38 protein-coding genes and 1 pseudogene (1 of these 39 cut by a window edge) are annotated in these 40,615 nt (G+C 68.1%); 21 read left to right on the top strand and 18 right to left on the bottom strand.

The window, feature by feature from the left end; genetic code table 11:
• The 3 genes from TBU01S_RS06500 to TBU01S_RS06510 form a co-directional block, all read right to left on the bottom strand.
• Positions 1-1,594: the 5' portion of a CoA-binding protein gene (locus TBU01S_RS06500; protein ID WP_068635822.1), read on the bottom strand. The gene continues 1,109 nt to the left of window position 1, outside the view; only the first 1,594 of its 2,703 coding nucleotides appear in the window; it begins with the start codon at positions 1,592-1,594; its stop codon lies beyond the left edge, outside the window.
• Positions 1,595-1,636: 42 nt separating this feature from the next.
• Complete coding sequence (locus tag TBU01S_RS06505) at positions 1,637-2,926, bottom strand: ATP citrate lyase citrate-binding domain-containing protein (RefSeq protein WP_068635823.1); 1,290 nt, start codon at positions 2,924-2,926, stop codon at positions 1,637-1,639.
• A gap of 150 nt (positions 2,927-3,076) precedes the next feature.
• Positions 3,077-4,123 (bottom strand): porin, encoded by a 1,047-nt coding sequence (locus tag TBU01S_RS06510; RefSeq protein WP_068635863.1) that lies wholly within the window; start codon positions 4,121-4,123, stop codon positions 3,077-3,079.
• A 162-nt stretch (positions 4,124-4,285) separates the two neighbouring features.
• Here TBU01S_RS06510 and cutA point away from each other — a divergent pair, with 162 nt between their 5' ends.
• The 6 genes from cutA to nusB all read left to right on the top strand — a co-directional run bounded on the left by cutA (position 4,286) and on the right by nusB (position 9,377).
• Positions 4,286-4,621, top strand: coding sequence for a divalent-cation tolerance protein CutA (gene cutA / locus TBU01S_RS06515; RefSeq protein ID WP_068635824.1), 336 nt, complete (start codon positions 4,286-4,288; stop codon positions 4,619-4,621).
• Between the two features lie 70 nt (positions 4,622-4,691).
• Positions 4,692-6,530 carry a protein-disulfide reductase DsbD gene (gene dsbD, locus TBU01S_RS06520; RefSeq protein WP_068635825.1) on the top strand — a complete coding sequence of 613 codons (1,839 nt, stop codon included), beginning with the start codon at positions 4,692-4,694 and terminating at the stop codon, positions 6,528-6,530.
• Between the two features lie 60 nt (positions 6,531-6,590).
• Entirely contained in the window at positions 6,591-7,202 is a 612-nt protein-coding gene (locus TBU01S_RS06525) for a riboflavin synthase (RefSeq protein ID WP_068635826.1), read from the top strand.
• A 59-nt stretch (positions 7,203-7,261) separates the two neighbouring features.
• Positions 7,262-8,350: a bifunctional 3,4-dihydroxy-2-butanone-4-phosphate synthase/GTP cyclohydrolase II gene (gene ribBA / locus TBU01S_RS06530; RefSeq protein ID WP_068635827.1), complete on the top strand. Its 1,089-nt coding sequence runs from the start codon at positions 7,262-7,264 to the stop codon at positions 8,348-8,350.
• A 23-nt stretch (positions 8,351-8,373) separates the two neighbouring features.
• A complete protein-coding gene (ribH, locus tag TBU01S_RS06535; RefSeq protein ID WP_068635828.1) occupies positions 8,374-8,877 on the top strand; it encodes a 6,7-dimethyl-8-ribityllumazine synthase in 504 nt (167 codons plus the stop codon).
• A complete protein-coding gene (gene nusB / locus TBU01S_RS06540) occupies positions 8,874-9,377 on the top strand; it encodes a transcription antitermination factor NusB (protein WP_068635829.1) in 504 nt (167 codons plus the stop codon). The genes ribH and nusB overlap by 4 nt, the downstream gene beginning before the upstream one ends.
• Before the next feature lie 35 nt (positions 9,378-9,412).
• On the opposite strand, the gene TBU01S_RS06545 is transcribed toward nusB, so the two are convergent.
• Entirely contained in the window at positions 9,413-10,408 is a 996-nt protein-coding gene (locus TBU01S_RS06545; RefSeq protein WP_068635830.1) for an META domain-containing protein, read from the bottom strand.
• A gap of 196 nt (positions 10,409-10,604) precedes the next feature.
• Here TBU01S_RS06545 and TBU01S_RS06550 point away from each other — a divergent pair, with 196 nt between their 5' ends.
• The 5 genes from TBU01S_RS06550 (at position 10,605) to TBU01S_RS06570 (ending at position 14,843) form a co-directional block, all read left to right on the top strand.
• Complete coding sequence (locus TBU01S_RS06550; RefSeq protein ID WP_217999578.1) at positions 10,605-11,201, top strand: YXWGXW repeat-containing protein; 597 nt, start codon at positions 10,605-10,607, stop codon at positions 11,199-11,201.
• 139 nt (positions 11,202-11,340) lie between these two features.
• The gene (locus tag TBU01S_RS06555) at positions 11,341-12,141 is read left to right on the top strand and encodes an amino acid ABC transporter substrate-binding protein (protein ID WP_068635864.1); all 801 of its coding nucleotides are present in this window, start codon (positions 11,341-11,343) and stop codon (positions 12,139-12,141) included.
• Positions 12,142-12,216: 75 nt separating this feature from the next.
• Positions 12,217-12,867, top strand: a complete 651-nt coding sequence (locus tag TBU01S_RS06560; RefSeq protein ID WP_068635832.1) for an amino acid ABC transporter permease — start codon at positions 12,217-12,219, stop codon at positions 12,865-12,867.
• A gap of 37 nt (positions 12,868-12,904) precedes the next feature.
• Entirely contained in the window at positions 12,905-13,657 is a 753-nt protein-coding gene (locus TBU01S_RS06565; protein ID WP_068635833.1) for an amino acid ABC transporter ATP-binding protein, read from the top strand.
• A 136-nt stretch (positions 13,658-13,793) separates the two neighbouring features.
• Positions 13,794-14,843, top strand: a complete 1,050-nt coding sequence (locus tag TBU01S_RS06570) for a patatin-like phospholipase family protein (RefSeq protein WP_068635834.1) — start codon at positions 13,794-13,796, stop codon at positions 14,841-14,843.
• A gap of 53 nt (positions 14,844-14,896) precedes the next feature.
• Here the strand turns inward: TBU01S_RS06570 and TBU01S_RS06575 are convergent, their stop codons facing one another.
• Both TBU01S_RS06575 and TBU01S_RS06580 read right to left on the bottom strand, forming a co-directional pair.
• Complete coding sequence (locus TBU01S_RS06575; protein ID WP_068635835.1) at positions 14,897-16,219, bottom strand: DEAD/DEAH box helicase; 1,323 nt, start codon at positions 16,217-16,219, stop codon at positions 14,897-14,899.
• 520 nt (positions 16,220-16,739) lie between these two features.
• Positions 16,740-17,018: pseudogene (locus TBU01S_RS06580) on the bottom strand (HU family DNA-binding protein); the annotation flags it as partial.
• 202 nt (positions 17,019-17,220) lie between these two features.
• On the opposite strand from TBU01S_RS06580, the gene TBU01S_RS06585 reads away from it, so the two are divergent.
• Positions 17,221-18,492, top strand: a complete 1,272-nt coding sequence (locus TBU01S_RS06585; protein WP_174524511.1) for a hypothetical protein — start codon at positions 17,221-17,223, stop codon at positions 18,490-18,492.
• Here the strand turns inward: TBU01S_RS06585 and TBU01S_RS06590 are convergent.
• Positions 18,410-18,919, bottom strand: coding sequence for a flavin reductase family protein (locus TBU01S_RS06590; RefSeq protein WP_068635836.1), 510 nt, complete (start codon positions 18,917-18,919; stop codon positions 18,410-18,412). The two genes, TBU01S_RS06585 and TBU01S_RS06590, sit on opposite strands and share 83 nt — an antisense overlap.
• A 130-nt stretch (positions 18,920-19,049) precedes the next feature.
• On the opposite strand from TBU01S_RS06590, the gene mutY reads away from it, so the two are divergent.
• Entirely contained in the window at positions 19,050-20,126 is a 1,077-nt protein-coding gene (gene mutY, locus TBU01S_RS06595; protein ID WP_068635837.1) for an A/G-specific adenine glycosylase, read from the top strand.
• A gap of 44 nt (positions 20,127-20,170) precedes the next feature.
• Here the strand turns inward: mutY and TBU01S_RS06600 are convergent, their stop codons facing one another.
• The 6 genes from TBU01S_RS06600 to TBU01S_RS06625 all read right to left on the bottom strand — a co-directional run bounded on the left by TBU01S_RS06600 (position 20,171) and on the right by TBU01S_RS06625 (position 25,685).
• Positions 20,171-20,779: an LON peptidase substrate-binding domain-containing protein gene (locus tag TBU01S_RS06600; protein WP_068635838.1), complete on the bottom strand. Its 609-nt coding sequence runs from the start codon at positions 20,777-20,779 to the stop codon at positions 20,171-20,173.
• Complete coding sequence (locus TBU01S_RS06605; RefSeq protein WP_068635839.1) at positions 20,776-21,435, bottom strand: flavin prenyltransferase UbiX; 660 nt, start codon at positions 21,433-21,435, stop codon at positions 20,776-20,778. The genes TBU01S_RS06600 and TBU01S_RS06605 overlap by 4 nt, the downstream gene beginning before the upstream one ends.
• A gap of 86 nt (positions 21,436-21,521) precedes the next feature.
• Entirely contained in the window at positions 21,522-22,688 is a 1,167-nt protein-coding gene (locus tag TBU01S_RS06610; RefSeq protein WP_068635840.1) for an ABC transporter substrate-binding protein, read from the bottom strand.
• A gap of 94 nt (positions 22,689-22,782) precedes the next feature.
• Positions 22,783-23,730, bottom strand: a complete 948-nt coding sequence (locus tag TBU01S_RS06615) for a branched-chain amino acid ABC transporter permease (protein ID WP_068635841.1) — start codon at positions 23,728-23,730, stop codon at positions 22,783-22,785.
• Positions 23,727-24,602: a branched-chain amino acid ABC transporter permease gene (locus TBU01S_RS06620; protein ID WP_068635842.1), complete on the bottom strand. Its 876-nt coding sequence runs from the start codon at positions 24,600-24,602 to the stop codon at positions 23,727-23,729. The genes TBU01S_RS06615 and TBU01S_RS06620 overlap by 4 nt, the downstream gene beginning before the upstream one ends.
• Positions 24,603-24,710: 108 nt before the next feature.
• Positions 24,711-25,685 carry an NAD(P)H-dependent flavin oxidoreductase gene (locus TBU01S_RS06625; RefSeq protein WP_068635843.1) on the bottom strand — a complete coding sequence of 325 codons (975 nt, stop codon included), beginning with the start codon at positions 25,683-25,685 and terminating at the stop codon, positions 24,711-24,713.
• A gap of 180 nt (positions 25,686-25,865) precedes the next feature.
• Between TBU01S_RS06625 and TBU01S_RS06630 the strand changes: the two genes are divergently transcribed.
• Positions 25,866-26,486, top strand: a complete 621-nt coding sequence (locus tag TBU01S_RS06630; RefSeq protein WP_068635865.1) for a trimeric intracellular cation channel family protein — start codon at positions 25,866-25,868, stop codon at positions 26,484-26,486.
• Positions 26,487-26,522: 36 nt separating this feature from the next.
• On the opposite strand, the gene TBU01S_RS06635 is transcribed toward TBU01S_RS06630, so the two are convergent.
• The 4 genes from TBU01S_RS06635 to TBU01S_RS06650 form a co-directional block, all read right to left on the bottom strand.
• A complete protein-coding gene (locus TBU01S_RS06635; protein WP_068635844.1) occupies positions 26,523-28,766 on the bottom strand; it encodes a hypothetical protein in 2,244 nt (747 codons plus the stop codon).
• 128 nt (positions 28,767-28,894) lie between these two features.
• The gene (locus tag TBU01S_RS06640; RefSeq protein WP_068635845.1) at positions 28,895-29,536 is read right to left on the bottom strand and encodes an MBL fold metallo-hydrolase; all 642 of its coding nucleotides are present in this window, start codon (positions 29,534-29,536) and stop codon (positions 28,895-28,897) included.
• A gap of 151 nt (positions 29,537-29,687) precedes the next feature.
• Complete coding sequence (gdhA, locus tag TBU01S_RS06645; protein WP_068635846.1) at positions 29,688-31,031, bottom strand: NADP-specific glutamate dehydrogenase; 1,344 nt, start codon at positions 31,029-31,031, stop codon at positions 29,688-29,690.
• Between the two features lie 305 nt (positions 31,032-31,336).
• The gene (locus tag TBU01S_RS06650) at positions 31,337-31,822 is read right to left on the bottom strand and encodes an OmpA family protein (protein WP_068635847.1); all 486 of its coding nucleotides are present in this window, start codon (positions 31,820-31,822) and stop codon (positions 31,337-31,339) included.
• Positions 31,823-32,025: 203 nt separating this feature from the next.
• On the opposite strand from TBU01S_RS06650, the gene lysM reads away from it, so the two are divergent.
• The 6 genes from lysM to TBU01S_RS06680 all read left to right on the top strand — a co-directional run bounded on the left by lysM (position 32,026) and on the right by TBU01S_RS06680 (position 37,512).
• Positions 32,026-32,508, top strand: coding sequence for a peptidoglycan-binding protein LysM (gene lysM, locus TBU01S_RS06655; protein ID WP_068635848.1), 483 nt, complete (start codon positions 32,026-32,028; stop codon positions 32,506-32,508).
• Positions 32,509-32,608: 100 nt separating this feature from the next.
• Entirely contained in the window at positions 32,609-33,034 is a 426-nt protein-coding gene (locus tag TBU01S_RS06660) for an acyl-CoA thioesterase (RefSeq protein ID WP_068635849.1), read from the top strand.
• A gap of 40 nt (positions 33,035-33,074) precedes the next feature.
• Positions 33,075-34,373, top strand: a complete 1,299-nt coding sequence (locus TBU01S_RS06665; RefSeq protein ID WP_068635850.1) for a TIGR03862 family flavoprotein — start codon at positions 33,075-33,077, stop codon at positions 34,371-34,373.
• A 123-nt stretch (positions 34,374-34,496) separates the two neighbouring features.
• Positions 34,497-35,906, top strand: coding sequence for a prephenate-dependent tRNA uridine(34) hydroxylase TrhP (gene trhP, locus TBU01S_RS06670; RefSeq protein ID WP_068635851.1), 1,410 nt, complete (start codon positions 34,497-34,499; stop codon positions 35,904-35,906).
• Between the two features lie 63 nt (positions 35,907-35,969).
• On the top strand, positions 35,970-36,638 hold the full coding sequence (locus TBU01S_RS06675; RefSeq protein WP_068635852.1) for a DsbA family oxidoreductase: 669 nt from the start codon (positions 35,970-35,972) through the stop codon (positions 36,636-36,638).
• A 73-nt stretch (positions 36,639-36,711) separates the two neighbouring features.
• A complete protein-coding gene (locus TBU01S_RS06680; protein ID WP_068635853.1) occupies positions 36,712-37,512 on the top strand; it encodes an EcsC family protein in 801 nt (266 codons plus the stop codon).
• Here TBU01S_RS06680 and TBU01S_RS06685 read toward each other — a convergent pair.
• Complete coding sequence (locus TBU01S_RS06685; protein WP_083953501.1) at positions 37,455-40,055, bottom strand: EAL domain-containing protein; 2,601 nt, start codon at positions 40,053-40,055, stop codon at positions 37,455-37,457. The genes TBU01S_RS06680 and TBU01S_RS06685 overlap by 58 nt on opposite strands.
• Positions 40,056-40,338: 283 nt before the next feature.
• Here TBU01S_RS06685 and TBU01S_RS06690 point away from each other — a divergent pair, with 283 nt between their 5' ends.
• A complete protein-coding gene (locus TBU01S_RS06690) occupies positions 40,339-40,542 on the top strand; it encodes a heavy-metal-associated domain-containing protein (protein WP_068635854.1) in 204 nt (67 codons plus the stop codon).
• The last annotated feature ends 73 nt before the right edge of the window (positions 40,543-40,615 follow it).

The following is a 40,615-nucleotide window of genomic DNA, read 5'->3' on the forward strand; positions in this document are numbered from 1 at the left end:
ACAGTGCGGTGAATTCGGCGTCATTGGCGAGCGCGCTGCAGTCGAAGCCGGCGTCGAGCGCGTCGCGCAGGCCCGCGGCGGCGAAGCGCTCGACGAAGGCGGCGGCGATGTTGCGGGCCGCTTCGGCGCGGCGCGGACCGGCGATCGTGAGCGCAGCGGCGAGCACCGCGTTGGGCGCGCTGCCAGCGGCACGCGCCGCCTCGGCAGCGGCGAGCACGGGATCGCCGTGCAAGTTCAGGCAAGCACCGACGGCAACGGCGACGAGCTTGCGGTCGTTGTCGCCGCCGGGCTCGTGCAGCAGCGCGAGGGCGACGTTCGCTTCCAGCGGCAGGCCTGCGGCATCGAGCACGCGCATGCCGTGCAGGCTGGCGACCTGGGTCGCCGGGTCGAGCTGCGAAGCAGCGGAAGTGTCCTTCATCGGCGCGCGCGGGAACACCGCGCCCACCTGCTTGGCGAGCGCGGCGATCTGGCTGCCGTAGGGCGCCATCGCCTCGACCACCGGCACGTCGAGCTGCGGCGGCAGGCTGAGGCCCATGTCGGAGCCAAACCAGGGCTTCAGCTCCATCGTGCCTTCCGGCTCGAAATCCGGCAGCGTGGCGTTGGCGCGCATCACCGCGGTGAGCGCGGCGGGGATGTGGGCGATGTTGGTGACCACCGCGCCCTTGGCCGAGAACACCGGCTGCTCGGGCGTGTAGATGCCGTCGACGCCGAACTTGTCCATGAACCAGCGCTCTTTCGCCGCGGCATCGTCCTCGCCGCCGGCCATCGCCCCGGCATGGCCGACGGCGCGCGTGAGCTTGCTCTTCCAGCGGCCGACGACGCAGGCCACCACCGGCTTCGTGAACATGGCATCGCGCTCGTAATAGCCGCCGGGTTCGCAATACAGCACGGCGGCCTTGCTGCGCGCATCGTTGGCGAGTGCGAAGGCGAACTCGGGCGCGGCATAGTGGATGTAGACATCCTTGCCGCTGGAGACCAGCGTCGTCGTGCCCCAGCCGGCCATGCGCAGGTACTGGGCAATGGTGGTGGTGAAGCCGCCCGAGTTCGACAGCACCGCGATCGAGCCGCGGCGCAGCGTGTCCGACGGATTGTCGCCGCCGAGCGCGCCGCCGATGCGCACCTGGTTCCAGGCGTCGGCCACGCCGAGGCAGTTGGCGCCGAAGATGTCGATGCCGTGCTGCTGGCCCATGGCGCGGATCTCGCGCGCATCGTGCACCGCGATCTTCTCGGTGATGATGAAGATCTTCTTCAGTTCGGGATTGACCCGGATCAGCTCGGCGACGCCGTCGCGCGCGGCCGCGGGCGGCAGATACACCACGCCGCAGTTGAAGCGATGGCCGTCGTCGAGGCCTTCGCGCACGCTGTTGTAGACCGGGATGTTGCCGATCGGCGTCTCCAGCACCTGGCCGCGCCGCCCGGGGGACGTGCCGAACACGACGTTGCCGCCCGACCACGCGTGGCCGACCGGCGTCACTTCGCTCGATTCGCCGCCGAGAATGTTGAGCACGCAGACGCGGTCGTGCTGCGTTGCGATCTGTGCCAGCGAGTTGACGCCGACGTAATACTTGAAATCACCTGCACCTTGCCGATACATGGCTGTCTCCTGTTTTCTTGTCCGTGCCGCGAATTGCCGCGCTCAGGCGGCCGTCGCCGCGGGGGCGATGCGCAGCCGCTGGGCGACGGCGTCGCGCCCGCCCGCCTTCATCCATTCGTTGGCCTCGCGCGCGTAGTCAACGACTTCGCTCATCGCCGAATCGAAGCCGAACAGCCGATAGGGCAGGCCGAGCGCTTCGCAGGTGTCGCGCAGCACGCCCAGGCCGCGCACGAGGTTGGGGCCGCCGCGCCCGGCAACGACGTAGAGCGGCGTCGGCCCGTGGCTGGCGAAGTGCTCGCGCAGCGCGTCGGACATCGCCCGGAAGGTCTCGAAGATGTCGGTGTTGTTGGATTTGCCGCCGATGATGAAGAGCACGTTGGACTGGCGCAGCCAGTGCTTGAAGCAGATCGAGGCCACCGTCTTCATCTTCTCGTAGGGCGGGTTGCCGCCGAAGTCCGAGGAGATGATGGCGTCGTCGCCGAGCATCTCGGTGACGAGCGAGTTGGCACCGCCGCCGAAGGTGGGCGCCAGGATGGTGCCGCCCTCGTTGATGACGTACACGTCGCTCTGGCCCTGGTGGGTGCGCAACTGGTTGATCTCCTGCTCGAAGTCCGAGTAGTCGGTGGCGAACAGATGGAGCGGCAGGTTCAGGCGGTGCCAGCGCGGGTCGTCGCGGTCGAAGCCGCATTTGAAGTCGCAGGCCACCGGCGTGAGCCGGCCGCGGCGGTCGGGGCGCATGCGGATCGGGTTGAGTTCGAGCGTCGTCATGCCGAAGTCGTGGAACAGTTCCCACAGGCGCGGCAGGTGCTGCACCAGCGGCGAGATGACCTGCTTGGGCGCACCGATGTCGGCGAGCGCGTTGGCGACGACGAAAGCCTTCAGGCCGGTGAGCGGATCGAAGGGGACGCGCGCGACCAGCGACTTGTCCAGTTCCTCGATGTCCATGCCGCCCATGTGGGTCAGCGTCATCGTCGGCGCGCGGAACTCGGTCGAATCGGTGATCGAGAAGTAGATCTCGTGCTCGGCCGGCACCGCGGCCTCGAAAGTGACGCCGTTGGACTTCGACACCTGGTTGCCGTGGCGATGCTCGACGAAATACAGGCGTTCCTTCTCGGCGAGCGCGGTCTTCAGATCCTTGGCACGGCCGATCAGGCCGGCCTTGCCCTTCTTGCCGACCCCGCCCTTGAACACGGGTTTCACGAACACTGCGCCGTGACGCTCGATGAGGTCGCGGATCTCTTCCTCGCTGGCATCGGAGCCCAGTATCTCCGGGGTGGGAAAGTCGGCGAAGCGCAGCAGGTGCGCGCCATACTTCATGCCGTTCACATTCATGGTGGCTGTCTCCTCTGTATGTGTTGTCTGCCAAAACTAGAACGAATGGCTTTCGGAACGCTTTCGCCTCGCCGAGCCCCTGCAATGGCGCGGCTGGATTGCCGCACCATGGCGGGGCTCGGGATCGGCGTGCTTGCCGCGGCTGCGGCGCTAGAAGCGGTGGCGCACGCCCGCCAGCAGCACGCGGTGCGAATCGCCCGCTTCCGGCCTGAGGTTGCCGATCGCGTAGCTGGCACCGCTTTCGTTGCTGAGGCGCGAGTAGCCGGCATACAGCGTCGTGCGCCTGGACAGGTCGTGCATGTAGTAGGCGGACCAGCCGTGCGCATCCTGCCCCACGGCGCCGTCCGATTCGTCGCGGTCGGCGTAGCTCAGCGCCACCGTGCCGCTGGCACCGGCCTTGATCTCGGCACCCACGTCGAAGGTGCGCGCCTTGCCCGAACCGACCGTGCCGCGCTCGCGATCCTGGGTCCAGGCAAAATAGGCCTTGACCGGCCCGAAGTCGTACGCCAGCCCGAAGCCGTTGGTTCGCACCTTGCCGCCGGTGGCGTCCTGCTGCACCGTCTGCGTGACCAGCGAGCCGGAGAACGGGCCGTTGGCGTAGAGCAGGGCGATGCCGTGGCCGTCGCCCTGCTTGCGCGCGCTGGAGTCCGAGCCTTCCTCCCTGCCGAACCAGTAGCCGGCATCGAGTTCGAAGCCGGCGAACTTGGGCGAGCGGTACTTGACCATGTTGTCGAAGCGCACTTCGTAGGCCGGTTTCACCGCACCTGCCTTGCGCGACAGCAGGCCGACGCTGCGGTCGGCGCTGCCGGTGGCATCGAAGGGATCGATCGCGACGAAGGCGGGCGAATACTGGCGGCCGAGCGTGAGCCGCCCCAGGCCGCCTTCGAGGCCGACGAAAGCCTGGCGGCCGAAATGCCGCCCTCCCTGCTCGCGCTCGCCGTTCGAGATGTCGAAGCCGCTTTCCAGCACGAACAGGGCCTTCATGCCGTTGCCCAGGTTCTCGGTGCCGCGAAAGCCGATGCGCGTGCCGTTGAGCTCGCCATGATCCACCCCCTTGTGGCGGAGATCGCCGGAGCGCTCATAGCCGAGGTTGACGTCGAGCAGGCCATAGATAGTGACGTTGGACTGGGCGGCACACGGGAAGGCGGCGGCCGAGGCGAGTGTGGCGAGTGTGGCCATCCGGATGAAGCGGTTCATGAATGTCTCCGTGATCTTGTCGAGTTGTTCGCGCCACGCGGGAATGGCACGCGGCGCATATTGCAATGCCATCCCTTTCAATCGGCTTTCGCTTGATCCCCGACAGCCCGAACAGCCACCGGCTCTGGGACAATCGCCTACTGCGACACGGAGCACCCCACCATGGCCGAAACCCCCGACACCCTCCTCGTCCTCACCAACCTGCCCGATGGCGACAGCGCCCGTGCGCTCGCCGCGGCGCTGGTCGAGCAGCGCCTGGCCGCCTGCGTGAATATCCTGGCGCCCTGCACCTCGGTGTATCGCTGGCAGAGCGAACTCGAGACGGCAGCCGAAGTGCCGCTGCTGATCAAGACCACGCGCACACGCTATGCCGCGCTGGAAGCGGCCATCCGCGCCCACCATCCCTACGAACTTCCCGAGATCGTGGCGGTCCCTGTGGTGCTGGGCCTGCCGGGCTACCTCGACTGGGTCGCAGCCGAAACCGTCCCCGGCACCTGAAATCCGTTCCGCCGCCACTCCGCCAGTTGCTTTCCCGGTCACCTTCCATCCGCCGCCCCAGAAGAACACGATGCACCGCCTGCTGACCCTGCTTTCGCTGCTTGCCGGCCTGTTGCTGTCCGGCCTGTTGTTGCCCAATCACGCCCAGGCCAACCCGATCGAACCCGAGAAGGCCTTCGCCCTGCGCGCCCAGGCGCTGGATGCACAGACGGTGGAAGTCGTGTTCCAGGTGGCGAAGGACTACTACCTGTACGGTGACAAGTTCCGTTTCGAGTCCGAGCCTGCCGGCGTCGAATTCGGTCCGCCGGTGAAGCCGACCGGCAAATGGCACAAGGACGATTTCTTCGGCAATGTCGAGACCCACCGCGGCGAGCTGCGCATCCTGCTGCCGGTGGCGGCGGTGCCCGAGGGCATGACGCGCTTCGAACTGGTCGCCACCAGCCAGGGCTGCTGGGACGGCGGCATCTGCTATCCGCCGACGACGCAGCTCGCGGCGATCGATCTCGATGCGCCACCGCAGAAGAGCGGCAGCGGCTTTCTCGGCAATGTGCTCAACGGCGGCTTCGGCAGCACCGCGGCATCGGCCGCCAGCGAACCGGCCACGGGTGCCGCCGTCTCCGGCGACGAAACCGGCGACATCGCCCGCCTGCTGTCGGGCGCCAGCGTGCCGCTGGTCCTGCTGAGCTTCTTCGGCTTCGGCCTGCTGCTGGCCTTCACGCCCTGCACCTTCCCGATGATTCCGATCCTGTCCGGCATCATCGTCGGCCAGGGCCACAAGGTTTCGCACGCGCGCGCCTTCGTGCTGTCGCTGGCCTACGTGCTGGGCATGGCGGTGACCTACGCGCTGGCGGGCGTCGCCGCCGGCCTGTCGGGCACGATGCTGACGGCGGCCTTGCAGAACGTCTGGGTGCTGTCGGCCTTCGCGCTGCTGTTCGTGCTGCTGTCGCTGTCGATGTTCGGCTTCTACGAACTGCAGTTGCCGACCGCCCTGCAGAGCCGGCTGGCCGACAGCGCGAGCCACAAGAAGGGTGGCAACCTCGGTGGCGTCACCATCATGGGCGCACTGTCGGCGCTGATCGTCGGCCCCTGCGTCGCCGCGCCGCTGGCCGGCGCCCTGCTCTACATCGCCCAGACCGGCGACGCGGCGCTGGGCGGCTGGGCGCTGTTCGTGATGGCGCTGGGCATGGGCGCGCCGCTGCTGCTGGTGGGCGTGGCCTCGCGCAGCCTGCTGCCCAAGGTCGGGCCGTGGATGGAAGGCGTCAAGAAGGCTTTCGGCGTGATGCTGCTGGCAGTGGCGCTGTGGATGCTGACGCCGGTGATCCCGCCGCTGGCGATGATGCTGGGCTGGGCGGCGCTGCTGCTGTTCTCGGCCATCTTCCTGCACGCGATCGACCCGCTGCCGCACAACGCCAGGGGCTGGCAGCGCTTCTGGAAAGGCGTCGGCGTGCTGCTGCTGCTGTCCGGCGCGGCGATGCTGATCGGCGCGCTGGCCGGCTCGCGCGACCCGCTGCAGCCGCTGGCGGTGCTGCGCGCCGCAACGGCGGCGCCAGTCACCCTGCCGCCTTTCGAGAAGGTGGATTCCATCGCCGAACTCGACGCCCGCCTGGCCGCCGCCGACCGCCCGGTGATGCTCGATTTCTATGCCGACTGGTGCGTGTCGTGCAAGGAGATGGAACGCTTCACCTTCACCGACGCCGCCGTCGCCGAGCGCATGGGCCGGATGCTGCTGCTGAAGGCCGACGTCACCGCCAACAGCGACGAGCACAAGGCGCTGCTGAAGCGCTTCGGCCTGTTCGGCCCGCCGGGCATCATCTTCTTCGACGCCGGGGGCCAGGAGCGCAAGGGCCTGCGCGTGGTCGGCTTCATGAAGGCGACCCCCTTCGCGACCGTGCTGGATCGGGCGCTGTAGCGGCAGGGGCGGGGTTTTTACCCTACAATCCCGCCTTTCCCCTTTCGCGTCAGACCTTTCATGTTCTCCGGCATCGTCGCGGCCATCGGCCGCATCGAACACATCGAGCCGCTCGCGGACGGTATCCGCCTCACCGTCGATACCGACGGCCTGGACCTGTCCGACGTCATCGTCGGCGACAGCATCGCGCACAGCGGCGTGTGCCTGACCGTGATCGAAATGGACGGCCCCAGGCTGAAGTACGACGTTTCGCGCGAGACGCTGAACTGCACCGTCGGCCTGGATGCGGTCGGCAACGAGGTGAACCTGGAAAAGGCGCTGCGCCTGGCGGACCGCCTCGGCGGCCACCTGGTCACCGGGCATGTGGACGGCGTCGGCGAGGTGCTGAAGTTCGAGCCGCTGGGCGAGAGCCACGAACTGGTGATCCGCGCACCCGCGGCGATCGCCGGCTACATTGCCAAGAAGGGCTCGATCACCGTCAACGGCGTCAGCCTGACGGTGAACCACGTCGAAGGGCGCGACTTCTCGATCAACCTGATCCCGCACACGGTGGCGATGACCAACCTGAAGCATCTGGCCGCGGGCAGCCGGGTCAACCTGGAAATCGACCTGATCGCACGCTACGTCGAGCGCATGCTCGCCTGGCGCGGCGAAGACGCCGCCCAGGGCTGAGCAACAACGAACACATGCGCCGCGCCAGACGCCGGCAAGGCAAAAACAAAGGAAACAGCATGAGCGCACTTGCGCCGATTACCGAGATCATCGCCGACATCAAGGCCGGCCGGATGGTCATCCTGGTCGACGAGGAAGATCGCGAAAACGAGGGCGACGTCGTCCTCGCCGCGGAGTTCGTCACCCCCGAAGCGATCAATTTCATGGTCACGCACTGCCGCGGCCTGGTGTGCCTGACGCTGACCGACGAACGCTGCCGCCAGCTCGGCCTGGAGCAGATGGTGCGCGACAACCGCACGCCGCACGGCACCGCCTTCACCGCCTCGATCGAAGCCGCCACCGGCGTCACCACCGGCATTTCGGCCCACGACCGCGCGCGCACCGTGCAGGTCGCGGTCGCCCGCCACGCCAGGCCCGAAGACATCGTGATGCCGGGCCACATCTTCCCGCTCACCGCGCAGAAGGGCGGCGTGCTGATCCGCGCCGGCCACACCGAGGCCGGCTGCGACCTCGCCCAGCTCGCCGGACTGGAGCCTGCCGCGGTGATCTGCGAGATCCTGAAGGACGACGGCACCATGGCCCGCCTGCCCGATCTCGTCGAGTTCGGCAAGACGCACGGCCTGAAGATCGGCGCCATCCGCGACCTGATCGAATACCGCGCCGCCACCGAACACCTGATCGAAAAAGTCTGCGAGAAGGAAGTCGATACCGCCCACGGCCGCTTCACGCTGTCCGCCTTCGAGGACAAGACCTCGGGCGACGTCCATTTCGCCCTGTCGCGCGGCGACATCGCACCGGAACGCGAAACCCTGGTGCGGGTGCACGAACCGATCTCGGTGGTGGACTTCATCGACTCCGGCAGCAGGCACCACAGCTTTCCGGTCAATGAGTCGCTCGCCGCGCTGGCGGCGGCCGATGCCGGCGTGATCGTGCTGCTCTACCGGCCGATGTCGGGCCGCGAACTGCTCGCCAGCCTGAACGGCGCGGAAGACCGCCCGGCGAAATGGGATGCCCGCCTGTTCGGCGTCGGCGCCCAGATTCTGCGCGCGCTGAACGTCGGCAAGATGCGGCTGCTCGCCAGCCCGCGCAAGATCCCGAGCATGGCCGGCTTCGGGCTGGAAATCACCGGCTTCGTTGGCAAGAACTGACCGCCCCCCCAAGAGACTTCCGCATGCAACGCAACCAATCCGAAAACGCCCGCCAGGGCGCCCGCTACGACGGCATCGACGAAATCGACCCCGACCTCGACGGCGCCGGCGTGCGCGTCGGCATCGCCATGGCACGCTTCAACCTCGACATCTGCGAAGGCCTGCTGTCGGCCTGCACCGACGAACTGCTCCGGCTCGGCGTCGCGCGCAGCGACATTCGCATCGTCACCGTGCCCGGCGCGCTGGAAATCCCGCTGGTACTGCAGACGATGGCGAAGAGCGGCAAGTACGACGCACTGGTGGCGCTCGGCGCGGTGATCCGCGGCGAGACCTACCACTTCGAGCTGGTCTCCAACGAAATGGGCGCCGGCATCACCCGCGTCGGCCTCGACACCGGCCTGCCGATCGCCAACGGCGTGCTGACGACCGAGGACGACGACCAGGCCATCGCCCGCATGAGCGAGAAAGGCGCCGATTGCGCCCGCACCGCGGTGGAAATGGTCAAGCTGCTGAAGGTGGTGGGATGAGCGGCATCGACGACGCCAAGCCGGCCGCCGACGGCGCGGCCGCACCCAATCCGACGAGCAAGATGGCACGCCGCCGCGCGCGTGAGCTGGCCTTGCAGGGCGTCTATCAATGGCTGCTGTCGGGCAACACCGCAGCGACCGTGCAGCGCCACCTCGAAGCCGAAAGCGAAAACCTCGACAAGACCGACCGCGAGCTCTTCGTCAGCCTGCTGCGCGGCGCGATCGACAGCGCCGATGAATTGCGCGCCTGCTTCGAGCCGCTGCTGTCGCGCCCGGTGGCCGAGCTGTCGCCGATCGAGCACGCCATCCTGCTGCTCGGCACCCACGAGCTGCGCCACAACATCGAAACGCCCTATCGCGTGGTGATCAACGAAGCGATCGAACTGGCCAAGGGCTACGGCGGCACCGACGGCCACAAGTTCGTCAACGGCGTGCTGGACAAGACCGCCGCCCGGCTGCGCCCCGAGGAAGTCGAAGCCGCCCGCGCAAACCGCGGCTGAAACCGCCCGCGCGGGCGCTGCTTGCGCCGCTGCTTTCAGTCCCGCCGGGCGCGCACGATCGCGCGCTCGGCGGACTTGAGTTCCAGGCTGCCATCGGCGGCGATGCCGAAGCCATCCACGATGGCAAGCGCCGCATGGAAGCGCTGCTCCTCGTCCATCAGCGCCGGCGCGCAGGCCATTTTCGTCCCGGCCAGTTGCGACAGCTTCAGGCCTTCGCCCGACAGCGCGTAGCTGCCGCTATAGCGGTTGCAGGCAGCGATGCCGAAAACGCGGCCGTCGCCGCCGAACGCCAGCGTCACCCGCTGCGGATCGGCGACCCTGCGGCCATCGATCTCCACCACCTGCCAGGGCTCGCCCTGCAGCAGTTGCGCCGGATCGCCGCCGCATCCTTTCAAAGTCTGTCCCTGCCAGCCGACTTCGACCTCCGCCGGATGCGGCATGCCGCTCATGCTGTCCACGCACGGGCGATCGACCACGGTGGCCGACAGTTCGCCATCGAGCGTGTCGGCGCGGTAATGGCGCACCCCGCCCGCCTCCTCGACCAGCGGCCCCGGCGCGACCACGCGCGTCTCGCCCCAGTCGGTCAGCAGGATCAGGGCCCTGGTCGTCACGTCCAGGCGCCAGGAGGGTTCGTTGCCGACGGCGCGGAACAGGCGATCCTCGACGATCAGCCGGCACTCGGGCTGGCTCACGCCGGCCAGCTCCAGCATCGCGGCATCGCCCTTGCTCCAGAACACCGTGCGCTCGTCGTCCACCGCCACCAGCTTCACCCCCGACGCGGCGATTTCCTGGCGCAAGGCCCAGCTCCGGCCACCAGCGTTCAGGCTGGCGCCGTCGCCCAGGCGGCGCAATGTCACGACCGTGTCGCCGCAGCGCCAGCTCTCTTCCTGCGAAGTCGCCGCCGCCATGCGCTGGACCGCAGGCGCCGGCTCCGCCGGCCCGGCGGTTGCGGCCTTGCCGCCGAACAGACCGCAGGCGCTCACGGACAGCGAGGACAGCACGCAGACAGACACGTTTCGGACCAGACTCATCGGACATTCCTCATTCGGGTGAAAGCCGCCTTGCGGCGGCGGCAGGCGCCATTCTGATACAGGGCAGCCGGTACGCCGCCAGGCGGCCGGACACCTTACAACTGATTACCTTGCCGACTGCGCCGGGCACGGGATTTCTTCTACCGTCCGCCTGTCAATACTGCGCACACTCCAGCCTGGACGAAGGACGCCGACGATGAAAGCCCCATGGTCCCCGACGCTGGCCGCCATGCTGATGCTGTTGCTGGCCGGCTGTACCGTCGCCCCCCACGAGCGCAGCTACGGCTACAGCGGCTACAGCTACGGCTACGGCGGTTACGGCAGCCCTTACTACGGTCGCGGGCCCATCATCGTCATGCCCGCGCCGCGGATCGAGCACCGGGGCCCGCCGCCCGGCCCGGGCCATGTCTGGATCGGCGGCTACTGGAACCGCATCGGTGCCCGCCACGACTGGGTGCCCGGCTACTGGGCGCCGCCTGCCCGGCATCCACGGCCGCCGACGCATCCCCAATGGCAGCCCGGCCGGGACCGCATCGAGCACCATCGCGGTGACCGCGGCCGCGAGCCGCCGCGCCTGCGCCCGCCCCCCAAGCCGAGCATCGACCACGGTGCCCGCCCGGATCGTCCCCGCGCACCCGGTTTCGGCGAGAACCGCCGGCCATCCTTCGAAGCGCGCAAAGGCGAGCGCGGCACACGGGCACAGCCGGATTTCCGCCGCGGCAAGGACGTTCGTGACAGCCGCGGCAGGCCCGGCGACAGGCAGCGGCCTTCGCTCCACATCGACCGCCGCTGAGCCCGTGGGCGACATCCCTGCTTCAGCCGGTTGATCCCCCGCCGCATCACGGCGAAAATCACGCCTTCGGCGCCCGCGGGTGCCGAATCGCGGCGTGCAAGGCTTCTGTGCGCCCTCGATCACTCTTTCGGGCAAGACCATGAAGAAATTCTCCTCGCTGCTGATGCTCTCCCTCACTGCCGGTGCCCTGCTGGGCGGCTGTGGCAACAACGACGCCACCCCGGCCGCGCAATCCGGCGCGGCAGCCGCCGTACCGGCGAAGATCGTCGTCGGCCTCGACGACAACTTCCCGCCGATGGGCTTCCGCAACGAGAAGAACGAACTGGTCGGCTTCGACATCGATCTGGCGCGCGAGGCCGCCAAGCGCCTCGGCGTGGAAGTCGAGTTCAAGCCGATCGACTGGAGCGCCAAGGAGGCCGAGCTGAACGGCAAGCGCGTCGATGCGCTGTGGAACGGCCTGACGATCACCGAAGAGCGCCGCCAGAACATCGGCTTCACCACGCCCTACATGGAAAACCACCAGATCATCGTGGTGCCGGCCAACTCGCCGATCAAGGCCAAGGCCGAACTGGCCGGCAAGGTCATCGGCATCCAGGACGGCAGCAGCGCCATCGACGCCGTGCAGAAAGACCCGATCTCCGGCTCGTTCAAGGAACTGAAGCGCTTCGGCGACAACGTCACCGCGCTGATGGACCTGGCCACCGGCCGCCTCGACGCGGTGGTGCTGGACGAAGTCGTCGGCCGCTACTACACCGCCAAGAAGCCGGACGACTACGTGGTGCTGGACGAGCACTTCGGCACCGAGGAATTCGGCGTCGGCACGCGCAAGGACGATACCGAACTGCTGGCCCGGCTGCAGAAGGCCATGGACGAGATGAAGGCCGACGGCAGCGCCGCCCGCATCTCGAACGAATGGTTCGGCAAGGACATCATCAAGTAAGTCCCGGCCGCCCCGTCCCTTTCCTTCTTCGGTTCCGCCGGGCTGGCGACACGGCCCGGCGGACGGGCAGGCCGCATGGACTACATCCTCAGCATCATCGGACCGCTTGCCGAAGGCTCGCTGGTCACCCTCAAGCTGTTCTTCATCACGCTGGCGCTGGCGGTGCCGCTCGGGCTGGCGCTGGCGCTGGTCCGCATCTCTCGCTTCACCGTCGCCAGCCAGGCGGTCAATGGCTACATCTGGCTGATGCGCGGCACGCCGCTGATGCTGCAACTGCTGTTCATCTACTTCGCACTGCCCTTCGTGCCGGTGGTCGGCATCCGCCTGCCCGACTTCCCGGCGGCGATCGTGGCCTTCGCGCTCAACTACGCAGCCTACTTCGCCGAAATCTTCCGCGCCGGCATCCAGTCCATCGACCGCGGCCAGTACGAAGGCGCCAAGGTGCTCGGCTTCTCCTACGGCCAGACCATGCGCCGCATCGTGCTGCCGCAGGTGGTCAAGCGCATCCTGCCGCCGATGAGCAACGAGACCATCACGCTGGTCAAGGACACCTCGCTGATCTACGTGCTCGCCCTCAACGACCTGCTGCGCGCCGCGCGCGGCATCGTGCAGCGCGACTTCACGATCACCCCCTTCGTGGTCGCCGCCGCCTTCTACCTGCTCATGACTCTGGTGCTGACCTGGTTCTTCCAGCGCCTGGAGAAACGCCATGCCGTCTATGACTGAGGCTGCATCCATCGCCAGTTCGGCAGCAACGAGCCCGATGATTCTCGCCGACGACATCCACAAGCGCTTCGGCAGCCACGAAGTGCTCAAGGGCGTGTCGCTGACGCTGGCCAAGGGCGAAGTGATCGCGGTGATCGGCCCGTCCGGCTCGGGCAAGAGCACCTTCCTGCGCTGCCTGAACCATCTCGAGACCATCGACGCCGGCCGCATCGACATCGAAGGCGACACCCTGGCCGCCAACGATGCGCAAGGCCGCGCCCGCTACGTCGCCGACGCCGAGGTGCGCCGCATCTGCGCGCGCATGGGCATGGTGTTCCAGCACTTCAACCTGTTCCCCCACCTGACCGTGCTGCAGAACGTGGTCGAAGCGCCGATCACCGTCAAGGGCATCAAGCGCGAGGCGATCCTGCCCAAGGCCGAGGAACTGCTGAGGAAAGTCGGCCTGCTCGACAAGCGCGACGCCTACCCCTCGCGCCTGTCCGGCGGCCAGAAGCAGCGCGTCGCCATCGCCCGCGCACTGGCGATGGAGCCCGACATCATGCTGTTCGACGAGCCGACCTCGGCACTCGACCCCGAACTGACCGGCGAAGTGCTGCGCACCATGCGCCAGCTCGCCGACGAGCACATGACCATGCTGGTGGTGACGCACGAAATGGGCTTCGCCCGCGAAGTCGCCAGCCGTGTGGCCTTCATGGACGGCGGCAAGCTGATCGAATCGCAGCCATCGGCAGCGTTCTTCGCCAATCCGCAGCATCCGCGCACACGGGCGTTTCTGGAGAGCATGCTGTGAGGGGCCGCAGCCGCCAATGAGCGGCAGCGCAGTCCGGGCATGCCGGGCAAAAGCCGCAGCAAGGGGTGTGATAGCATGAATTGTGCACCGCAACAATCACGATACCCCTCATCGACTCTAGCCCGGGAGAATGCCCATGTTCGGAAAACTTCTGCGCGCCGGACGCGACGATCCGGCGCCTCCCCTGAGCCTCGCCCTCCAGGGCGGCGGTGCGCACGGCGCCTATACCTGGGGCGTGCTCGACCGCTTGCTGGAAGACGGCTGGCGGCTGGACGGCGTCAGCGGCACCAGTGCCGGTGCGATGAATGCGGTGGCGCTGGCGCAGGGCTGGACCACGGGCGGCGCCGAAGGCGCGCGCGCCGCGCTGGACGCCTTCTGGACGGCGGTGGGCGACAGCACGCCCTTCCATCTCGACCTGATGCACAGCCTGAACCCCGCGCAGGACGGCGGGCTGCCGGCGCCGATGAACATGATGCTGGGACTGGCGCGGCTGTTCTCGCCCTACCAGCTCAACCCTTTCGAGCTCAATCCGCTGCGCGACGTGGTGCGCGCCCAGTTCGACTTCGAGCGCCTGCGGCGAAGCTGCCCACTCAAGCTCTTCATCGCCGCCACTCAGGTGCGCACCGGCAAGGTCCGCCTGTTCCGCACCCGCGAGTTGAGCGAGGATGCGCTGCTGGCTTCGGCCTGCCTGCCCACGCTGCACCACGCCGTCGAGATCGATGGCGAGCACTACTGGGACGGCGGCTTCACCGCCAACCCGGCAATCTACCCATTGATGTACGAGTGCACGACGCCGGACGTCCTGCTCGTGCTGCTGAATCCGCTGCTGCGCAACGACGCGCCGCGCAGCGCCGCGGACATCGCCGCGCGCAGCCTGGAGCTGGGTTTTTCCACCACCTTCCTGCGCGAGATGCGGATGATCGCGCACGCCCGCAGCTATGCCGGCGAAGCGAGCCGCTGGCTGCCGCGCGGACGGCTGGAACGCAAGCTGATGCGCCTGCGCTTCCATCTCATCGACGCCAGGGAACTGGGCGCCATCGGTAGCGACAGCAAGCTCAACGCCTCTACCCGCTTCCTGCTACACCTGCGCGAGCTCGGCCGCGCGCGGACCGGTGAGTGGCTGCGCCGCCACCGGCGAGACATCGGCCAGCGCGAGTCGGTGAACCTGGAGGCGCTGTTCGCCTGAAGCGCCGCGCCAGCTCGGGTCACCGGCGCTTCGAGTCACCCCAGGCGTAAACTTCAGCCACGCGAGCCACGGTCGAAACGGCCGCCGTGGCCGCGCTCGCTGCGCGAGGCCTGGCCTTCACCACGGCCATAACCGCCCGCACTGCGGCGGCTGTCGCCACCCGGACGGCCATAGCCGCCGCCATTGCCGAAACGACGGCCGCCATTGCCCCCCGGACGCGGGCTGGACGGCCGGCGCGGCGCCGGCTCCATGCCGGGGATGGTATGCACTTCCAAACGGCCGCCGGTAAAGCGCTCGATGGCACGGATCAGGCCGGTTTCGCGCGGCCCCGACAGCGTGATCGCGACGCCGTCGCGGCCGGCACGGCCGGTACGGCCGATGCGGTGGACGTAGTCCTCCGCCTGGCGCGGCGGGTCGAAGTTGATGACGTGGCTGATGCCGGCGACGTCGATGCCGCGCGCGGCGACGTCGGTCGCCACCAGCACGCCGATGCGGCCCTGGCGCAGGCGGTCGAGCGTGCGGTTGCGCTGGGTCTGGTGCATGTCGCCGTGCAGCGCGGCCGCGGCAATGCCTTTCTCCTGCAGCGACAGCGACAGTTCGTCGGCGCTTTTCTTGGTGGCGGTGAACACCACCGCCTGCTGCAGGCTGTCGTCGCCGAGCAGGGCTTCGAGCAGGCGGTTCTTGTGGCCGATGTCGTCGGCGAACATCAGGCGCTGCTCGATCTGGCCGCGGTCTTCCTTGGCGACTTCGATCTCGATGCGCTGCGGCTCGCGCGTCATGCGCGCGGCCATGCTGCCCACCACGCCGTCGAGCGTGGCCGAGAACAGCAGGGTCTGGCGTTTGGCCGGGGTGGCGGCGACGATGGCGTCGATGTCTTCGGCGAAGCCCATGTCGAGCATGCGGTCGGCTTCGTCGAGGATCAGCACTTCGACGTCGGAGAGCTTGAGCTTGCGGCGGTTCAGGTGGTCGAGCAGGCGCCCCGGCGTGGCGACGACGACGTCGCACTGGCGCTGCAGTTGCTTGACCTGCGCGAACATCGGCGCGCCGCCGACGAGGCAGGCGGTCCTGAGCCAGCGCAGCGCCTTGCCGTAGGTCTGCACCGCCTTCTCGACCTGCAGCGCGAGTTCGCGGGTCGGCGTCAGCACCAGTACGCGCGGGCCGCAGCCCTGCGCCGGCCGGCGGTCGACGATGCGGTGCAGCGCCGGCAGCGTGAAGGCGGCGGTCTTGCCGCTGCCGGTGTGGCTGGAAACCAGCAGGTCGCGGCCGGCGATGGCGGCGGGAATGGCCTGCATCTGCACCGGGGTCGGCGTCGTGTAGCCGGTCTGTTCGACAGCCTGGAGAAGTTCTGCGGCGAGGCCGAGGTCGTGGAAAGTCATGTTCTTGTCCTGTGTCTGGCGTGCCGGCCTCGATCTGGCGAAGGCCGCACGGATTCGAGCTTCCCTGCAGGGCAGCTCATGGCATCGCGCCGCACCGTGCCAGCCTGGCTGGAACGGGAGCGGAGTCGCAAGGGCAACGAACGCGCGATGGGCGTGGCTGGTCCTGACGGCCGGAGGCCGCAAGGACCGCGCATCGGCACCAACCGGTTGTCACGATGCCAGACGATCGGAAGAACGAATGGGAATTCGGCGGGAGGTCGGGGGCGATGGGGCTGTGGTTACAGTCCCTCGGGCCAGGTCGGCGGGCACCCTCGTCCGCGCCGAAAAACTCCATGGCCCTGCTGCTGCATTGCACAACGCGGCGGAGTATAGCGCTTTTCTTCGCCGCTGTCGCCCGGAAACGGCGAAAGTGCTTGACCATGGGTCGAGCGCGAGACAAGAAAAACGGGCCTGGCGCCCAGCGCTCAGACCCGTTCTGGCGGAGGTCTCCCCCCGCGGGCACAACTTTGCTTACTTGCGCTTACTTGTTGACCGCGGCCTTCAGCGTGGCGCCGGCAGTGAACTTGGGCACGCTGGATGCGGCGATTTCGATCGTCGCACCGGTCTGCGGGTTGCGGCCGGTACGGGCAGCGCGTTCGGAAACCTCGAACGAGCCAAAGCCGGTGAACGCGACTTTTTCACCCTTGCCGAGCTGCTCGGCGATGATGTCGAGCACGGCGGACAACGCACGATCGGCTTGCGCGCGAGAGACATCCAGACGGTCGGCCAGCGCTTCGACGAATTCACCTTTGTTCATGCTTTTCCTCGATTGGTGTGTGTGGAATTTGGGAAGTCCTGTCTACGCGGCGGATTCTAGCACCGTCGCGGCTTGTGGAGCATTTCCCGGCAAACATGCGTGACATCTTCCATGCACGCGGCACGCGCGGCGACACCCGCACGACTCGGACCGGGACTTCCGCGCTATCCTTGTGCCTCGAAGGAATACGCGCCCCGAGGGCCTCATGTCGCAGCACACGCCAGCCGACGGCGACCCGTTCATCCGCATCACCGCTCACCGCCGCGGCGGGTGCATCGTGTCGACCACGATCACCATGCCGGAACAGGTGCCGCCGGGCGCGCTGGCCATCGGGCTTGCTCCCGAAGCCGCCGCCGAAGCCCTCGGCCGGCATTTCTGCCACAGCAACCGGGCCCATGTCCACGCCGTCACCGCCGCCTCTGCCGCCGCGCTCGGCCTGCCTCCCGCGGACTCCGGCAGCCTGCTCGCGGGCGAACGCGAGCTTGCCGCCGAAGCGGCCGACGCTCATCTCCGGAGGCTGCTGATCGACTGGCCGCTGTGCCTGGGCATGGACGCCCGCCCCAGCCGCCATGCCGAATTTCACCGCCGGTTGTCTGCCGGGACCGATGCCGCCGCCTGCTTCGAGCTCGGCGGCGACATCCTCGACCTGGTCTCACGCGAGATGCTGGCCGGCTTCTTCAACAACATCCGCCTGCCGCACAGCATGGCCGAATTCGCCGAACGAGCCAACCGGGGCGGGATTCTGGGCACAGCGCTGCACGAGATGATCAATCTCGGCCCATCCCAGCCCAGCCAAGGGCGGACTGTGCCCATTCTGGGCAAACTGAGTGCCGCGGCCTGGGTTTCCGCCATGGGAGATTGGCCGGCCGCCGAGTTCGTCACCCATCCGACTTTCGCCGGCGAGCCCGCCGAAACCGGCCCCTTGGCACGCCATGCCGTATCGCCCCTGGTCCGGCTGCTGCTCGAACGTGGCCACCGCGTATCGGCGCGGCTGTTCGCCAAGGCGATCGACCTGGCCGATTGCGCCAGCCGGCTGCGCCATCCCTTCACCGACGACGTGCCACCGATGCTCGACGCCGTACAGGCATCACCCGGCATCGGTCTGGCGCGCGTCAGTACGGCGCGCGGCGTGCTGCTGTGCTGGGTGCGCATCGAAGCAGGCCTGGTCGCCGACTGCGCGATCGTCCCGGCCGAGGCCTGGAACTTCCACCCACAAGGGCCGTTTTGCCACGAAGCCTGCAGCGAGACGGCGGAAACACCCCAGGCAGCATTCCACCGCCTGTCACTGCTGGCACTGGCGCTCGATCCCGCTCGGCCCTGCAGCATCGACGTGGCCGACGAAGCACCCAAAAAACGTGGCCGCAGCGCAAACCCCCGCCGCGCCCCAGGACCGCTCAGGGCGCCAGGCGCCGGTAGCTGCCGCCGAAATACACCAGCGGCGCACGCTCGTCGCGATCGAAGCCGATCACCTCGCTGATGAAGACGACGTGGTCGCCCCCCGCATGGCGCACGGTGTTGCGGCAGATGAAGCGGGCGCAGCAGCCCTTGAGCAGCGGCACGCCGCCCGGCCCCTCGTCGATCTCCAGCCCGGCGAACTTTTCACCCATGCGGCCGGCAAAGCGCTGCGACAACTCGGCCTGGCCTTCGGCCAGCACGTTGATGGCGTAGTATTCGCACCCTTCGAACAGCTCGCGGCTGGGCAGGCTGTTCGCCAGGCTCCAGACGATCAGGGGCGGCTCGAGCGAAACCGAATTGAAGGAATTCACCGTGAGGCCGATCGGCTCGCCCGCCGATGTACGGGTGGTCACCACCGTGATCCCGGTGGCGAACATGCCGAGGGCGTTGCGGAAGCGGCGGGAGAAGTCCTCGCCGGAATCCGGCTGCGGGGCGATCTGCTGGGTCATGGACGAAACGTCGCGGTGCGATCCGCGCCTGTTGGAATGCTGGCGAAGCCGCGGATTATGGCCGCATGCGATCGGCGCGTCGAGGGCAGATGCCATGACGCATGACAAGAAACACAGGAAAAACCGTGACATGAACGATTTTGCCGAGCGCCTGATCAGTTGGCAGCGCAAGCACGGCCGGCACGACCTGCCCTGGCAGGGCGGGCATGATCCCTACCGGATCTGGTTGTCCGAAATCATGCTGCAGCAGACCCAGGTCGATACCGTGATTCCCTATTACACGCGCTTCCTGGCGCGCTTTCCCGACGTCGCCAGCCTGGCGGCGGCACCGGTGGAAGAAGTCATGGCGCTGTGGAGCGGGCTGGGCTACTACGCCCGCGCGCGCAACCTGCACCGTGCCGCACAGGCCATCGTGGCCGGGCACGGCGGCGAGTTTCCACGCAGCGCGGCGGAAATCGCCGGACTGCCGGGCATCGGCCGCTCGACCGCAGCGGCGATCGCCGCCTTCGCCTATGGCGAGCGCGCGGCGATCCTCGACGGCAACGTCAAGCGCGTGCTGTGCCGCATCTTCGGCGTCGAAGGCTTTCCGGGCGACAAGGCGGTGGAGAACCGGTTGTGGGCGCTGGCCGAATCGCTGTTGCCGGCGCGCGAGGTCGGCCGCTACATCCAGGCCCAGATGGATCTGGGCGCCACGCTCTGCACCCGCGGCAAGCCGGCTTGCGAGCGCTGCCCGTTCGCCGGCGACTGCATCGCGCGGCGCGGCAACCGGGTCGGCGAACTGCCGACGCCGCGGCCGAAGAAAACCGTGCCGCGACGCAGCGCCCGCTACGCGGTGGTCCTGCACCGGGAGGCGGTCATGCTGGAGCGCCGCCCGCCGGCGGGCATCTGGGGCGGGCTGTTGAGCCTGCCGGAGATTCCCGCCGAGGTTCCTGCGGAACTTGCCGGTACCAGCGCATGGGCACGCTCGCATTTCGGCTTCGACGCCGTCGAGGCCCGGGCGCTCGGCGCCCTGACCCACACTTTCACCCATTTCGTGCTGGAGATGCAGCCGGTGCTGCTGCGGCTCCGTACCGACACGCGACCCCGTGCCCGGGACGGCGACGCGCTGGCCTGGGTGCCACTGTCGGCGCTGGACGAGGCCGCCTTGCCGGCACCGGTGCGCAGGATTCTCGACGCGCTGGCGGCGCCCGACCTATTCACGGGCTGAGCGCCCCGTCGCCGGCCCGCAGGCTGGCCCGGCGACGGTCGTGCTCAGGCCATTCCCGGCAGCAGGCCGCGCTCCTTCAGGAAGCGCTGCACGATCTCCAGCCGGCTGATCGCATCGTCCAGTTCGAGCAGGCGCTGCCTGGCCAGCAGCGGGATCGGCAGCAGTTCGGCATAGCGTGCGCCGACCCAGGCTGCATCGTCGAAGCGGTGCGGCGGCGGCAGGCGCTCGCCGAGCTCGGCGACGATGCTCTGCAGCAGCGGCAGCAGCTCCTGCTGGGCGGCAGGCACGGCTTGCGGCGGCGGCTCGGGCAGCCAGCCCACTTCGGCAACGAGCAGGCCATCGCGCTCGACTTCATGATCGAGCACGCGGAAACGCCGCCCGCCGCGCACCAGCAGCGCGAGCAGGCCGGCCTGCTCCATGTCCCAGCGCTCGATGTGCGCTTCGGTGCCGACCGGATATGGCACCGCGGCTTCGCCGACTTCTTCGCCGGCGGCGATCAGGCAGACGCCGAAAGCCGTGCCTTCGCGCATGCAGCGCGTCACCATGTCCATGTAGCGCGGCTCGAACACCCGCAGCGGCAGCATCCCTTCGGGAAACAGCACGGTCTTGAGCGGAAACAGCGGCAGCCGCTGGGTTTCGGCCTGGATGCTCATCCGCAGGCCTCGCCCGCGCGTGCCGCCGCCTCGCCCCAGCGCGCCATCAAGCGGTGCTCCACGCCCAGCTGGTCCAGGATGCGCGCGACGACGAAGTCCACCAGATCCTGCACGCTTTGCGGATGGTGGTAGAAGCCGGGATTCGGCGGCAGGATGCACACGCCCAGCCGCGCGAGCTTGAGCATGTTCTCGAGATGGATCGCCGAATACGGCGTTTCGCGCGGCACCAGCACCAGCTTGCGCGCTTCCTTGATGACGACGTCGGCAGCGCGCTCGATCAGGTTCTGGCTCAGGCCGCCGGCGATCGCCGCCAGCGTCGCCATCGTGCAGGGGCAGACCACCATCGCGTCCGGCGGATTGGAGCCGGAGGCCGGCGGCGCGAACCATTCCTCGCGGCCGAACACGCGCAACTGGCCGGGCGCGGCGCCGAAGCGGGCAGCCAGCTCGGCCTCGACCTCGGCCGGCCGCGCCGGCAGGTTCCAGTCCATTTCCTGGCGGGCGACGATCTGCGCCACCTGCGAATACAGCAGCCAGACCCGCTGGCCCGCCCGCAGCAGGCATTCGACCAGGCGCAGGCCGTAAGGCAGGCCGGACGCGCCGGTGAAGGCGACGGTGATGGTGCGGGGACTGGTGGCAGGGGAAGCAGAGGGGGCCATCGGCGCTCCTGGGTGAATGCGGGCTGCTGCCGGCTCGACCGGGCCAGGCGCCTGACCCGGTCGGGCCCGACCGGGCCGGACGCGAATCAGCGCAGGTAGTCCGTGATCAGCTCCCAGCGCCCGTTGCGGATCTGCGCCAGACGGCCATGGCGGTTGCCGAGATGATCGTCGGCGCTGAAGCGGTAGGCCGGACTGCCGAAATCGTCGCCGGCGAATTCGATGCGTTCGAGGGTGCGCGCGAACGCCGCGGGCGTCAAGTCGCGCCCGGTGGCCTCGGCGGTGCGCACGAACATGTCGGCCAGCGTGTAGCCCATCACGCTCCAGACGTTGGGCGCGACGCCGAAGCGGGCGCGGTAGCGTTCGATCCAGCCGGCGAGCCGGGGATTGGCGCCTTCGGCATAGGGGTGCGGCAGCACGCTGACGCCGTACAGGCCTTCGACCGTGTCGCCGCCCAGTTCGTGGGTCTGGGCCGAATAGCCCGAGGCCGTCACCAGCATGTCGACCTGCCAGCCGATGCGGCGCGCCTCGGCCATCGCCGCGACCGTCTCGCGCACCACCGTCGCCAGCACGACCAGGTCGCAGTCGGCCGCGCGCAGGCGCGCGATCTGGCTCGACAGGTCGGTGGCGCCGCGCTTGTAGCCGGTGCGCTCGACCAGCGGCCGCCCGAGCTTGCCCAGCCCGGCCTCGACGCCGCGCATCACTTCCTGGCCGTAGTCGTCGTCCTGGTACAGCAGGCAGCTGCGGCGGTAGTCGCCGCGCTCGACCATGTGCCGCGTCGCCGCTTCCATGTAGTCCTGGTAGGGAGCGAAATTCTGGAACTTGAGCGGGTGCAGCGGCTCGTAGGTGGCCTTGTGCGGCGAGAACGGGAACAGGTGCAGGCGGCCGGCGTCGAGCACCACCGGCATCGTCGCCATCACCACCGGCGTGCCCATGGTGGCGATGAAGGCGAAAGCCTTGTCGCGCTGCACCAGCTTGCGCGCCGCCAGCACGCCGCGCTTGGGATCGTAGCCGGCATCCTCCACCACCAGCCGCAGCATGCGGCCATGCACGCCGCCGGCGGCATTGGCCTCGTCGAAGCGCATCAGCATGCCATCGCGCACCGGCGTGCCGAGCATCGCGATCGGCCCCGACAGGTCGGAAACATGGCCGACGACGATCTCGCGCGCGCTGACGCCGGCCACGTCGGCGGCATGGGCGGATGCGCCCGCCAGCACGGCGGACAGGGCAAGGGCGAGACGGCGGAGAGCTTTCATCACGGCATGTTTCCTGAGTGGCGCGGCACAGGCGGAGCCTGCCCCGAGGCGCGGATTCTCCGACGATCCATTTCCCCGGACAAGAGGCACGGCTTCAGCGCCCGCTGCCGTCTGCCAGCCCCTGCGGCCGCAGCAGCACCACGCCGACCACCACGGCGCCGAACAGCATCAGCTCCAGCCCGGCGGAGCGCGCCCAATCGCCAGGCAGGGCATCGCGCAGCACCGCGATCAACTGCGGCATCGCCACCACCACCAGCGCGCCCCATGCCGCCCCCGCCAGGCGGCGGGTGCCGCCGATGAACGCCAGCATCAGCAGCTCGAAGGAAAACACCAGGCCGAACTGCTCGGGGCTGATGAAGCCGATCCAGTGCGCATACAGGCCGCCCGCCAGCCCCGACAGCGCACCGCCGACGGCGAAGGCCCGCAGCTTGGCCGCAGCCGGGGCGATGCCGCAGGCGGCAGCGGCGGCTTCGTCCTCGCGCACCGCGCGCCAGGCGCGGCCGAGGCGCGAGGCCAGCAGGCGCGCGCACACGGCCAGCACCGCCAGCAGCACGGCAAGACTGATCGCGGCCTGCGCCGCCGGCGTGCCGGCGGTCCAGCCGGCAAGGCCGAAAGCCGGCACGACCAGGCCGGCTGCGCCATGCGTCAGCGACTCCCAACGCACCAGCAGCTCCTCGACGATCAATGCGAAAGCCAGCGTGCTCATGCCGAAGTACAGGCCGCCGAGCCGCCCGGCCGGCAGGCTCGCCAGCGCGCCGCCCAGCGCGCCGGCCGCGGCGGCAATCGGCAAGGCCGGCAGCGGCGCCACGCCCGCCTGCACCAGCAGCGCCTGGGCGTAGGCGCCGAGCGCGACGAAGGCGCCCTGGCCGAGCACGATCTGCCCCGCCTGGCCGACGATGATGACGACGCCGAGGCCGGCGATCGCGTAGGTCACCACCAGCGTCGCCTGGCCGAAAGCGAAATCGGCGCCCAGCGAGGCCACCGCAAGCGCCAGCAGCAGCGTCCAGGCCAGCAAGGGGCGCAGGACTGCCGCCCGCCTCATCGCCCGTCTCCGCCGCCACGCCCGCCGGCGAGGCCGGTCGGGAACAGCAGCAGTGCCGCCATCAGCAGCACGTAGGGCACGACGTCCTTGGCGCCTTCGGGCAGCGCCAGGCCCGCCAGCGCCTCGGCCACGCCGAGGAACACGCCGCCGGCCAGCGCGCCCGGCAGGCTGGTGAGGCCGCCCAGCACGGCGGCAGGGAATGCCTTCAGCGCGATGAAGCCCATGTTCAGATGCACGAAGGTGATCGGCGCCAGCAGCAGCCCGGCCACTGCCGCCAGACCGGCGCCCAGCGCCCAGGCCAGCGTGTGCATGCGCGCCACCGGCACGCCCATCAGCGCTGCGCTGCGCGCATCCTCGGCGCAGGCGCGCAGCGCGATCCCGGCACGGGTGTGGCGGAAGAAGGCGGCGAGCAGCAGCGCCAGCACCATGGTGGCACCGATCACCCAGAGATGGCTGGCAGCCAGCACCAGCGGGCCGAGTTCGAGCGTGTCGGCGGCGAACGGCAGGCGGTACATGTCCTGCGCGGCCGCCGGCACCGAGGCCACGCCGCCGCGCATCATCATGCCGAGGCCGAAGGTCAGCAGCACCGCGACGAGGTGCGGCTGACCGATGGTCCGGCGCAGCACGGCACGTTCCAGCCCGGCACCGAGCAAGGCAAGCGCAAGCACCGCCGCGAGCGCCGACAGCATCAATGGCCAGCCGGCCGCCAAGTGCAGCGCCAGTCCGGCGAAGCCGCCCAGCATCAGCAGGTCGCCCTGCATGAAGCTGACCGTCTGCGTCGCCTTGAAGATCAGCACGAAGGACAGCGCCACCAGGCCATATACACAGCCGATGGCGATTCCGCTGGACAGGACCTGTAGAAACGCGAGCATGGGGGCAGAGCATAGCCGATCCGCCTGGTACGCCGGCACCGGCAGGCAGACGCCTTGCCGCGGGGCACACGATGCCGATGGAAACTGCGTCTGCCGCGGAGGCGAAATTCAGGCAGGCGCCAGCGCGGCACTCGGCGGCAAGGCGCAGGCGGCGCGATATTCGGCGGCGAGCCGTGCCACCAGTTCGGCCACCGCGGGCACGTCGTCGATGGTGGCGACGCCATGGCCCGCGCTCCAGACGTCGCGCCAGGCCTTGGCCTCTTCGGACAGGTCGTGCAGCTTGCCCTTGCCGAAGCCTGCGGCCAGTTCCTCGCGGCGGTAGCCGGCGCGCTCCAGGCTGGGCCACATGAAGTTGGCGTTGGCACCGGAAATGGCGTCGGTGTAGACGATGTCGGCCGGCGTGGATTCGACCACCATCTGCTTGTATTCCGGCTGCGCCATGGATTCGCGCGTGGCGATGAAGCGCGTGCCCATGTAGGCCAGGTCGGCACCCAGCACCTCGACCGCACGGATCGCCGCGCCGTCCGAGATCGACCCGGCGGCCACCAGCAGGCCGTCCCAGAATTCGCGGATCTCGCGCACCAGGCTGATCGTGCTCTGGACGCCGGCATGGCCGCCGGCGCCGCCCGCCACCGCGATGATGCCGTCCACACCGGCCGCGATCGCCTTGCGCGCATGATAGGCATGCACCACGTCCGACAGCACCAGGCCGCCGTAGCCGTGCACCACGTCGGCCACTTCGGCGGGATTGCCCAGGCTGGTGATGACGATCGGCACGCGATGGCGCACCAGGGTGGCGAGATCTTCCTTCAAGCGCGCGTTCGACGCATGCAGGATCAGATTGACGCCGTGCGGCGCGCAGGGCGCGGCGGGATTGGCGGCGCGGAAGGCGGCCAGTTCGGTATCGATGCGGGTGAGCCATTCGTCGAGCTGCGCCGCGGGGCGTGCGTTCAGCGCCGGGAAGGTGCCGGCGACGCCGGCCTTGCAGGTCTCGATGACCAGTTCGGGGCCGGACACCAGGAACATCGGCGCGGCGATCACCGGCACGCTGAAACGGCCGTGAAGGCTGGCGGGAAGGCTCATCTGCAGTTCTCCTGTGCGTGTTCTCGCAAGCCGTGCGAGGATGGAAGAACCGACTGTAGCATCGCGGGAGCCGAATTCAAACGATCGTTTGAAATTCGCCCGATGCGCCTGCGGCGAGCCTTCATGCCGTGGCAGACGCGCCACTGCTCCGCGCTGCGGCCGATGCTATGCTCTCGCCGCATGCAAGGCATCGAATCCATCCTCTACGGCATCGGCATCGCCGGCGTCGCCGCCCAGGCGGCTGCCGGCGTGCTCGACGCCGGGCGCAAGCCTTTCGACATGTTCGGCATCGTCGTCGTGGCACTGGCGGCCTCGCTCGGCGGCGGCTCGCTGCGCGACGTACTGCTGGACCGCACGGTGTTCTGGATCGCCGACCAGAGCTACCTGATCGCGGCGATGATCGCCGGACTGGCGACTTTCCTGCTGGTGCGCCGCGTGCGGCTGCCGGCGCGGCTGTTCCTGCTGCCCGATGCGATCGGACTGGCGCTATTCACCGTGTCCGGCACCCAGGCCGCGCTGGCGATGGGCGCGCCATGGCTGGTGGCGAGCCTGATGGGCGTGATCACCGGGGTGTTCGGCGGCATCGTGCGCGACGTGCTGTGCAACGAAGTGCCGCTGGTGTTCAACGGCGAGCTGTACGCGACCGCTTCGTGGCTGGGCGCGCTGTTGCTGCTGGGCTTGATGGCCCATGGCCTCAGCCCCGGCTGGGCTGCACTGGCGGGCGGCATGACCACGCTGCTGCTGCGGCTGTGTGCGATACGCTTCCGCTGGCGCCTGCCGGTGTTCCGCGCGCGGGTTTGACGCGGGGCACCGAAGCGCCCCGCCAGGCCCCGTTCTTCACTCGCCCTCGGCCGGCGGTGCTGCGGGCGCTTCCCCGGCAGGCGCCGCCGCGCTTTCCTCCGCCACCGGCGCCTCGGCTTCGGGCTGGGTGAAGAAGCTGTCGTACACGCCCTGGCGCCACAGCACCAGCGCCGTGATCACCACGGCGAGCAGGAACAGCCAAGTGCCCCACGGCGTTTCCTTTTCCGCGTAGGGGTCGGCCATCGTGCGGGAAGCGCCGGCCGGCAGCTTCGCCACACCGGTCAGGGCGCCGCCGAACGGGATGTTGATGCGCGCGCGGGTGTTGACCGCCCAGCCGTTGGCGTCGAGCAGCGGGCCGAGGTTGCGCTGGCGCAGCTTGAGCCAGGCCAGCAGCATCGACGGCCCGGAAATCAGCAGCACGATGCCGACGACGACGAGCGGCATCTGCCAGGCCGGCAGCGACAGGAAACCGGTGACCACCGCCGCCAGCGCGGTGCCCAGCGCGCCCAGCGCGAGGCCGATGGCGGCGAAGATGCCGGCGAACTTGGCGATGTCGAAGGCCGGCGCGGCAGCGGGCGCCGGCGCCTCGGCCTTCGCGCCGGCATCGGCGACGCGCGCGGCGGCCTTGTCCTCGACCGCCTTGTCGCGCGATGCGGCGAATTTCTGGATCTGGTCGCCGATCATGCGGGCGATGCGCTTGTAGGGCGACCAGAAGGCCTGGCGCACGCTGATCGGCGCCTCGACCACCTGCACCACGCTGGCATGCCAGTCGCGTCCCAGGCGGTCGTAGAACACGCCATTGCGGCCGGGCACCATCATTTCGTCGGCATCGCCGCCGGTCATCGCCGCGACGATGTTCATCGGCGCCTCGCCCTGGCGCACGCATTCGCAATAGACGAGGTAGGTGCCCGAAAGGGGGGCGAGTGCGGCGTGGCGCGCCATGTCCGGCACGCGCAGGCAAAGCTCGCAACTGCGCTGGTCCAGATACAGCGTACCGGCCTGGAAGATGGCCTTGTCGCCAGCGCCGTAGAAATCGCTGAGGGTGACGAAGTTGCGCAGCAGGGTGACGAAGTCGCGCTTGTAGCGCACCAGGCGTTCGAGCGCATCGACCTGGGCGGCGGCGGTTTCGGCTGCCAGGTCGCGCTCGATCAGCGCCGCCAGCTCGGCTTGCGCCGTGCCGGCGAGCAGCTCGCGCAGTTGCCCGGCGTCCAGCGCCGCGACCGGTGTCGCCGGCCGGGCGGCGAGCCAGGCACGGTAGGCATCGAAGCGGGCGGCGATGTCCTGCCATTCGGCATGTGACAGTTCGCTGCGCTCGCCCAGGATAGGTTTCACGACCGTATCGCGCAGCGCCACGATGCGCGCCTGCCAGGCGGGGTTGAGCCCGTCTGCCAGCGGCAGCGCGCGGTCGGCACGGACCTGGGCCAGCGGCAGCGCGGCCACGCCTTCGGCGTCGGTGGCCAGCGCCTGCGGGCTCAGTTCGGCATAGGCCTCGTCGGCGGGGTTCAGCGCATCGGCGGCACGGCCGTCGAAAGCGGCGAGGCGGCAACGGGTGAAGAAATCCTCGATCTTTGCGCGCACCGCATCGAACACCGCGGCGGCATCGGCCGTTCCCTCGCCCAGCGGCAGCACGGTATCCGGGCTGGCTGCGGCCTGGTCGTGCCAGGCGACGGCGTCCTGCACCGCAGCAAAGAAGGCCGACACCTTGTCCAGATCGACGCCGGGCTGGCCGCTGCGGTCCTCGGCGGCACCGAAATGCTCGATGATCAGGCCGATCAGGGCGGCCTGGGCTGCGTTCGCGGCGAATTCGGCGGGCACGATGCCGTCGCCGTTGGCGTGCCCGGGCGCAAAGAGGCGCGAGGGTTCGGCGAAATCGGCCACCTCGATCGAATCGGCCTCCGGCTTGCCCATGTAGGCGAGCACTTTCCGGGCAGTCGCCAGCAGCCTGGCGCCCTCGGAGTGTTCGCCGGCGATCGCTTCCAGCAGCAGGCCGTCGCCGGCATGGAACAGCACCTCCGGTGTCTTGAGCACGGCGCAGAGCCAGTCCGCCGCAGCGATCACCTCCGGCGCGCGGATGCTGCCGTCGCCGTCGCTGTCGAGCAGTTGCAGCGTACGTGTGTCGAATTCCAGGCCGGACGTCGGGCAGGCAAGAACCGACCACAGCTTCTGATCGAGTTCGCCGAGGTGGCGCAGGTCATCCACGTTCTCGATCAGGACTTGGTCGAATCCGCCCGAGCGGAAGAAACGCCACTGGTGACTCTTGTTGTTTTCCTGCTTGCTCATCTGATACCTCTGCCGTGGTTATCTGCTCTCTGCCTGGAGCGCCGGATCGCGGAATACTGCGCTGGATCGGCAGGGCGGACAAGCGTCCGGTTACCCGAAGCGGCCGGCCGCCCCTTGCCGGCCGCACATCAGCCGTAGGCGCCGACGAAGGGATTGCTCTCGCGCTCCTCGCCGAAAGTCGAGGTGGGGCCGTGGCCCGGGATGAAGGTGATGTCGTCGCCCAGCGGGAACAGCTTGTCGCGGATCGAGCGGATCAGGGTCTGGTGGTCGCCGCGCGGGAAATCGGTGCGGCCGATGGAGCCGGCGAACAGCACGTCGCCGACGACGGCCAGGCGCGCGCCCGGGTGTACGAACACGACGTGGCCGGGCGTATGGCCGGGCGTGTGGATGACGTCGAAGCGCTCGTCGCCGACGCTGACGGTGTCGCCGTCGTGCAGCCAGCGGTCGGGCTCGAAAGTCTCGACGTCCGGAAAGCCGAACATCCTGCTCTGCTGCGCCATGCCTTCGATCCAGAAGCGATCTTCCTCCTGCGGGCCCTCGATCGGCACCCCGAGTTCGCGCGCCAGCTTCGCCGCGCCGCCGGCATGGTCGATGTGGCCATGGGTGATCAGGATCTTGTCGACCGTCACGCCAAGTTCCTGCACCGCGGCGAGGATGCGCTCGATGTCGCCGCCGGGGTCCACGACGGCCGCCTTCTTCGTGCGCTCGCACCACAGGATGCTGCAATTCTGCTGGAAGGGGGTGACCGGGACGATGCTGGCCTGAACCATGGATGACACTCCTGAAAGCCTGAAATCGGCGGCAGTTTAACCGATCGGCCCGAACGGGCCGGTGAACGGAAAAACCCGCTGGCCGGCACCGGGCACGGCGAGCGGGTTTGCTGGCGTATGGGGCGCGGCAGGCCCCGTGCGGCTCAGGCGATCAGATCACGCCCTGGGCCTGCATCGCCTCGGCCACCTTGACGAAGCCAGCGACATTGGCGCCGTCGGCATAGCTGACGCTGCCGTCCTCGCGCTTGCCGTACTTGAGGCAGGCGGCGTGGATGCCGAGCATGATCTCCTTCAGGCGGGCGTCGACTTCCTCGCGGGTCCACGAGATGCGCATCGCGTTCTGGCTCATTTCCAGGCCGGACGTCGCCACGCCGCCGGCGTTCGACGCCTTGCCCGGCGCGTACAGCACGCCGTTGCTCTCGAAGATCTTCACGGCTTCGGCGGTGCTCGGCATGTTGGCGCCTTCGGCGACCGCGACCACGCCGTTCCTGACCAGCGTGGCAGCGTCGTTGGCATCGAGCTCGTTCTGGGTGGCGCAGGGCAGCGCAACCTCGACCGGCACGTGCCACGGGCGCACCTTGGGTTCGAAGCGGGCGCCGACCCGCCCGGCATAGTCGGACACGCGGCCGTAGAGGTGATTCTTGACTTCCATCAGCACCGCGAGCTTCTCGGCAGTGAAGCCTTCCTCGTCGATCACGGTGCCGCTCGAATCCGAGCAGGTGATCGGCTTGGCGCCGAGTTCGAGCAGCTTCTCGATCGCGTACTGGGCGACGTTGCCCGAACCGGACACCGCCACGCGCATGCCCTTGATGTCGCGGCCGGCGTGTTCGAGCATCGCGTTGGCGAAATAGACGGTGCCGTAGCCGGTCGATTCGGGACGGATCAGCGAGCCGCCGAAGGTCAGGCCCTTGCCGGTGAACACGCAGGCGGCGTTGTTCGACAGCTTCTTCATCATGCCGGCCATGAAGCCGACTTCGCGGCCGCCGACGCCGATGTCGCCGGCCGGCACGTCGGTGTCGGGCCCGACGTGGCGATACAGCTCGCTCATGAATGCCTGGCAGAAACGCATGACCTCGCCCGGGCTACGGCCCTTCGGATCGAAGTCGGAGCCGCCCTTGCCACCGCCCATCGGCAGCGTGGTCAGCGCATTCTTGAAGGTCTGCTCGAAAGCGAGGAACTTCAGGATCGACAGGTTCACCGAGGGATGGAAGCGCAGGCCGCCCTTGTAGGGGCCGATCGCCGAGCTGTGCTGGATGCGGTAGCCACGATTGACCTGGACGTCGCCCTTGTCATCCACCCAGGACACACGGAACATGATGACGCGCTCGGGTTCGATCAGACGGTCGAGGAGAGAATGCTCGGCATAGCGTTTGTTGGCGGAAATGAAGGGCCAGAGGCTCTCCATGACTTCACTGACCGCCTGCAGATATTCAGGTTGGCCGGGGTTACGCTGCTCAACGTATGCCAGGAACTCCTCGAGAGACTGATATTTCATGATGACGCTTCGCCTGTTAGTGGATGGACACGCGCACGCGACTGCCTCGGTTTTACCCGAGGCAGTCGCGTGGATTCCCCAATATTGTGCATCAAGATTCGCCAAAATGGTGCATTTTTTACGCAAAAGCGAGAAAATCAGGCGAGAAACGCCGCAATCGCACAGCATCGGTGCGTGCGCACCAGATCAGGGCAGGCAAATCCTTGCACGGTGATGGGCATCCGCGGTTCGGGCTGGTCCCGCAGCAGAAAGCAGAAAGCCGGGCAAGCGCCCGGCCTTCTTGCAGCAAATTTCGACTTTGCCGCTTACTGCACGCGCGCCTCGACCCGGCGCGCTTCGGCAGCATCGCTGCCCCCCAAGGTCACCGCCGGACGGCGCATCAGCACGCGGGCTTCGGGGACGCCTGCCGCGACCAGCGCATCACGTACCGACAGCGCACGCTGCCTGGCCACTTCGGCATTGACCGCCGCACCGCCGGTCTCATCATGGTAGCCCGACAGCAGCACGTTCGCTTCAGGTGCGGCTTCCAGCGCGGCAAGCACGGTGGCGATCTGCTCGGGTGCGGTCGCCGGCAGCGCGATCTGGCCCAGATCGAAATAGATCTTCACCAGCGGCTCGCCGACTTCGGCCACGTCGACGAAGCCCCCCTCGGCCACCGCAAGCGGCGCAGCCGCCTGCACCGACCGCTGCTGGTACACACCGAGGCCGATGACGAAGGCGATGACCAGCGCGATGATGCCGAACACCACGCCCATGACGACGCCCAGGTCGCTGTCTTCCTGATCGAACATGTGCTGCACTCTCCTGGCAAGAAAATGAAAAGACGGAATCAACCGCGCGATTCTACCTGAACGCCATCGCACTCTCCGCAACGGACTGCATCGACGCTCGGGACGGACCGCGTGTGCGCGTCGGGCGGTTTCGGCATGGACCGGCGGCAAAGGAATCGTCTATGCTGAACGCCTCGCGTCACAGCCAACCAGGAGGAAGTCACATGGGATTGTTCGATTTCATCAAGGAAGCCGGCGAAAAGCTCTTCGGCAGCGGTGAGGCCAAGGCAGCCGAAGCAGCGCCGGATGCGGCTGCCGCCAATGCCAAGGCCGCATCCGCGATCCACAACTACATCAGCTCCCTGCAGCTGGCGCCGACCGATCTGGCGATCGAGTTCGACGGCGCGGCTTCGGTCGTCACCGTGTCGGGTACCGCGCCCGATCAGGCGACGCGCGAGAAGATTCTGCTCGCCGCGGGCAACGTCGCCGGCGTGTCCAAGGTCGAAGACCGCATGAGCGTCGCCCGCAGCGAGCCGGAAGCGCAGTTCCACACCGTGGTGCGCGGCGACACGCTGTCGGCGATCGCCAAGAAGTTCTACGGCAACGCCAACAAGTATCCGGTGATCTTCGAGGCCAACAAGCCGATGCTGTCGCACCCGGACAAGATCTATCCGGGCCAGGTGCTGCGCATTCCGCCGCAGGCCTGACATGGCGGCGGCCGCCCGAGGCCGCACGCAAACGCACGGCCCGGACGGCAACGCCCGGGCCGTCTCCCGTTCACATCCCGCCTCCGGAACCGCTCCGCTCATGGCCCGCATCCGCATCGAACTGCCCGACGCCTTTCCTTTCCGCACCCGGATCCCGCTGCTGATCACCCACATCAACCATGGCCGGCATCTCGACAATGCCCAGTTGCTCGGCCTGGTGTCCGAAGCCAGGGTCCGCTTCCTGAAGTCGATGGGCTATACCGAGCTGGACGTCGAAGGGCTGGGCATCATCGTCGCCGACGTCGCCGCACGCTACCGCTCGGAAGCCTTCCACGGCGAAACCATGGTGATCGAGATGGCCGCGCACGACTTCCACGATTTCGGCTGCGACCTCGCATGGCGCATGACGGACGAGGACAGCGGGCGCGAGATCGCACATGGCAAGACCGGCATCGTCTTCTTCGACTACGGCAAGCGCAGCAAGGCCCCCGTACCGGACGGCTTCCGCCGCCGCTTTCCGGCGTGAAGCACGCCGCGGCATCGTCCCACGCGGCCGCGCCCCGTCCATGGCGACACGTTCCGTGACCGCCATCCGTCCGCACTTGCCCCGCCAGGCCGCCGTCATCGGCGGCGGGCCGGCCGGGCTGATGGCAGCGGAAGCGCTTGCGGCCGCCGGCATGGCGGTCACGGTCTTCGACACGATGCCCTCGGTCGGCCGCAAGTTCCTGCTCGCCGGGCGAGGCGGTCTCAATCTGACCCACGGCGAGGCGCTCGACAGCTTCCTGTCGCGTTATGGCGCCAGGCACGGCGTGCTCGAACCGATGATCCGCGCCTTCGGGCCGCAGGCCTTGCGCGATTGGGCGCACGGCCTGGGCGTGGAGACCTTCGTCGGCAGTTCGGGCCGCGTGTTTCCGCAGGAAATGAAAGCCGCGCCGCTGCTGCGCGCCTGGCTGGCACGGCTGCGCAGCGCCGGCGTGCGCTTCGAAGTCCGGCACCGCTGGCTGGGCTGGGCCGACGAGCCCGCCGGCACTCGCCAGTTGCTGCGCTTTTCCACCCCGGACGGCGAGCGACGTGTCGAAGCCGACGCCGTGCTGCTCGCGCTGGGCGGCGGCAGTTGGGCTAAGTTCGGCTCGGACGGGGCCTGGGTCCCCTGCCTGCGCGCACTCGGCGTCGAAGTCGCGGAGCTGCAGCCGGCGAACTGCGGCTTCGACGTCGCGGCCGGCTGGAGCACGCATTTCCTCACCCGTTTCAAGGGCCAGCCGCTCAAGAACGTGGTCGGCCGCCTTGCCGCAACCGACGGCCAGTGCCATGAACGCGCCGGTGAGTGCCTGGTCTCGGCGACCGGCATCGAAGGCGGGCTGATCTACGCACTGTCCACTGCCTTGCGCGACACGATCTCGGCACGAGGTCAGGCCACGCTGGAACTCGATCTGGCCCCCGGCCGCAGCCAGCAGCGCCTGGCCGCCGAGCTCGCCCGCCCCCGCGGCAGCCGCTCGATGGCCAGCCACCTGCAGGGCCAGGCCGGCATCAAGGGCATCAAGGCCGCGCTGTTGCGCGAATGCCTGCCGCAGGACGCATTCGACAGCCCTGCCCGGCTCGCGGCCGGCATCAAGTCGCTGCCCTTGACGCTGACCGCAGCGCGGCCGCTCGACGAGGCCATCAGCAGCGCCGGCGGCGTCCGCTTCGAGGCAGTGGACGACAGGCTGATGCTGCGCGCGCGGCCGGGCGTGTTCGTCGCCGGCGAGATGCTGGACTGGGAAGCGCCCACCGGCGGCTACCTGCTGACCGCCTGCTCCGCCACCGGCCTGGCAGCCGCACGAGGGCTGGCCGACTGGATCGTGCAGACGCCGGCCGATACCGCCTGACGTCATTTGCCTGGCGCCATTTGCCCGAGGTCTTTCACCGGCCACGGCACGGCCGGCGCCGGCGCTGCCGGGCATTAGGGCTTACAATCCCGCCCTCACCGAACCTTCATAAAATTCAAATACATGCTTCACACTCCCCGCCGCCCGGAACTGCTCGCCCCTGCCGGCACGCTCGACATGATGCGCACCGCCTTTGCCTATGGCGCCGACGCCGTCTATGCCGGCCAGCCGCGCTATTCGCTGCGCGTGCGCAACAACAGCTTCGGCCAGCTCGACGCCCTGGCCGCAGGCATGGCCGAGGCACGCGCGGCAGGCAAGCTGTTCTACCTCGTCGCCAACATCTACCCGCACAACGCCAAGATCCGCAGCTTCGAGGAAGACATGGCGCCGGTGATGGAACTGAAGCCCGACGCGCTGATCATGGCCGATCCCGGGCTGATGATGATGGTGCGCGAACGCTGGCCCGAGACGGACATCCACCTGTCGGTGCAGGCCAACACCACCAACCACGCCTCGGTACGCTTCTGGCAGTCGATCGGCATCAAGCGCATCATCCTGTCGCGCGAGCTGTCGCTCGACGAAGTCGCCGAGATCCGCGACGCCTGTCCGGACATGGAGCTGGAAGTCTTCGTCCATGGCGCGCTGTGCATCGCCTATTCGGGCCGCTGCCTGCTGTCGGGCTACTTCAACCACCGCGACCCCAACCAGGGCAGCTGCACCAACTCCTGCCGCTGGGACTACAAGCTGCACGCCGCCGACGAGAACGCCGCCGGCGACGTGCAGGCCTGCGGCGACACGCCGATCGGCAACCCGAAGGACTCGGGCGCCGTCGGCACCGCCACCCGCAGCCGGCTCGACACCGCGCAAGGCCTGGCACTCGGCGGCGGGCCGCGCCACATCGGCGGCAGCAAGGTCTGGCTGCTGGAGGAAGGCACCCGCCCCGGCGAGTTGATGCCGATCGAGGAGGACGAGCACGGCACCTACATCCTGAACTCCAGGGACCTGCGCGCGATCGAGCACGTGCAGCGGCTGGTGGAGATCGGCGTCGATTCGCTGAAGATCGAAGGCCGCACCAAGAGCCCCTACTACGTCGCCCGCGCCAGCCAGGGCTATCGCCGCGCGATCGACGATGCGGTCGCCGGCCGCCCCTTCGACCTCCGCCTGCTCGGCGAACTCGAGGGCCTCGCCAGCCGGGGCTACACCGACGGCTTCTACCAGCGCCACCATACGCCCGAGCATCAGAACTACCTGCGCGGCCACTCCGAATCCGGCCGCAGCCTGCTGGTCGCTGAAATGGTCGGCTACGATGCGGCGCGCGGCCTGGCCGAAGTCGAAGTCAAGAACGGCTTCGGTGTAGGCGACCGGCTGGAGTTCGTGCAGCCGGGCGGCAACCATGAGTTGAAGCTCGATCGCATCCTGACGGCCGATGGCAGCACCGTGGAACGCATCCCCGGCAGCGGCCGGCGCGTGTGGCTGCCGCTGCCCGCCGGCGCCGATCCGGCCCGGCCCTGTTTCATCGCGCGTTTTCTCTGATCCGGCACTGCCGGCCCCATCGCTTGATCCTCACCCATTCCCGTCGCTCCAGCCCCCACTGCCATGATCCTGAACATCGACCTCGTTTCCGACTTCGTCTGCCCCTGGTGCTTTCTCGGCAAGGTACGGCTCGACCGCGCAATCGAAGAAGTGAAAGCCAGCCGGCCCGACCTCGACATCCGCATCAACTGGCTGCCCTTCTTCCTGAATCCCGACACGCCGGAAGCCGGCGAGCCTTATCGCGAATTCCTCGAAGCGAAGTTCGGCGGCCCGCTCAAGGCCGACGCCGTGCTCGCCAAGGTGAGTGAGGCGGCCGCCGAGGATGGCCTGACTTACGCCTTCGAACACATCCGTACCCGTCCCGACACGCTGCAAGCGCACCGCCTGATGTACCGTTCCCAAGCCGTCGGCCAGACGCCAGCGCGCATCCAGGCGCTGGCCGGCGCGCTGTTCGCCGCCCATTTCCAGGAAGGCCGCGACATCGGCGACAAGGACACGCTGGCCGACATCGCCGCCGCCAACGGCGAGCGGCGTGATACGGTGCGCGAATGGCTCGACGGCCGCGAGGACATCGACAAGGTCAGGCGCATGGCCGAAGGCGTGCGCAGGCAGGGCGTCGAGGGCGTGCCCTTCTTCATCTTCAACCGCAAGCTGGCAGCGTCGGGGGCGCAATCGGCGGCGGTGCTGGGCGCGGCGATCCTGCAGTCGCTGGAAGCCGGCAGGCCGTCCTAAGCCATCCGGCGCGGAACGCCCGCTGGCACACGGCGTCTGACGCAGCAGGAACACGTCCATAGCCTTGCGCCGCATGAGCACACTTCTGCTTTCTCCTGCCGACCTCGACGAACTGGCCCGCGCCCGCGTGCTGCTCGACCAGCCCAGCCTCGCCGCCCGATTGAGCAACCTGGTCGGCAGTCCGCTGGAAAAGGGCATTGCGCGCCTGCCGGCAAGCTGGCGCGGCCGCGTCGGCGCGCTTGCGCACGATGCCTTGCTGAAAGCGCTGGAAACCGCCGCCAGGACGCTGAAACCCGAAGCGCGCGATGCCTCGCCCCGGCTGCACAAGCTGCTCGGCTCGATCAGCGGCGGGGCGGGCGGAGCTTTCGGCTTGGCGGGGCTGGCGGTGGAGATTCCGGTGTCGACGGTGCTGATCATGCGCGCCATCCTCGACATCGCCCGTGCCGAAGGCGAGGACATCGGCAGCGCCCAGGCACGGCTGGCGGCACTGGAAGTCTTTGCCTTGGGCGGCACCAGCCGCAGCGACGATGCGACGGAATCCGGCTACTACGCCGTGCGCGCGGCGCTGGCAACCACGGTGGGCGAAGCGGCGCGTCATCTGGCGGAAAAAGGCCTGACCAGCGAGGGCGCACCGGCACTGGTACGGCTGATCACGATGGTCGCCGCGCGCTACAAGGTACAGCTGACACAGAAAGCCGCCGGCATGCTGGTGCCCGGCATCGGCGCGGCGGCCGGCGCCGGCATCAACCTGATGTTCATGAACCACTTCCAGGACGTCAGCCGCGGTCATTTCACCGTGCGCCGGCTGGAACGGGCCTACGGCGCAGAAGCCGTGCGTGCGGCCTGGCAGGCGCTCGACCCTGGCACGGCCTGAGCAGAAGCCTTACCGTACATCGCCACGAAGGTTTGCCACGGCAAGGGCTTGCTGAAATGGAAGCCCTGGGCCAGATCGCAGCCATGCCGCTGCAGCACGTCGAGATGGGCGCGGGTTTCGACGCCCTCGGCCACCACCCGCAAGCCCAGGCTGTGGCCGAGAGAAATGATCGCCGACGCCAGCGCAGCGTCGCGCATATTGCGGTCGATGCCGCGAACGAAAAGGCGGTCGATCTTCAGTTCGTCGATCGGGAAATCCTTCAGGTAGGCCAGCGACGAATAGCCGGTGCCAAAATCATCCAGAGCCAGACTGACCCCGAGTTCGCGCAGCTTCTGCATCCGCAGCACCGACGCTTCGGTGTCGTCCATCAGCATGCTTTCGGTCAGTTCGAGCGTCAGCAGCGAGGGCTCCATTTCCGTCTCGTGCAGTACGCGCCCGACCATCTCGACGAAGCCTTCCTGGCGGAACTGTCGTGCCGAGATATTCACCATCATGCGCAACGGCGCCCGCTCGTCCTCACGCCACCTGCCGTGGCAGAGACAGGCGTGGCGCAGCACCCATTCGCCGATCGGCACGATCAGGCCCGTTTCCTCGGCCAGGGAGATGAAATCCGCCGGCGACACCAGGCCCAGTTCGGGGTGCTGCCAGCGCAGCAAGGCCTCGACCGCAACCGGTTCGCCAGTATCCGCCCGCACCAGCGGCTGAAAGTGCAGCAGCAGCTGGTCGCGCTGCAACGCGCCGTGCAGTGCCGTCTCGAGCGCCAGATGTTCCAGGCTGCGGGCGTTCATCGCCGGCTGGTAGAGCTGGAAACTGTTGCGCCCCTCTTCCTTTGCCCGGTACATGGCGATGTCGGCATTCTTGATCAGCGTCGCCGAATCGGCTGAATCGTCCGGATAGATGCTGATGCCGATGCTGGTCGTCACCACCAGCTCGCGGCCATCGATGGCAATCGGCCTGCGCAAGGCCGCAACGATGCGGCGCGCCGTCGCCGCGGCGGCATCGGGCTGGGCGAGATTGCCGAGGACGACGATGAATTCGTCCCCGCCCATGCGCGCGACCGTGTCGTCATCCCTGAGACAGAGACGGATGCGACTGGCAACTTCCACCAATACGCGATCACCGATTTCATGCCCCAGGCTGTCGTTGATGCGCTTGAAACGATCGAGGTCGACGAACATCACTGCGAGCCGGCTGCACATCCGCGCCGCATGCGACAGTTCGACCTGCAGACGGTCTTCAAGCAAGCGCCGGTTCGGCAAGCCGGTCAATGGATCGTAGTAGGCAAGGTCGCGGATGCGGGCCTCGGTTTCCTTCAGCAGGCTGATGTCGGTGAACACGGCCGCATAGTGGGTCACCTGCCCCTTTTCGTCCTTGATCGCCGTGATGTGGAGCAGCTCCGGGTAGATCTCGCCCGATTTGCGCCTGTTCCAGATTTCTCCCTGCCACTTGCCTTCTGTCTGCAGGCATACCCACATGCGGGCATAGAAAGCCGGGCTCTGCCTGCCGGAAGACAATAGCGTGGGGCAGCGGCCGATGACTTCTTCGGCAGCATAGCCGGTGAGTCGGCTGAATGCGGGGTTGACCGAGATGATCAGGCCCTGGGCATCGGTGACCATGATGCCTTCGAGCGAGCTTTCGATGACCTGTTCTGCCAGATACAGGTTGCGCCGGGAATGGCTCAGGGCGCGGTCCGATTCATGCAATGCCTGATGCAGTTCGTCGACATAGGCAAGTTCCATGCTGCCCAGGATGTCGCGGAAGCTGATCACATCGGCCAGTGAGCCATCGCTGTGCAGCACGCCGATGTGGCGGATGCAGCGCTCGGTCATCATTGCCCGGGCGCGGTACAGGCTGTAGTGCTCATCGACCGTCAGCAGCGGACGGCTTGCCAGTTCGCCGATCGCAAGACCCAGCTCCTTCCTTGCCACCAGCCGCATGACATCACGTTCGGTCACGATCCCGTAGCGCCCTTGCCCTTTGGCAGCGAGGCCGGCACCAAAATCCACCACCACCGCATCGAGTGCAGCTTCGTGCATCAGGCGGGTGGCCTCGGTCATGGAGGTGTCCGCAGGCAGCACTCGCAGGCCGCCTTTGATCAGCGAGTCGACCTTGCGCAGCTTGAGATAGTGCTCGACCCCCTGGTTGAGCACTACATCGGACAAGGACACGATGCCGCAGCGCCGCCCGCTTTCTTCATCCACCACCAGATAGTGGCGCATCTGCTCTTCGCGGAAGCGCTGGGTCAGTTCGTGCAGGCTCATGGCCGCCGGTACGGTACGTACCGGGGCACTCATGACGTCGGAAATCGGCCGCAAGAAGGCCGCCGGATCGGTAAAGTTGATCGCCAGAGCGTCCCGCTCTGTCCAGATACCGAGGATTTGCCCTTCTTCCACGACGACAATCGAACTGACGCGGCGTTCACTCATCAGGCGTGCCGCTTCGCACAGCGGCAAGGCAGGGGCACATTCGAGCAGATCGCCATGTGCGATCGCGCCTGCCGTCAAAGCATCGGCAGGGAGCAAGCGAAGCTTTCTTTCGAGCATGTCGCCAAAAGAATAATCAGGAAAGGTCATCGGTAGTTCGTGGGATCGGGAGAAGGGGTGTTCGAATCGGTTTGCGTACAGTGCCGATTCTCATGCCGGCATCCGCGCCTGGCTCCAGGCTTTCAGGATAAACGCTCTCTGTACGAGCCGGTGTTTCCCGGCCTCCCACAACATGGACATCTTTTTCCGCTCCCCCATATCGCCTCCAGTATCATCGGGCCTTACGGTCTGGTCGGCAAACATCGCACGACCGCTCATCGGATACTCAAGCGGGGCATTTTCCATGCAAACGACCACTCTGATCATCAGCGGCATGCAGGACGAGCAATGCCTGCGCCTGGTCACCAACGCCATCCAGGATCTTCCAGGCATCGGTTATCTGGAAATCCTGTTCGAAACCGGCGAAGCAACGATCGAACATGGCGATTTCGTTTCGTCGGCAGACATCTACCAAGCAATCGAGGACGCAGGTTTCGGGGTCCGCTGAGCCGCCCGGCGACACCCGTGCAGAAGATGCTGATCCATGTGCGTGGCCCCGTTTGATCGCGGGTCCACGCAAC

The sequence above is a fragment of the Thauera butanivorans NBRC 103042 genome (assembly GCF_001591165.1).
Classification (GTDB): Bacteria; Pseudomonadota; Gammaproteobacteria; order Burkholderiales; family Rhodocyclaceae; genus Thauera; species Thauera butanivorans.

Bases quoted from the DNA above. Each gene is read 5' to 3' on its own strand.
- TBU01S_RS06620 (WP_068635842.1), bottom strand. From the start codon at position 24,602: ATGCTCGCGTTTCTACAGGTCCTGTCCAGCGGAATCGCCATCGGCTGT.
- TBU01S_RS06555 (WP_068635864.1), top strand. From the start codon at position 11,341: ATGAAGAAATTCTCCTCGCTGCTGATGCTCTCCCTCACTGCCGGTGCC.
- TBU01S_RS06660 (WP_068635849.1), top strand. From the start codon at position 32,609: ATGGCCCGCATCCGCATCGAACTGCCCGACGCCTTTCCTTTCCGCACC.
- TBU01S_RS06505 (WP_068635823.1), bottom strand. From the start codon at position 2,926: ATGAATGTGAACGGCATGAAGTATGGCGCGCACCTGCTGCGCTTCGCC.
- TBU01S_RS06560 (WP_068635832.1), top strand. From the start codon at position 12,217: ATGGACTACATCCTCAGCATCATCGGACCGCTTGCCGAAGGCTCGCTG.
- TBU01S_RS06640 (WP_068635845.1), bottom strand. From the start codon at position 29,536: ATGGTTCAGGCCAGCATCGTCCCGGTCACCCCCTTCCAGCAGAATTGC.
- dsbD (WP_068635825.1), top strand. From the start codon at position 4,692: ATGCACCGCCTGCTGACCCTGCTTTCGCTGCTTGCCGGCCTGTTGCTG.
- TBU01S_RS06665 (WP_068635850.1), top strand. From the start codon at position 33,075: ATGGCGACACGTTCCGTGACCGCCATCCGTCCGCACTTGCCCCGCCAG.
- TBU01S_RS06565 (WP_068635833.1), top strand. From the start codon at position 12,905: ATGATTCTCGCCGACGACATCCACAAGCGCTTCGGCAGCCACGAAGTG.
- TBU01S_RS06510 (WP_068635863.1), bottom strand. From the start codon at position 4,123: ATGAACCGCTTCATCCGGATGGCCACACTCGCCACACTCGCCTCGGCC.
- TBU01S_RS06690 (WP_068635854.1), top strand. From the start codon at position 40,339: ATGCAAACGACCACTCTGATCATCAGCGGCATGCAGGACGAGCAATGC.
- TBU01S_RS06570 (WP_068635834.1), top strand. From the start codon at position 13,794: ATGTTCGGAAAACTTCTGCGCGCCGGACGCGACGATCCGGCGCCTCCC.
- trhP (WP_068635851.1), top strand. From the start codon at position 34,497: ATGCTTCACACTCCCCGCCGCCCGGAACTGCTCGCCCCTGCCGGCACG.
- ribBA (WP_068635827.1), top strand. From the start codon at position 7,262: ATGAGCGCACTTGCGCCGATTACCGAGATCATCGCCGACATCAAGGCC.
- nusB (WP_068635829.1), top strand. From the start codon at position 8,874: ATGAGCGGCATCGACGACGCCAAGCCGGCCGCCGACGGCGCGGCCGCA.
- TBU01S_RS06630 (WP_068635865.1), top strand. From the start codon at position 25,866: ATGCAAGGCATCGAATCCATCCTCTACGGCATCGGCATCGCCGGCGTC.
- ribH (WP_068635828.1), top strand. From the start codon at position 8,374: ATGCAACGCAACCAATCCGAAAACGCCCGCCAGGGCGCCCGCTACGAC.
- gdhA (WP_068635846.1), bottom strand. From the start codon at position 31,031: ATGAAATATCAGTCTCTCGAGGAGTTCCTGGCATACGTTGAGCAGCGT.
- TBU01S_RS06550 (WP_217999578.1), top strand. From the start codon at position 10,605: ATGAAAGCCCCATGGTCCCCGACGCTGGCCGCCATGCTGATGCTGTTG.
- mutY (WP_068635837.1), top strand. From the start codon at position 19,050: ATGAACGATTTTGCCGAGCGCCTGATCAGTTGGCAGCGCAAGCACGGC.
- TBU01S_RS06585 (WP_174524511.1), top strand. From the start codon at position 17,221: ATGTCGCAGCACACGCCAGCCGACGGCGACCCGTTCATCCGCATCACC.
- TBU01S_RS06605 (WP_068635839.1), bottom strand. From the start codon at position 21,435: ATGGCCCCCTCTGCTTCCCCTGCCACCAGTCCCCGCACCATCACCGTC.
- lysM (WP_068635848.1), top strand. From the start codon at position 32,026: ATGGGATTGTTCGATTTCATCAAGGAAGCCGGCGAAAAGCTCTTCGGC.
- TBU01S_RS06575 (WP_068635835.1), bottom strand. From the start codon at position 16,219: ATGACTTTCCACGACCTCGGCCTCGCCGCAGAACTTCTCCAGGCTGTC.
- TBU01S_RS06525 (WP_068635826.1), top strand. From the start codon at position 6,591: ATGTTCTCCGGCATCGTCGCGGCCATCGGCCGCATCGAACACATCGAG.
- TBU01S_RS06685 (WP_083953501.1), bottom strand. From the start codon at position 40,055: ATGCTCGAAAGAAAGCTTCGCTTGCTCCCTGCCGATGCTTTGACGGCA.
- TBU01S_RS06650 (WP_068635847.1), bottom strand. From the start codon at position 31,822: ATGTTCGATCAGGAAGACAGCGACCTGGGCGTCGTCATGGGCGTGGTG.
- TBU01S_RS06615 (WP_068635841.1), bottom strand. From the start codon at position 23,730: ATGAGGCGGGCGGCAGTCCTGCGCCCCTTGCTGGCCTGGACGCTGCTG.
- TBU01S_RS06680 (WP_068635853.1), top strand. From the start codon at position 36,712: ATGAGCACACTTCTGCTTTCTCCTGCCGACCTCGACGAACTGGCCCGC.
- TBU01S_RS06590 (WP_068635836.1), bottom strand. From the start codon at position 18,919: ATGACCCAGCAGATCGCCCCGCAGCCGGATTCCGGCGAGGACTTCTCC.
- TBU01S_RS06600 (WP_068635838.1), bottom strand. From the start codon at position 20,779: ATGAGCATCCAGGCCGAAACCCAGCGGCTGCCGCTGTTTCCGCTCAAG.
- cutA (WP_068635824.1), top strand. From the start codon at position 4,286: ATGGCCGAAACCCCCGACACCCTCCTCGTCCTCACCAACCTGCCCGAT.
- TBU01S_RS06625 (WP_068635843.1), bottom strand. From the start codon at position 25,685: ATGAGCCTTCCCGCCAGCCTTCACGGCCGTTTCAGCGTGCCGGTGATC.
- TBU01S_RS06610 (WP_068635840.1), bottom strand. From the start codon at position 22,688: ATGAAAGCTCTCCGCCGTCTCGCCCTTGCCCTGTCCGCCGTGCTGGCG.
- TBU01S_RS06675 (WP_068635852.1), top strand. From the start codon at position 35,970: ATGATCCTGAACATCGACCTCGTTTCCGACTTCGTCTGCCCCTGGTGC.
- TBU01S_RS06635 (WP_068635844.1), bottom strand. From the start codon at position 28,766: ATGAGCAAGCAGGAAAACAACAAGAGTCACCAGTGGCGTTTCTTCCGC.
- TBU01S_RS06545 (WP_068635830.1), bottom strand. From the start codon at position 10,408: ATGAGTCTGGTCCGAAACGTGTCTGTCTGCGTGCTGTCCTCGCTGTCC.